Consider the following 54,759-nt stretch of genomic DNA (forward strand, 5'->3'; position numbering starts at 1 on the left):
CGGGCGTCCGGCTAGAACGCGTGGTGCGTCCCGAAGGTGCGCTGCCAGTAGGTCAGCGGCGCCTGCTCCCCCGCCTCGGCGTGCACGACGTCGACGAGCACCACCACGTGGTCGCCGCCCTCCACGAGCCGGGCGACCCGGCCGGCGATCCAGGCGTGCCGGTCGTCCAGGGCCGGCGCCCCGTGGTCGGACGACCACCCGACGTCGGCGAAGCGGTCGTGCCCCTTGGTCGCGAACCGCAGGGCCACCTGGTCCTGGTGGGCGGCCAGCACGTTCACGCCGAGCGGGCTGCCCACGCCCAGCCGGTCGAGCAGGGACGAGCGGACGTCCAGGGCGACGAGCACCATCGGCGGCTCGATCGACAGCGAGGTGAAGGCGCTCACCGTCGTGCCGTGCGGCCCGCGCTCGTCCTGGGTCGTCGCGACGACCACGCCGCCGGCGACGTTGCCCATGGCGGCCCGGAAGTGCTGCTGCAGGCGGGTGTCCGGGGTGTGCTGCACGGTCGCCGTCATGACGCCTCCGGCCCGGCGTCGGGCGCGAGCTCGCCGTTCGCGTAGGGGTTGTACTCGTTGGTGAACAGCTCCTTGACGTCGACGTCGCCGTTCTCCAGCTGGCCGGTCCGCTCGAGCCAGTCCGCCCAGATGCGGATCTCGTCCTCCTGGATGACGCCGCCGGGCACCGGGATGCCCGGGCTCTTGTAGAACTCGGCGATCGCCGGGTCCTCGCCGGCCCGTCCGCGCTCGGTGATGATCTTCTTGTACCGCTCGATCACCTCCGCCCGCGGCGTCACCTGCGCCCAGCGGATGGCTCGCGCGACGCCCTGGGTGAAGTCCGCCACCGCCTCGGGGTTCTTCTTCAACAGGTCGTCGCGCACGACGTAGGTGCCGTAGCTGAACGTGTCGTAGAGGTCCTTGTCGGCGTACAGCTGGTGCAGGCCGCCCCGCGCCAGGGCCTGGTCGCGGAACAGGCCGCCCAGCGCGGCGACGTCGACCTGGCCCTTGCGCAGCGCCTGCTCGGTGTTGACCGGCGGCACGACCGTCAGCTCGACCTTCTCGATCTCGGCCTCGGTGAGGCCCTGCTGCGAGAGCCACTCGCGGGTGATCGACTCGTGGTGGGCGCCGAGCGTGTTCATGCCGACCTTCTTGCCGATCAGGTCCTTCGCGGTGCGGATGCCCGAGGACTCCAGCGCGTAGTAGCCGGTGAAGTTCTCCTCGTCGGCCCCGTAGCTGTCGACCACCGCGGTGATCGGGGCGCCCGCGTCGGCCAGCTTGACCACGGCGCCGTTGAAGGCCGAGCCGAAGTCGCTCTGCCCGGTGGCGACGTTCTGGATGCTGGTCGGCCCGCTCGTGGTGTCGGACGTCCACTCCAGCTCGATCTTCTCGAAGTAGCCGAGGTCCTCGGCCAGCTCGGGGAACTGCACCGCGCTCGGCGTGCCTTGGTAGCGCAGCGTGGTCGAGCCGTCCGCCGCCGTGGCGCCGGCGCCACCACCGCAGGCGGCCAGGGCGCCGAGCAGCAGGACGGACGCGGCGGCGGCCGCGGGCCTGGTCAGGGATCGCAGGGTCATGGGTTCTCTCCTCGATGGTTCAGGCGACGTGGACGTCGGCGGTGGGCTCGGCGGGCTCCAGCAGGCCGTAGTGGCCGCGCAGGGTGGACGCCTCGTACTCGGTGCGGAAGTAGCCGCGGTCCTGCAGGATCGGGACGACCTCGTCGACGAAGACCTCCAGGCCGCCGGGCAGGTAGGGCGCCATGACGTTGAAGCCGTCGGCGGCGCCGCCCTCGACCCAGTCGACCAGGTCGTCGGCCACCTGCTCGGGCGTGCCGGCGAACGTCCGGTGGCCGCGGCCGCCGCCCAGCTTGGCGACGACCTCGCGCACCGTGGTGCGTCCGTCGGCGCCGAGGGCCTTGACCAGCTCGAAGCGGCTCTTGTTGGTCTCGATGCTGGAGACGTCCGGCAGCGGCGGCAGCGGGCCGTCCAGGTCGACCTCGGTCAGCTCGACGCCGAGCATCTGCGACAGCTGGCTGAGCGCGTAGGCCGGCGAGATGAGCCGGGTGAACTCCTCCTCCAGCTCGCGCGCCTCGGCCTCGGTGGCGGCGATGAACGGGACGATGCCGGGCAGCACCTTGAGCTCGTCGGCCGACCGTCCGTGGGCGGCGAGCCGGGCCTTGAGGTCGCGGTAGAAGTCACGGCCCTCCTCGATCGTGCGCTGCGCGGTGAACACCGCCTCGGCGTGTCGGGCGGCGAACTCCTTGCCCGCCTCGGACGACCCGGCCTGCACCAGGAGCGGACGGCCCTGCGGGCTGCGCGGGACGTTCAGCGGCCCGCGGACGCGGAAGTGCTCACCCTCGTGGCCGACCTCGTGGACGCTGTCGGGCCGCGTGAACCAGCCGCCCTCCTCGTCCAGCACGACGGCGTCGGCGTCCCAGGACTCCCAGAGCCGCTCGACGACCTCGACGAACTCGTCGGCGCGGGCGTACCGGCCGGCGTGGTCGGGCGTGCCGTCCAGCCCGTAGTTGGCCGCCTCGGCGGCGCCCGCGGACGTGACGATGTTCCACCCGCCGCGACCGCCGGAGAGGTGGTCGAGGGAGGCGAGCTTGCGGGCCAGCGTGTACGGGTCGTTGTAGCCCGTGGACGCGGTCGCGATGAGGCCGATGCGGTCGGTGACCGCCGAGATCGCCGACAGCAGGGTGATCGGCTCGAAGACCTGCTGGACGTTGTGGGCCACGCGCGGCCCGACCGCCAGCCCGTCGGCGAAGAAGATCGAGTCGAGCCGGCCCCGCTCGGCGACCTGCGCGAGGCGCTGGAAGTGGCGGACGTCCAGGACGTCCTCGGCGTTCGTGCGCGGGTGGCGCCAGGCGGCCTCGTGGTGGCCGACGCCCATGAGGAAGGCGTTGAGGTGGAAGGGCTTGGGCATGGCGGTGCTCCTCGTCGAGGTGGAAGGGATGGGGGTCAGGCGCGCCAGCGCGAGAACCGGCGCTCGGCGGCCAGGAGGGCGTAGTTCACGACGATCCCGATGACCGAGATCGTGAGGATCCCGGCGTACATCTCGGGGATCTGGAAGTTCAGCTGCGCGGCGTTGATGAGGTAGCCGAGGCCGGCCTGGGCGCCGATCATCTCGGCGGCCACCAGCACCAGCACCGAGGCGGCGCCGGCCATGCGCAGGCCCGTGAAGATGGTCGGGACGGCCGACGGCAGGATCACCTTCTGGAACAGCCGCAGCGGCGAGAGCCCGAGCGAGCGGGCCGACTTCACGAGCAGCGGGTCGACGGTGCGGACGCCGGCGATCGTGTTCAGCAGGATCGGGAAGAACGAGGCGAACGCGACCAGCGCGATCTTCGACGTCTCGCCGATGCCGAGCACCAGCACGAAGACCGGCAGCAGCGCCAGGGCGGCGGTGTTGCGGAACGCCTCGAGGATCGGGCTCAGCACGGCGGAGACCGTCCGGTACCAGCCGATGAGCAGGCCCAGCGGGATGGCCGTGACGACCGCGATGCCGAAGCCGCTGCCGGCGCGGCCCAGGCTCGCCCGCACGTGCTCGCCGAGCTGCCCGGACGCCGCGAGGTCGCGGGTGGTGGCCAGCACCTCGCTGAGCGGGGGCAGGAACACCCGGTCGACCAGCCCGGTGCGCGGGGCGACCTCCCACAGCACCAGGAAGGCGACCACCGCGACCGAGCGGAGGCCGGCGGCGAGAGCCAGGCGGCCGGCGCGGCGGACGGCGTGGGCGGCCCGAGGCGGGACGAGCACCGCCGGCTCGGCCGGGGGCTCGACGGACGGGGTGTGCGCGCGGTGGCGCAGGAGAAGGTCAGACATGGGCGAGGTCCTCTCGGGGAGCGAGCTCGTGCTGCTGGGCGCGGACGACCTCGTCCTGCAGCAGGCTCCAGATGCGGTGCCGGTAGGCGCCGAAGGCGTCGGTGGAGCGGACGTCGGGGGCGGACACGTCCAGGTCGACGTCGACCACGGCCTTGATGCGGCCCGGTCGCGACGTCATGACGGCCACGCGCTGGCCGAGGTACACGGCCTCGTCGATGCCGTGGGTGATGAAGACGATCGTGGCGCCGGTGGCCCGCCAGATCCGGAGCAGCTCGTCCTGCAGCGACTCACGGGTCTGGGCGTCGAGCGCGGCGAACGGCTCGTCCATGAGCAGCACGTCCGGCTCGAAGGCCAGGCTGCGGGCGATGGCGACGCGCTGCTTCATGCCGCCGGACAGCTCGTGCGGGTACCGGTCGGCGAACCCGCTGAGCCCGACGAGGTCGAGGAAGCGGCGCGCGGTCTCGCGTCGCTCGGCGCGGGGCAGGCCCTTGGCCTCGAGCCCCAGCTCGACGTTGCCCTGGGCGGTGCGCCACGGCAGCAGGGCGTACTGCTGGAAGACGATGCCGCGGTCCAGGCCGGGACCGTCGACCGGCCGCCCGTCCAGCAGGATCTCGCCGGACGACGGGGTGGTCAGGCCGCCGAGCAGGTCGAGCAGCGTGGACTTGCCGCAGCCGCTGGGGCCGACCACGGCGAGCAGCTCGCCGGCTCGCACGTCGAGGGTGGCGTCGGCGAGGGCGACGAAGGTGTCGCCGCGGTGGGCGAACTCCTTGCGGACCTCGCGCAGCCGGAGCTTGGGCTGGGACATCGGTGGCTCCTGGTTCGGGTCGGCTCTGCGGACTCGTCGAACGTAGGAAGCGCGCGGCGGCCGCCGAGGCCTGCTCGTCGCGTGAGACGGGGTGGACGGGACCGGGGGCCGGGCGTAGTCGCGCGGGCCCGCGTGGATAGCGCGGCCACGCGCGGAGGTCGAGCCGTCTCACGCAGCGAGCGGCCCGCGGGACCACCGGCCGGCCGCGGACGGTGGAGGCATCCCATCCCACCGACCGGAGGTGCCCCGCATGACCATCACCGAAGCCCGCCCCACGACGTCCGGCCACGAGCACGTCACCGTCCACCGCACCGGCGAGCGCATCGGCGCCCGCATCGAGGGGGTCCGCCTCGGCGGCGACCTCGCCCCGGAGGTGGTCGCGGAGGTGCGCCGAGCCCTGCTCGAGCACAAGGTCGTCTTCCTCGGCGGCCAGGACCACCTCGACGACGCCGGCCAGCACGCCTTCGCCAGCCTGCTCGGGACGCCCACCGCGCCGCACCCGACCGTGCGGGGCGAGGCCGGCGCCGTCCTGCCCATCGACTCCGAGCACGGCAAGGCCAACAGCTGGCACTCCGACGTCACGTTCGTCGACCGGATCCCGGCGATCAGCATCCTGCGCGCGATCGAGCTGCCCCCGTACGGCGGCAGCACCGTGTGGGCCAACACCGCCACCGCCTACGCCGACCTGCACCCCGCGCTGAAGTCGCTCGTCGAGCGGCTGTGGGCGGTGCACACGAACGTCTACGACTACGTGGCCGAGCGCGACGAGCAGCGCATCGGGGGCGTGGACGTCAAGGAGCAGGCCTACCGCGACGAGTTCCGCTCGCGGGTCTTCGAGACCGAGCACCCGGTCGTGCGCATCCACCCCGAGACCGGCGAGCGCGTGCTGGTGCTCGGGCACTTCGTGAAGCGCCTCGTCGGACTCAGCAGCCGGGACTCCGACGCCCTGTTCCAGCTGCTGCAGCGCGCGGTGACGAGCCTGGAGAACACGGTGCGCTGGAGCTGGTCGCCCGGCGACGTCGCGATCTGGGACAACCGTGCGACCCAGCACTACGGCGTGGCCGACTACGGCGACCACAAGCGCCTGCTGCACCGCATCACGATCGCCGGCGACGTGCCGGCCAGCGTCGACGGCATCCCGTCGAGCACCCGCCAGGGCGACGCGTCGCACTTCTCCGACGTCGCCTGACGGATCGAGCGAGGGCCGGGCCTCCGGGGGGAGGGCCGGCCCGCGCTCGTCGCGCTGACGGGCTAGCGCCCGGACGGCTCCAGCGGCAGGACCGACGTGCGGTCGACCCGCCAGGTCTCGCCGTCGTCCGCCCGCCCGACGAGGACGTCACCGTCCAGCGCGAACGACGTCGGCACGGTCCACGGGCACCCGACGAGCGTGGTGACCGCGTCCACGCTCAGGACCACGGTGCCATCGCCGGTCACCCGCCAGGACGACGCACCCGTGGTGTTGCAGCCGTCGAAGACGAGCGCCCGCCCGGCCGGGTCGAGCACCGCCCAGACCCGGCCGCTCTCCCCGTCCGGGTCACCCCAGGTGCCGGCGGCGTCGGAGCGCGTCGGAGCCAGTGCCTCGGCGACCGCGTCCGGTGGCGCCCCGGGACCGCCACCGGCACAGCCGCTCACGACGACCAGCGCCGCCACCACCGCTGCATCCCACCAGCGTCCGACCCGCATCACGCCCCTCCGCCCCGGCGGACCGGCGCCGCCACGTGGCTATGTCGGCGGGGGGCTCTCCGTCTCGCTAGCGGGGCTTGACCGCCGCGACCGGGACGTCGAGGTCGAGGATCAGCCGCTGGGCGACGCTGCCCATGAGCATCTTGCCCACGGGCGTGCGGTGACGGACGCCCAGCACGAGCAGGCCGGCCCGGCGGTCGTCGACCAGCTGCTGCACGGCGCCGGCGACGTCGCGGTCGCGCAGCGGCGCCAGCTCGGCCGCGACACCCTGCTCGTCCAGCTGCCGGACCGCCTCGACGAGGTCGTCCTCGGCCACGGTGCGGGCATCGGCGTCAGCGGTGTCGACGTGGGCGAGCAGCAGACGCCGGCCCGAGCGGGCGGCCTCCTGGGCCGCGTAGGCGAGGGCCGCCCGGCCCGGGTCGTCGTCGCGGTAGGCGACCACCACCGGCGCGTCCGGATGCCCGGTCGGCAGCGCGGACACCGCGAGCACCGGCACGTCCGCGTCGAGGAGCACCGACTGGGTGACGCTGCCCAGCAGCATCTTGCCCACGGGGCTGCGCTGCCGGACGCCGACCACCAGCAGGTCGGCACCGCGGGCCGCGTCGACCAGCCCGGCGGCGACGTCGGACACGACCTCCTGCACCACGTCGGCGTCGACGTCGGCCTCGCGCAGACGCTCGCCCACCTCGGCGAGCGCCTCGTCGGAGGCGAACTGCTTGTCGACGTAGGCATCTCCTCTGGTCGCGTTCACGACCAGGAGCCGCCGGCCGCGCACGCGTGCCTGCTCGATGCCGTGCTCGAGCGCCACCCGGCCCAGCGCGTCGGCGCTGTAGGCCACCACGACCGTCATGCGTCCACCCCCATGTCGACGTCCTCTCGTTGAGCCACCGCGCGGTTGCGCACCTTGGCGACCACCAGCAGCAGGGCGATCATCACGATCACCACGTACACGACCACAGCCACCGGCTCGCTCCACAGCGTGCTGACGTCGCCCTGCGAGATCGCGAGCGCCTCGGTCAGCTGCGCCTCGACCCTCGGGCCCAGGATGACGCCGATGATGAGCGGAAGCACGGGGATGCCGAACCGGCGCATCGCCAGGCCGAGGAGGCCGAACGCGAGCAGCAGCGCCAGGTCGAAGGCCTGGAAGTTCACGCTGTACGCACCGAGCGAGGCGAAGAACAGGATGCCGGCGTACAGGTACGGCCGCGGGATCTGCAGCAGCTTCGCCCACAGCGGCGCCATCGGCAGGTTGATGACGAGCAGCAGCAGGTTGGCCACGAACAGGCTCGCCAGCAGGCCCCAGACCAGTTCGGGCTCGTTGTCGAACAGCTGCGGGCCGGGCTGGATGCCGTAGCTCTGCATCGCCAGCAGGATGACCGCCGCGGTCGCCGTGGTCGGCAGGCCGATCGCGAGCAGCGGGACGAGGGTGCCGGCGGCCGAGGCGTTGTTGGCCGCCTCCGGGCCCGCGACGCCCTCGATCGCGCCGTGGCCGAACTCCTCGGGCTTCTTCGACAGCCGCTTCTCGGTCAGGTACGACAGGAAGGTCGGCACCTCGGCGCCGCCCGCGGGCAGCGCGCCGAACGGGAAGCCGTACGCGGTGCCGCGCAGCCAGGGCTTCCACGAGCGTCCCCAGTCGGCCTTGCTCATCCACGGCTGGCCGACCGGGATGATCTCCAGTGGCCGGCGGCGCAGGTGCGCGGCGACCCAGAGGGCCTCGCCGACGGCGAAGATCGCGACGGCGACGACGACGATGTCGATGCCGTCGGCCAGCAGCGGCGAGCCGAAGGTCAGGCGCGACTGGCCGGTCACGGTGCCGACCAGGCCGATCGCCAGGCCCAGGAACAGGGCGATGAAGCCGCGCAGCTTCGAGGAGCCGAGCACGGTGGTGACCGCCAGCAGCGCGAGCAGCATGATCGCGAAGTAGGACGGCGCGCCGAGCTGCACCACGACGTCGGCGACGGTGGGTGCGAGCAGCACCAGCAGGACCGTGCCGATCGTGCCGGCCACGAACGAGCCGATGGCGGCAGTCGCGAGCGCCTGCGCGGCGCGTCCGGCCTTGGCCATCTTGTTGCCCTCGATCGCGGTGATGACCGAGGACGACTCGCCGGGCGTGTTGAGCAGGATCGACGTCGTCGAGCCGCCGTACATGCCGCCGTAGTAGATGCCGGCGAACATGATGAGCGCGCTGCTGGGCTCGACGTTGTAGGTGATCGGCAGCAGCAGCGCGACGGTCATGGCCGGGCCGATGCCGGGCAGGACGCCCACGGCCGTGCCGAGCAGCACGCCGATGACGGCGTACAGCAGGTTCTCCGGGGTCAGGGCGGTCTGGAAGCCCTCGAGCAGCAGGTCCATCAGAGCACTCCGTCCAGGACGCCGGCCGGGATCGGGATGCCGAGCCCGACGTAGAAGCCGTACCAGGTGAGCAGCGACAGGGCCACGCCGATCGCGACGTCCCGCACCCAGCTGCGACTGCCGAGGGCCCAGGCCGAGCCGGCGAACAGGATCGCGCCGGTGATCGCCCAGCCGAGCCACTCGACCAGCGCGACGTTCAGCACGAAGACGGCGGTCAGCTTCGCGACGGTCACCCAGTCCGAGCCGCCGCTGAGGTCGACGTCCTCGCCCTCCTCGGCCTCGGGCACGTCGCCGCAGGCGGTGGCCACGGCGAGGAGGACGGCCAGCAGCAGCAGGCCCGCGCCGACGACGTACGGCATGGCGTAGGGCTGGACCGGCTGGTCGGCGAAGCCCTTCTCGAGCGTGGTCGCGTCCCAGACGACGACCGCGCCGACGACCGCCAGGAAGGCGGCGAGCCCGTACTGGGCGGAGTCGACCACGCGGCGTCGCGTGGGGACGGGGTCGGTGTGCGTGGCGCTCATGCGAGTCCCAGCTCCTTCAGGGTCGTGCGGACGCGCTCGTCCTGCTCCTCCAGGAAGCGGCCGAAGTCGTCGCCCGTGGCGAAGTTGTCGCTCCAGCCGTTGCGCTCGAGGGCGTCCTGCCACTCCTTCGTGCCGTGCATCTCGGTGAGCAGGTCGATGTAGTAGTCGCGCTGCGCGTCGGAGATGCCCGGCGGGGCGAGGATGCCGCGCCAGTTGGTGAAGACGAGGTCGACGCCGGACTCGGTGAGCGTGGGCGCGTCGACGGTCTCGAGCCGCTCCTCGCCGGAGACGGCCAGGACGCGCAGCTCGCCGGCCTCGATCTGGCCCTCGAACTCGCCGAGGCCGGACATGCCGACGTCGATCTTGGAGCCCAGCAGCGCGGTGGTGAGTGGTCCGCCGCCGTCGTAGGAGATGTAGTTGACCTCGCGCGGCTCGACGCCGATCGTCTTGGCCAGCTGCATCGGGAACAGGTGGTCGGGGCCGCCGGGCGACGAGCCGCCGCCGACGGTGACCGAGCCCGGGTCCTTCGTCCACGCCTCGACGAGGTCGTCGACGCTGCGCAGCGGTGAGTCGGCGGGCACCAGGATGCCCTCCTGCTCCTCGACCACCGAGGCGATCGGCGTCGCCTTGGCGACCGTCGCGTCCGAGCCGTTGGTGTAGACGGCGCCGACGACGCCCAGACCCATGGTCATGAGCAGGTCGTCCGCGCCCTCCTCGTTGATGAGCCGCTGCATCGCCACGGTGCCGCTGGCCCCGAGGACGTTGCGGATCTCGAAGCGTCCGGTCAGGTCGTTGGACTGCATGACGTCGGCCGCGGCGCGGCCGGTCAAGTCGTAGCCACCGCCCGGGCTGTTCGGGATCATCATCCGCAGCCGCCGGTTGGACGGGTCGTCGTCGCCGCGGGTCACGCCGCAGGACGTCAGGACGAGCACGCCGGCCAGGGCCAGCACACCCACCCGCAGCGCCCGGCGGGCGCGTGTGGTCGCACGCATGAGAACCTCCTGTGTCCGGGCGATCCTCACGCACAATGTGTCCTGGGTCACGCTTGCGCAAGAAACGGAGGTTGTGGTCGTTGTGGTCACGAGGCGCCCGGCGCCCGACGCTCGCCGGCCAGCTGCTCCTGCTGCAGCTGGCCGTCATCGCCGTGGTCCTGGCCATCGTCGCGGTCATCTCGCTGCGCCAGTCGACCGCGTCCTTCGCCGACGAGCGCGGCTCCCAGATGCGCTCGGTCGCCGAGTACCTGGCCAACGTGGCGGTGGTGCGCGACCAGGTCGACGACACCGGCGCGGCCCGGACGCTGGCCCCGGCCGTCGACCGCGCACTGCGCCTCTCCGGCGCCACCAACGTGAGCATCGCCGACCCCGAGGGCGTGGTCGTCGCCTCGTCCGACCCCAGCGAGGTCGGGCGTCCGGCGGTGCTGGAGGACAGCCGGGTGCGCGAGGGCCGCGGCTGGAGCGGCGACGTCACCATCGACGGCGAGCGGGCCGTGGCCGCCCACGCGCCGATCCTGGACGACCGTGGGGACCTCGTCGGGCTGACCATCGCCGAGCAGGACTACCCGTCCACGTGGGCCCGGCTCACCGACGCCGCGTCCGACCTGGCGCTGTTCCTCGGCGTGGGCGCCGCGCTCGGCGTCGCCGGGTCGTGGCTCGTCTCGCGCATCGTGCGGCGCCGCACCCGGGGCCTGGGCTCGCGCGAGATCGCGACGCTGGCCGACCACCGCGAGGCGCTGCTGCACAGCATCCGCGAGGGCGTGGTGGCCGTCAGCGGCGAGGGCCGCGTGACCCTGCTCAACGACGGCGCCCGGTCGCTGCTGGGCCTGGGCGAGGACGCCGTCGGCCGTCCGGTCGGCGACCTCGGGCTCGACCCCGACGTCGTGGCCCTGCTGACCGGCGAGACCGAGACCCGCGACGCCGTCGCGCTCGTGCGCGGTCGCGTGCTGGTGATGAACCACCGGCCGGCCTCGAGCCGCGGCGAGGGCATCGGCTCGGTCACGACGATGCGCGACCGCACCGAGGTCGCCGCCGTGCAGAACCAGCTCAGCTCGAACCTCTCCATCACCGACACCCTGCGCGCCCAGACCCACGAGTTCGCCAACCAGCTGCACACCATCTCCGGCCTCGTGCAGCTCGGCGAGTACGACGAGGTGCGCTCGCTCGTCGGCACGCTCAGCCGGCGGCGGGCCGAGGCGGACGCCGCGGTCGCCGAGCGGGTGCGCGATCCCGCGGTGGCGGCGCTGCTCGTGGCCAAGTCGAGCGTCGCGGCCGAGGCGGGCGTGACGCTGCGGCTCGACGAGACGTCCTCGCTCCCGGCGCTCGAACCCGTCGACTCGGCCGACCTGACGACCGCCCTGGGCAACCTGGTGGACAACGCCGTCGACGCCTGCCGGGCGCTCCCCGACGCCACCGTGTCGGTGCACCTGGCCGCGAACGACGAGCGGGTCGTGCTGACGGTCAGCGACGACGGCCCGGGCGTGCCCGCCGAGCTGCGCGAGTCGGTGTTCTCGCGCGGGTTCAGCACGAAGCCGGACGTCCCGGGCGGCCGCGGGATCGGCCTGGCCCTCGTGCGGATGATCTGCACCGAGCGCGGCGGCGACGTGACCCTCTCCGGCGACGGGGACGGCGCTACCTTCAGGGTTCAGCTGCCCCGCCGGGCGGCCCGAGGCCAGGAGCAGTGATGGACGTCCTCGTCGTCGACGACGACTTCATGGTGGCGCGCGTCCACGCGATGTTCGTGGAGCGCACCGAGGGCTTCCACGTCGTCGGGGTCGCCCGCAGCGGCGAGGAGGCCCTGCGCCTGGCCGGCGAGCACCGGCCCGACCTGGTGCTGCTGGACGTCCACCTGCCCGACCTGTCCGGCGTCGAGGTGCTCCGCCGGCTGCGGGCCGAGGGCATCGGGGCCGGCGTCGTCATGGTGACCGCCGAGCGCGACGCCGAGGTCGTGCGCGAGGCGTTGCAGGGTGGCGCGATGCAGTACCTGGTGAAGCCGTTCGAGTACGAGGACCTGGCCCGGCGACTGGTCAGCGTCCGCGACGCCGTCGCCGCGCTGCGCGGCGGTCCTGTCGACCAGCGCACCATCGACCGGGCGTTCGTCGCGTCCGCCCCGACCCCGGCCCAGCCCTCGCGGCGGCTGAGCCCGGAGACCACCGAGCTCGTGCTCGGCGCGCTCGCCCGGCACGACGACGTGTCGGCGTCCGAGTGCGGCGAGGAGATCGGCATCTCGCGGGTCAGCGCCCGCCGCTACCTCGAGCAGCTCGTGGCCGAGGGCCGCGCGACGGTGCGCCTGGCCTACGGCGGCGCCGGACGTCCCGAGCGCCGCTACTCCCGCGCCCGCTAGCCGGCGTCGGCCCCTGACGGCACGGCGCCGACGTCCGTCACCTCGAAGGTGGTCACGGTGAACACCATGCCCGCGATCATGAGACCGACGATCAGCACCGCCACCAGGGGCAGCGCGACCCGCTGCACCCGGTGCGCGCGCAGCCGCGTGAAGGCTCCGACCAGGGCCACGGCGACACCCACCACCGAGAGCACGACGCAGGCCACGATCACACCGACCCACCACAGGGCGATCTCGCCGGACCCGCGGCGCTCATCGGTCGTGATCGTCGTCATGCGCTCATGCTCCCAGGACGCCGAGACGGCCCGCCGGCGAACGGCCAGAATGGGACGTCGCCCTCAGGAGGAACGTTGAACGGACTCGAGATCACCGTCGTGCTCGGCGTGGCGGTGCTGGCCGGGACGGTGCTCGCACCCCGGCTGCGCGTCGCCACCCCGCTGCTGCTGCTCGCCCTCGGGCTGCTGCTCGGCACCGTGCCGGAGCTGCGCGAGGTCGAGCTGCCGCCGGAGGTGGTGCTGCTGCTGTTCCTGCCGGTGATCCTGTTCTGGGAGAGCCTCACGACGTCGCTGCGGGCGATCCGTCGCGCGTTCCGGGGCATCCTCATCATGAGCACGCTGATGGTGGTCGCCACCGCGCTCGGCGTCGCCGCGATCGCGCACTGGATGGGCATGCCGTGGGACGCCGCACTCGTGCTCGGCGCCGCCGTCGCGCCCCCGGACGCGACCGCCGTCGCGGCGCTCGGCCGCACGCTGCCGCGGCGCCACTTCATGGTCCTCAAGGCCGAGAGCCTGACGAACGACGGCACGGCGCTGGTGGTCTACGCGGTCGCGGTCGGCCTCGCGTCCGGCGGCAGCTACTCCACGCTGGACGTCACCGAGGTCGTGCTGCGCTCCTACCTCGGCGGCATCCTGGCCGGTGCCGTCGTGGCGGCGGCCGGGTACCTGGTGATGCGGTCGGTGCGGGAGACGCTGGCGCTCAACCTGACCCTGCTGCTCATGCCGTTCGCGGCGTACCTGCTTGCGGAGACCTTCCACGCGTCCGGCGTGCTGGCGGTGGTCGTGGCCGGCCTGACGATCGCGTACGTCTCGAGCCGCATCAGCACCCCGGCGTCGCGGCGCCAGGCCGAGTGGACGTGGCCGCTCGGGTCGTACGTGCTGAACTCGGCGCTGTTCGTGCTGGTCGGCCTCGAGGTGCAGGTCGTCGTGCACGACGCGGAGATGGACCACGTGGCGCGCCTGCTGGCGACGATCGTCGTCGTCTGGCTCGGCACGCTCGTCATCCGGTTCGGCTTCCAGACGCTGACGATCATGATCATCCGGCTGCTCGACCGCCGCCCGTCCCAGCGACTGCGCCGCACGACGTTCCGCGGCCGCATCGTCACGGCGGTCGCGGGCTTCCGCGGCGCGGTGTCGCTGGCCATCGCGCTGTCGGTGCCCGCGACCCTGGACGACGGCACGCCGTTCCCCGGCCGCGAGGACATCGTGATCGTGACGGCGGGCGTCATCCTGCTGACCCTGCTCGTGCAGGGCCCGCTGCTGCCGGTGGTGGTGCGCTGGGCCAACCTGCCGGCCGACACGTCGCCGCAGGAGGAGCGCCGCCTGGCCGAGCGCGCCCTCAGCGAGGCGGCGGGCGACGCCCTGGACGACCTCGTCGAGGAGCTGGGCACGAGCACCGCGACGCACGAGCGCGTCCGCCGCGAGCACGCCGAGCACCTGGCGTCCGTCGCCTCGCTGGAGGACGACGCCGACCGGGCACTGTTCAGCGAGCCGGACGACTACGCCCGTCTGCGGCTGGCGATCATCGAGCGCAAGCGGGACGCCCTGTGGCAGCTGCGTGCGGAGGGCACGGTGGACGACGAGGTGGTGCGCGAGATCCGCACCCGCCTGGACATCGAGGAGCTGCGCCTCACCGGCATCGAGCCGCTGGAGTAGCCCGTCAGGCGGGCTCGAGGACCCGTGGCCGGTGGCGGACGTGTCGGGCGTGGCGGAGTGGTCGCTGCTGCGGGTCGATCCGTGGTGGTGGGATCACCTCGACGACGCCGTCGTGGCCCAATCTGGCCTGCCAGTCGGAGTCGTGGAGCAGGTGGTGGTGGAAGAAGCAGAACAAGGCGCCGTTGTCGATGCTCGTGTCGCCGCCGTGGCTCCACGGTGTGAGGTGGTGGGCCTCGCACCAACCGGGTGGTCGGTCGCAGCCCTTCCAGGAGCAGCCCTTGTCGCGGGTGGCGAGGGCGATGCGCTGGTGCTGGTCGTGCAGTCGCTTGCGCCGGCCGACGTCCAGGGGCTGGCTCGCTCCGTCGAGAACCATCGGGATCAGACCGGCGTTGCAGGCCAGGCGTCGGGCCTGGGAGGCGCTGAGCCCGGTGTCGGTGGAGAGCATCGCGCGTCCGAGGTCGCGGACCAGGTCGTCGTGCTTCATTGACACCGTCACGGTGGCCGCGACGCCGCCGGCTTGCGGGAACGCGTCCTGGGGCAGGTGCTCGACGAGCTCGCAGAGGGCGAGTCCCATGCGGCGGGAGTGGTCGAGGCGTCCGATCTCGGTGTCGGAGTGGTCGCCGTCGACGTCGCGGAAGATGGCGCCGTGGCGGCGGGGTGAGGCCAGACCCTCCAGGACGGTCCTGAGCATGTCGGCCTGCACGTCCGGCAGCACACCGCGAATGCTCGAACGGCCCTGGCCCATCCGGGTGATCGACAGGTGAGTCTCGTCCCAGGCCTGCTTCTCCTGCCGCTCGAGCTGCGCCCCGATGATCTCGTCCGCGGAGTCCGGGTCGACGACCTCGACGATGCGGTTCGCCAGCCGTCGCAGGTCGTCCACCCCGAACTCTGATGCGTGCTCGAGCAGCGTGGCTTCGGCGTCGTCGTGCTGGTCGTCCACGAACCACTCCGGCAGCTGGTCGAGAGCCTTGAGGATGATGTGCGCCTGTTCCGTCGTCAGCCGGCCGGTGCCCCATCGCTCCTGCGTGATGCGTCCACGGGTCGGATCGAGACGAGTCAGCGAGACCAGCTTCGAGGCCTCACTTCGAGAGACGGTCGTGGTGCTGGCCAGCCAGACGGTGGGGGAGGTGCACCCGTCCTCACGGGGGAGGCCACGATCCTCGGCCACCGCAGTGAGCCGGACGGTCAGCGCCTGGAGCGCGGCCGCCGCCTGAGCAGCGGCCTGCAGCTCGGCACGGATCTCGCGATCGGTCAGCATCCAGGGCTCGAGCGTGCTGGACTCCTCCAGCAGTGCCGTCACCGTCGTGCCGATCATCCGAAACCCCCGTGTCGAACGTTTGTTCTAGTCTACCTCGACGGGGCGACCGGGGCAACGGGAAACCCCCAGGATCTCAGCAGTTTTCTCGCTTCGACAAGCTCAGCGAACGGGGCCCGTCGCGAACCGATGAACTGACCGCGCCGAGCACCCGGCCCCGTTGTCATCAGCCCCTCAGGCGACCGGGCACGAGCACCATCCGACAAGCTCAAGAACCCCAGCGGGTCTACGGGATCCTGGTTGTAAGCGTCGTGTCAGGCCGGTGCAAGGGCGCTCCTCCAGCGTTGACCTCGGCGCCACCGGCCCTCCGGTCGTCGCGCACCGTCACCCGACCGAAGGACCCCCATGAAGCACCTGCCCCGCCGCGCCGCCCTCTCCATGGCCGCCACCGCCCTCGTCCTCGCCAGCGCCCTGTCCGCGTGCGGCCCCTCTGAGGAGTCCGCGGCCTCGTCGCCGATCAGCGCCGCGGACGCGAAGGACGACCTCGAGGACATCCAGAAGGACGCCGGTGTCCCCGAGGAGTGCGCCGAGGCCTTCCCGCTCGCCATGACCAAGCCCGATCTCGCCGACGTGAAGCTGGTGCCGGCCTCCTGGCCCGAGCCTCCCGTCGACGCCACCCTGTGCTCCACGAGCGAGCTCATGGACGGTAGCCAGGAGTCGCTGGACTACGCGACCGAGGCCTCCGCCGACGAGGTCCTCGAGGCCTACAAGACCGCGCTGGCCGACTTCGGCGCCACGATCGACGACCAGGGCACCGGGATCAAGATGGTGGTCGGCGAGGCGGACGGAACGTCGTTCCAGGTCCGTCCGCAGGACGGCGGCTTCATCGTGTTCTTCGCCAAGGGCTGAGCACTCGAGGACGCGGACGGCCGGGACCCTGCAGGGTCCCGGCCGTCCGTCGTGCGTCAGGAGTCGTGCGTCAGGCGTCGCTCACTCGCGACGCTGGATCGGGAAGAGGATCGCCTCGCGGATGCCGACGCCCTGCAGCAGCATCACCAGTCGGTCGACGCCCAGGCCCAGGCCGCCGGCCGGCGGCATGCCGAACTCGAGCGCGCGCAGGAAGTCCTCGTCGACGTCCATCGCCTCCGGGTCCCCCGCAGCAGCCATGCGCGCCTGCTCCTCGAGCCGCTCGCGCTGGATCACCGGGTCGTTGAGCTCGGAGTAGGCCGGGGCCAGCTCGACGCCGTTGATGATCAGGTCCCACGCCTCGACCAGGCCGGGCTTGGTGCGGTGCTTCTTGGCCAGCGGGCGCACCGACTCGGGGTAGTCGCGCACGAAGGTGGGCTGGACGAGCGTGTGCTCGACGAGCTTCTCGTACAGCTCCAGCACGATCTCGCCGGCGTCCCAGCCCTCGCGCAGCGCGACCTCGTGCTCGGCGGCGAGCGCGACGAGCGTCGCGACGGGGGTCTCGACGTCGACCGTCTGCCCGACGGCCTCGGAGACCAGCTCGTGCACGGTGGCGTGGCGCCACTCGGCCTCGAGGTCGATCTGCGAGCCGTCACGGCCCGGGACGACGGTCTTGCCGACCGCGCGGGCGGCGTTGAGCACCAGGTCGCGGGTCAGCTCGGCCATCGTGTCGTAGGAGCCGTACGCCTCGTACGCCTCGAGCATCATGAACTCGGGGTTGTGGGTGTTGTCGACGCCCTCGTTGCGGAAGGTCTTGCCGATCTCGTAGACCCGGTCGACGCCGCCGACGAGCGCCCGCTTGAGGTGCAGCTCGAGCGCGATGCGCAGCAGGGCGTCCTCGTCGTAGGCGTTGACGTGGGTCTCGAACGGCCGCGCGGCGGCACCGCCGTTGGTGTGCTGCAGCACGGGGGTCTCGACCTCGACGTAGTCGCGGCCGTCCAGCGTGGCGCGCAGCGACTGCAGCACCTTCGCCTTCGCCCGGACGTTGTCGCGGGCCTCGGGGCGCACGATGAGGTCGACGTAGCGCATGCGGGCACGCGCCTCGTCCGACAGCGGCTTGTGCTCGACCGGCAGCGGTCGCATGGTCTTGGCCGCGATCTGCCACGACGTCGCCGCGACGCTCAGCTCGCCACGGCGGCTGGTGATGACCTCGCCGGTGACGGCGAGGTGGTCGCCGATGTCGACGAGCGCCTTGAAGTCGGCCAGCGACTCCTCGCCCACGTCGGCCAGCGAGAGCATCGCCTGCAGCTCGGCGCCGTCGCCCTCGCGCAGCCGGACGAAGCAGAGCTTGCCGGTGTTGCGCAGGAAGATGACCCGGCCGGCGACCGACACGGTCTCGCCGGTGCGGACGTCCGCGCCCAGCGCCTCGGCGTCGTGGGTGGTGACGACCTCGCGCAGCGTGTGGGTGCGACCGACCGTCACGGGGTACGGGTCGACGCCGGAGTCCAGCAGGCGCTGGCGCTTCTCGCGCCGGATGCGGATCTGCTCGGGAAGGTCGTCCTCGTCGGGCACGGTCGTCGCGTCGCTCACGAGGCCCGAGTCTAGTGGCGTGGCGAGGGACGCCGTGCCGCGCGGGTCAGCGTCCGTTGAGGTCGCGCAGGCGGACCTGCTGGGCGAACAGCATCCGGCGCAGGCGGGCGGCCTCGGACTCGGGGATCTCGAAGTGGACGACGAGCTCGGTGCGGTCGTCGGCCTCGCGCACCGGCGCGCTGTCCGAGACCCGCGCGGGCAGGTCGTAGGAGTCGTCGCCGATGGTGAACGTGGCCTGCAGCTTGGCGTTCGGCTTGAGGTCCTCGTAGCGGGCGGTCGGCACCGAGACGCACGCGGCGGCCTCGCTGAGGTCGACCAGCCAGCCGCTGATGTCGGCGACGTCCGGGGTCGGGTCGATCGGCCGCTCGGCGACGAACGCCAGGGCGACGCCGGCCGAGACGGGCACGCGGACGAAGGCGCGGCGCTGCTGGCGGGACGCGGGCCCGGTGATGGACAGCTCCCAGATGTCGAGGTTGTTGTCGGAGCGACGCTCGTTGAGCTTCACCGGCAGGCTCATCACGCCGCGGTCGGCGGGCCACATGACGGTGAGGCCCTCGGGACGCAGGCCGATGCCGGACTCACCGTCGACCGGGCGGGGCACGACCAGCACGCTGCCGCTGAGGTCCTCGATCCTGGTCGGCAGCTCCTTGCCGGACAGGTCACGCACCGTGACCAGCTGGTTGACCTCGGGCATGGGCGATCCGTCGACCACAGCGGGCTCCTTCGTCAAAGCGGCATCCTGCCTCCGCCGGCGCGAGCTGCACCGACGCGACCATCATTGCTAACACGTATCGGCACCGCGCGTCCTGGGATGCGCGAAACTGTCGCGAAGCCGACACCGCCGTCGACGCCGCGAGCCACGTCCCGCGTCCGGATCAGCCGACCGGCTCCGCGACGTAGCCCGGCACGTCCTCGACGCGCTCGTAGACAGGGATCCCCCGCTCGCGGGCGATCCGGACGTCCTGGTCGGCGCCCTTGCTGGCGCCGGGCAGCCGCAGCACCGCGTCGCAGTGCTGCAGCAGACGCTCGGCGGTCGGGTACAGGACGGCCTCGGACTCGGCGTCGCCGACGCGCGTGGAGCCCGCTCCCCGGGCGACCGGCAGGGCGACCCACTCGCCGATCATCGGGACGTGGCCGGCGCGGAAGACCGGCCACGCCGCCGACTCGAGGGCGCGCAGGTTCGCGTCCAGGCGCTCGGGGACGTCGTCGGTGCCGGAGCGGTAGGGCCCGGCGATCAGGATCATCATCGGCCGCGCGGCGGCCGTCTCGTTCGTCGTCATGTCCCGACCATAACGTGCAGATTCGTGCAAAAACAAGACGAACTGTGCAGACCCGGTAGACTGCCTGCGTGCTAGCCGCCCAGCGCAAGGACCTCATCCTCGACCTGCTCCGCACCGAGGGACGTGTGGTCGCCAAGGAGGTCGCCGCTCGACTCGACCTGTCCGAGGACACGATCCGCCGCGACCTGCGCGAGCTGGCGACCGAGGGACGCGTCCAACGCGTGCACGGCGGCGCGCTGCCCGCGTCCCCCGCCGTGGCCGACTTCGCGTCACGGTCGACGATCGGTCGGGGCGCCAAGGCGCAGGTCGCCGCCCTCGCGGTGTCCTTCGTGCGTCCCGGCCAGACGATCGCCGTCGACGGTGGCACCACGGCCCTCGAGGTCGTCCGGCACCTGCCGGCCGACCTGGCGGCCACCGTCGTCACCCACAGCCCGACGATCGCGGTCGAGCTGGCCCGCCATCCGAGCGTCGACGTGATCGTCGTCGGCGGCCGGTTGTTCAAGCACTCCGTGGTCGCCGCAGGGGCCGCGGCGCACGAGGCCATCGGACGGATCACCGCCGACGTCTTCCTGCTCGGGGTCACCGGAGCGCATCCCACGGCCGGGCTCACCACGGGCGACGCCGACGAGGCCGCCATCAAGCGCGCGTGGGTGCGGCGGTCGGCCGAGACGTACGTGCTGGCGAGCCACGAGAAGATCGGCACGGCGTCGGCGTTCGAGGTGGTCCCGCTGGCCGAGGTGACCGCCGTCCTGACCGACGCCGAGGCCCCCGAGCGGGCGGTCGCCGAGCTGCGCGAGTCCGGGGTGGACGTCCGCGTCGCCGGCTGACGCCACCGGCGGCTCGTGGCCCACGCGCGCCTCGTGACGTCGAAGGGCCGCAGACCCCGCGTCCTGGGATGCGCGAGCGCGTCGTGGGTCCGACAGTGCCTGAGCCGTCTCGTACCGACGACGGCCTACCCACGCGCCGTGCGCCACGACCCGAACCCGGAGGCCCCCATGACCAGCAGCTCGCTCCCGTTCCGTCTGCGCGGAGCGGACCGACGCGAAGAGGTTGAGCTGCCGGACGGCCGGCGGCTGGCCTGGTCGGAGTGGGGCCCGGCCGACGGCCCGGTGGTGCTGCTGTGCACCGGAGCCGCGACGAGCGGCAGCCTCGGGCTGGACGCCGACGCGGTCGATGCGTCCGGGGTGCGACTGGTCGGCCTGGACCGACCGGGTCTGGGCCGGTCCACGCACGACCCGGCCCGGACGCTGACCTCCTTCGCCGCCGACGTCGCCGCCGCGGGCCGGTCGGCCGGATGGTTGCGGCCGGTCGCCGTCGGGTTCTCGCAGGGCGCCCCCTTCGCCCTCGCGCTGGCCGCGTCCGGGCTGGTCGACCGCGTCGCCGTCGTCTCGGGCCAGGACGACCTCGCAGAGCACCTGCCCACGCTGGACGACCACCTGCGCGGCCTGGTGGAGGCGGTCCGTGCCCGTCCCGACGCGGTCGAGCAGGACGTGGCCGACTCGACGACCGCCGACTGGTTCCTGACGATGGTGGACACGACGAGCGGCGAGGCCGACCGGGCCGTCTACCGCGACCCCGCCTTCTCCGCCGCGTTCACCGCCGCCGTGCGGGAGGCGCTCGAACCCGGCGCCGCCGGCTACGCCCGCGACCTGGTCACCGCGATGGGGCCGTGGCCGTTCCGACCGGAGGACGTCCTCGCCCACGTCGACCTCTGGTACGGCGCCCTCGACGACAGCCCGGTGCACTCGCCCGACCACGGCGCACGGCTGGCCGCACGGCTTCCGCACGCGGACCGCCACGTCGACCCGGGGGAGGGCGGGTCGCTGCTGTGGACGCGCAGCCGGGAGATCCTCGCCACGCTCCTGGCCTGAGCGCGGACCACGTCCGGCCCGGCGCCGTCGGCGCACGTGGTCCCCGTCCCTAGGCTTGGCCCGTGAACCGGCTCCTGGACGCCTTCCGCGGACGAGACAAGGCCTCGGCCGCCCTGCTCCTGCTGGCCACGCTGGCCGCGATCGCGTGGGCCAACTCCCCCGCGGGCGACTCGTACGCGACGTTCTGGCACACCGAGGTCGGCCTCGTGGTCGGCGACTGGTCGCTGGGCCTGGACCTGCACGCGCTGGTCAACGACGCGCTCATGGCGGTGTTCTTCTTCGTCGTCGGGCTCGAGGTGAAGCGCGAGCTGACGATCGGCGAGCTGACCGAGCGCAGCCGGGCGATCGTCCCGATCGTCGCCGCGGCCGCCGGCCTGGTCGTCCCGGCGCTGCTGTTCTGGGCGGTGAACGCCGGCACCGACGCCGCGCACGCGTGGGGCGTCGTGATCTCGACCGACACCGCGTTCCTGCTCGGTGCCCTGGCCATCATCGGCCCGAAGCACCCCGCCCGCCTGCGCCTGTTCCTGCTGACCCTGGCCGTCGTGGACGACATCGGGGCGCTGGCCGCCATCGCCCTGTTCTACGGCGACGACCTAGCGGTCGGACCGCTGGTGGTCGCCGCCGTCCTGCTCGTCGCGCTCGTGCTCGTGCGCCGCCTGCCCGTCGACCACGGACCGCTCTACCTGGTCGGCGGCGTCGCGCTGTGGTTCGCGCTGCACGAGGGTGGCGTGCACGCGACCCTCGCCGGCGTCGCGCTCGCGCTCGTCATCCCGGTCGCCGCGCCCCGGCGCCGCGACGTGGAGCAGGTCGCCGACCTGACCCGCGCGTTCCGCCAGTCCCCCAGCCCGGCGTACGCGGCCGCGGCCCGGCGCGGCATCCGCCGCTCGATCTCGATCAACGAGCGGCTCGACGGCGCGATCAGCCCGTACGTGTCCTACCTCGTCCTGCCGGTGTTCGCGCTGGCCAACGCCGGCGTCCGGCTGGACGGGCCGACCCTCGAGGCGGCCGCCACGTCGCGCCTGACCTGGGGCATCGTCCTCGGCCTCGTCGTCGGCAAGCTGGTCGGCATCACCGCGGCGGCGGCGCTCGTGCCGCGTCTGGGCTGGGGCCGCCTTGCGCCCGGCCTCGGCATCGGACGCGTCGCCAGCGGAGCCGCCCTGTCCGGCATCGGCTTCACGATCTCGTTGCTCATCGTCTCGCTCGCCCTCGACGACCCGCGCCAGCAGGACGAGGCCCGGGTCGGCGTCCTGCTCGCCTCGGCGCTCGCGTTCGCGCTGGGCTGGATCGTGCTGGACCTGCTCGACCGGGTGCGCCCGAACGAGGCGGTCGGCGCGCACCTCGTGCGTCCGTTCGACCCCGAGCGCGACCACTTCGTCGGGCGTCCGGACGCGCCGCTCGTGCTCGTGGAGTACCTCGACTTCGAGTGCCCGTTCTGCAGCCGCGCGACCGGCTCGGTCGACGAGGTGCGCGAGCAGCTCGGCGACGACCTGGTCTGGGTCTACCGGCACTTCCCGCTCGACCGCGTCCACCCGCACGCCCGCGAGGCCGCGCACGCGTTCGAGGCGGCCGAGCGCCAGGGCCACGGGCTCGAGCTCGGACGCCGCATGTTCGCCCACCAGGACGCGCTCGAGCGCGAGGACCTGCTGGCCCACGCAGCCGAGCTGGGGCTCGACCTCGACCGGTTCGAGCGCGACCTCGACAGGGCGTCGATCGCCCGCCGGGTCGACGACGACGCCGACGATGCCGAGCTCATGGACCTGTCGGGCACGCCCACGTTCTTCGTCGGGGAAGCCCGCCACCGCGGCCCGTTCGACGCCGCGACGCTCGTCGCCGCGCTCGAGGCGACCCGGCGCCAGCAGGACGCCTAGCGGAGACGGCCGGCCCGCCGGGTCCGCACGACGACGGCCACCGCCCCGAGCACGAGCAGCACGCCGAGGCCCTGCAGGCCGGGCGAGTCGTCCGCGCCGCCGAGCAGCACGGCGGCCACGCCGAGCACCACGAGCAGGGCCACGAGCACGAACGACGAGGGACGCATGCGTCCATGCTCGCCGTCGCCCGGCCGCCTGTCGATCGACCGCCCGAGCGGCCGGTGTAGCCCGCTGCCCGTCGGGTACGGGGGACGCATGACCCAGCAGCACGAGCCCGACGACCCGACCCAGCCGCCGGCCGATCCCGCGGCCGAGACCCCGTCGGTCGACTCCCTCGACGGAGCCGACCAGACCGCCGAGGAGGAGGCCGAGGTCCAGCAGGACGAGGAGGGCGTGCCCCCGCCCCCGGACTGACGGTCAGCCGAAGTTGCGCTCGTGCACCAGGCGCAGGCCCTGCAGCGTCAGCCACGGGTCGCGCGTGGTGATCGACGAGCACGCGTCGAGCACCGCCTCGGGGTAGGACCCGGTCGCGATGACCGCGACGTCGTCGGCGTCGCCGAGCTCGTCCAGCATCCGCTCGACGATGCCGTCGACCAGGCCGGCGAAGCCCAGCACGACACCGGACTGGATGGCCTCGACCGTGTTCTTGCCGATGACGCCGCGCGGCTCGCCCAGCTCGACGCTGCGCAGCTGGGCCCCGCGGCGCGCGAGCGCGTCCAGCGACAGCTCGACGCCCGGGGCGATCGCACCCCCGACGTAGCGGCCCTTGTCGTCCACGACGTCGAAGATCGTGGCGGTGCCGTTGAGGTCGACCACGATCGCCGGCCCGCCGTACAGCTCGGCGGCGGCGAGCGCGTTGACGATGCGGTCGGCGCCCACCTCGCGGGGGTTGTCGGTGTGGATCGGCACGCCGGTCTTCACGCCGGGCCCGACGATGCAGACGTCCGCGCCCTCGAAGTAGCGCTCGACCAGGTGCCGGAACTCCACCAGCACCGACGGCACCGTGCAGCACAGGCTGAGCGACTCGGGCACCTCCAGCCCGGCGCGCACGACCAGGCCCGAGATGAGCAGCTGCCACTCGTCGGAGGTGCGGTGCTCGACCGTCGACAGGCGCCAGTGCGCGACCAGCTCGTCGTCCTCGAAGATGCCGATCAGCGTGTGGCTGTTGCTGATGTCGAGGCAGAGCAGGCTCATGGCTACCGGGCCGCGACGAGGTCGCCGCGCTCCAGGCCGTGCCCCGGCGGGACGTCGGCCGGGTCGGCGGTCAGCTGGACGATGCCGTTGCCGGCGTCCACGAACACGACGCTCGGCTCGAACGCCTTCGCCTCGGCGTCGTCCATCTGCGCGTAGGCGATGAGGATGACCACGTCGCCGGGGTGCACCAGGTGGGCCGCGGCGCCGTTGATGCCGATGACGCCGCTGCCGCGCTCGCCGGCGATCGTGTACGTCTCCAGGCGCGCGCCGTTGGAGACGTCGACGATGTGCACGAGCTCGCCGGGCAGGATGTCGGCCGCCTCGAGCAGGTCCTCGTCGACGGTGACCGAGCCGACGTAGTGCAGGTCGGCCTGCGTCACGGTGGCGCGATGGATCTTGGACTTCATCATCGTGCGCAGCATCAGGCACCTTCCCGGCCGACGTGCAGGCCGCGGTTGTCGAGGAGTCGGGTCGTGCCCACGCGGGCGGCCACGAGCAGACGGGCGTCGCCGGCGAAGGAGTCGTCGACGGGGTTGAGGAACGGGTCGGCCAGGACGAGGTAGTCGACGTCGACGCCGGGCTCGGCGTCGAGCACGGCCCGGGCGGCCGCGAGCACCGCGTCCGCCCCCTCGACGGACGCCTCGGCACCGGCGCCGAGCGCCCGGGAGAGCGCGAGCGCCTGCTGGTGCTGGTCGGCGCTCAGGTAGACGTTGCGCGAGCTCATCGCCAGGCCGTCGTCCTCGCGGACGATCGGGTGGCCCTCGACGCGGACGTCCAGGCCCAGGTCGCGGACCATGCGCCGGATCAGCGCGAGCTGCTGGAAGTCCTTCTCGCCGAACACCGCCACGTCCGGGCGGACGGCCGCGAACAGCTTGGCCACGACCGTCAGCACGCCGCGGAAGTGGGTGGGCCGGGCCGCGCCCTCCAGCACCGTGCCGAGCGTGCCCGGGTCGACCATGACCGAGGCGTCCGGCCCGTCCGGGTACATCTCGGCGACGTCGGGCATGAAGACCACGTCGACGCCGGCCGCCTCGCACACGGCCAGGTCGGCCTCGGGCGTGCGCGGGTAGGCGTCGTAGTCCTCCCCCGGCCCGAACTGGGTCGGGTTCACGAACAGCGAGACGACCAGGACGTCGGCGGCCGGCCGGGCCAGGCGCATGAGGCTCGCGTGGCCGCCGTGCAGCGCGCCCATGGTGGGCACGAGCGCCACCGAGCCGCGGCCGGCGAGCGCCGCGCGCAGCTCGGCGCGCGTGCGCACCACGCGCACGCCGGTGGCGACCCCTCCCGTCTCAGACGTGCGCTCGCTCATCGGGCCTGCTCGACCGACGCGGCCAGCGAGTCCCACTCGGCCTCGTCGAGCGCCTGGCGGACGCCCGCGGACGTGCGGGCGTCGATGCGTCCGTCGCCCTCCGCACGGTGCGCCGTGGCGCGGGCGAGCTCGCGGTAGGTGGACGCCGTGGAGCCGTCGGCGCCGGCGAGCGCGTCCAGGTGCGCCCGCACCGTGCTGACGTCACCGCGGGCGACCGGGCCGGTCAGGGCGGCGTCGCCGAAGCTGAGCGCGTTGTCGAGGGAGGCCTCGAGCAGGGGCCGCAGCACCGCCGCGACGTCCGCGTCGGGACCGGCGACCGAGCGGAGCAGCTCCATCGCCTGGTTCACGACGGTGACCAGGTGGTTGGAGCCGTGGGCGAGGGCCGCGTGGTAGGTCGCGCGGTCGTCCTCGGCGATCCAGACCGGCGTGCCGCCCAGGTCGGCCACGAGCCGCTCGGCGAGCTCGCGCTCGTCCGGGCCGGCGGTGAGGCCGAAGACGCAGGTGCGGTCGAGGTCCAGCTCGGTGCCGGTGAAGGTCATGGCCGGGTGGAACGCGATCGTGCGGGCGCCCTGGCGGGCGAGCGAGGCGAGCGAGTCGAGCCCGTGACGTCCGCTGGTGTGGAGCACGACCTGGCCCGGGCGGGCGGTGAGGTGCTCGGCCACGGCGACGAGGTGGTCGTCGGGCACGGCGAGGACGAGGACGTCCGCCGCGGCCGCGACCTGCGCCGGCGTGGTGACGCGGACGCCCGGCAGCAGCGTGTCGATGCGCAGCCGCGACGCCGGGGAGGCGCCGCTGACGGCGACGAGGTCGTGGCCCGCGGCGCGCAGGCGCGCGGCGAGCACCGAGCCGACGCGGCCGGCGCCGACGACGCCGACGCGCAGGCGGACAGGCATGCCCTGGTGCATGAGTGGTGCCTTTCGTTCCAGTCCCGCGGGCGGGTACCAGACAAAGTGACGCCGTCATCGTACGCCGGGACGGTCCCGGCCCCAACCCGGAGCCGCCACCGGACGCACGACGGCGCGGGACCCGCCGGTGAGGGCGGGTCCCGCGCCGTGTGGGCGGGGCTGGCGTCAGCGCGCGGCGACGCGGCGCAGCGTGATGTTCTGCACCCAGCTGCCGGACTTGCTGGTCTTGACCCCGTTGCGCTCGAACTCGTTCTTGAACACGCCCTGGGTCTTCACGGTGAACGGCTTCGTGCTCAGCAGGGTCGCCACCGGCAGCTTCACCGTCCGGCTGGCGAGCGGGATCTCCTGGCTGTTGTCCTGCAGCTCCTTCACGCGGCAGCGCGAGTCCCAGGCGCCGGGGTAGCCGAGGCTCTTGCCGCGCGGCGGGAAGAACACGACCTCGCCGGTCGAGGCGCCCTTGGCGATGCGCACGTTCACGGTCATCCGGTCGGTCGGGTACTGCTTGCTGTCGTCCACGTCGATCTCGCACGGCTGCACGGTGGCGGGCTCGGCCGTCTTGCATCCCTTGAGGTGGTCGACGTAGGTCGACGAGACGTCGGGGTAGATGTCGACCTGACGGTTGCCGTTGAAGGCCAGCCCCTCGCGCCAGACCTTCGGGGAGTCGGCCGTGGGCCGGGAGGCAGTGGTCTGGCGGGTGACCTCGCTGGAGATCTCGCCGCAGGTGGCGTCCTGCTGGACACCGCGCTGGATGGTCTTGGAGCCGATCGCGACGACCTCGTACGCGATGACGTCCTTCGCGCCCGGAGAGACGGTCATGCGGCTGACGGGCGAGCCGGACGCGGCGGCGCCGCGGAACGAGCCGGCGACGGCGCGCAGGTTCCACTGGCCCATGGCGGGCGCGGTCACGGCGATCGAGGTGTTGCCCCGTGCGGCGGCCTTGACCGTCTTGAGCGTGCGCCAGGCACCGCCGTTGCTGACCTGGATGCTGATCGGGCGGCCGGCGCGGTGCGGGCTGGTGGCGACGACGGCGCGCAGCACGCCACCGCTCATGACGTTGGTCCCGAAGCTGAGACGCACCTGCTGGGCGACCGGACGCAGGGTCCCGACGCGCGACTTGCGCGCCGACAGCGTGCGCTTGCCCTGCTTCGTCCTCGGCGCGACCACGCGGTACTTCGCGGTCCGCGCCGGGAACCGGACGGTCAGGCGGTACGTGCCCTTCGAGGTCGTGCGGCCCTTGCTGACGGCGCGCCACTTGCCGCCCGACTGCAGCTGCAGCGTGATGGGCCGGCGGGCGTCCTTGCGGGAGAACTTGCCGGAGATCGCGGTCGACTCGCCGGCGATGCCCGAGCGGACCGCGCTCGCCGACGCGTGGACGCGATGGCCCGGCGACGGGTCCGTCTGAGCCTGAGCCTGTGCCGGCAGGGCGGTCGCGACCAGGGCCGCTATCGCGGTGGCGCCGAGGATGCTTCGCATGGAGCTTCTCCTAGTGAGGCACGACCGGGCACGCCGGCCGCGAGAAAGGGTGACGTACGGACGCTAGGAGGCGGCGGCGACGGCGCCATCCCTCGTCGCTGGGGGACGAGACGTCGCAGCCCCGCGACGCAGCGGTCCCGGGCACGGTCGTGCCCGCGGGGGTGCCGGTGACCCGACCGGCCTAGCCTGGGCGCATGCCCGCCGAGAACCGCCAGCCCACCGCCCTCGACCAGGTCGCCGAGGCCTGGGTCGACACCGTGCTCGACCTGCAGCCCGAGACCGCGGTCGAGCTCGGCCGACCGGGCTACGAGGGTCGCTACAGCGACCTGTCGCCCGAGGGCCACGAGGCCTACGCCGAGGCCGTCCGCGCGACCCTCGCGACGGTGCGCGAGACGCCCGTGGCCGACGCGGTCGACGAGGTCACGCGGATGGAGATGGTCCGCTCGCTGGAGCTCGCGGTCGAGCAGCACGAGGCCGGCCTGTGGCAGCGCGACCTCAACGTCATCGCGTCCCCGGCCCAGGGCGTCCGTGACGTCTTCGACCTCATGCCCACCGAGTCCGAGCAGGACTGGGAGCACGTCGCCCAGCGGCTGCGGGCCGTCCCGGGTGCGCTCGAGGGGTACGTCGCGTCGCTGCGCGCCGGCATCGCGGCCGGCAACGTCCCCGCCGAGCGCCAGGTGCGGGCCGTGCTGGCCCAGGCCGAGCGGCACGCGTCCGCCGAGGGCTTCTTCGTCCGGCTCGCCGCTTCGCCGTCCGCGCCCACGTCGCTCGTGACCGACCTGGACGCCGGCGCGCAGGCCGCCGCGGACGCCTACGCAGCGCTGGGCCGCTTCCTCGCCGACGAGCTCGCCCCCGTCGCGCCGGCCGAGGACGCCGTGGGCCGCGAGGTCTACGCCCTGCAGTCGCGCTACTTCCTCGGTGCCGAGGTCGACCTCGACGAGACGTACGAGTGGGGCCGCGAGGAGCTGGCCCGCACCGTCGCCGAGCAGGAGGCGATCGCGCGGCAGATCGTCCCGGACGCCGTGGGCGACCCGGTGCAGGCCGCCGTCGCCTTCCTGGACGCCGACCCGGCGCGCCAGCTGCACGGCACCGCGGCCCTGCAGGTCTGGATGCAGCGCACGTCCGACGCCGCCGTCGAGGAGCTCGGCCGCACGCACTTCGACGTGCCCGAGCCGGTCCGCGCGCTGGAGTGCATGATCGCCCCGACCCAGGACGGCGGCATCTACTACACCGGGCCGACGGAGGACTTCTCCCGGCCCGGCCGCATGTGGTGGAGCGTCCCCGAGGGCGTCGAGACCTTCGCCACCTGGCGCGAGCTGACGACCGTCTACCACGAGGGCGTCCCCGGCCACCACCTCCAGATCGGCGTCGCGACCTACCAGGCGTCCACGCTCAACAGCTGGCGCCGGTCGAGCTGGACGTCCGGCCACGGCGAGGGCTGGGCGCTCTACGCCGAGCGGCTCATGGACGAGCTCGGCTACCTCGCCGACCCGGCCGACCGGCTCGGCATGCTCGACGCGCAGCGCATGCGCGCCGCCCGCGTCGTGCTCGACATCGGCGTGCACCTGCGCAAGCCGCACCCCGACGGGGGCACCTGGGACGCGGCGAAGGCGCTGGCGTTCATGCGCCAGCACGTCAACATGGACGACGCGTTCATCCGCTTCGAGGTCGACCGCTACCTCGGCTGGCCGGGCCAGGCCCCGTCGTACAAGGTGGGACAGCGCATCTGGGAGCAGGTGCGCGACGAGGTGGCCCGCCGCGAGGGGGCCGACTTCGACGTCAAGGCGTTCCACCGCCGCGCGCTGGAGCTCGGCGGGCTCGGGCTCGACACGCTGCGCGCCGTCCTCGTCCCGTGAGCCACGAACCCACCGGAGGAACCATGGAGACCCGCACCCTCGGACGCACCGGACGACCGGTCTCGGTCGTCGGCCTCGGCACCTGGCAGCTCGGCGCCGACTGGGGCGAGGTCCGTGAGGACGACGCCCTGGCCGTGCTCGACGCCGCGTACGAGGGCGGCGTGCGGTTCTACGACACCGCCGACGTCTACGGCGACGGCCGCAGCGAGCAGCTGATCGGCCGCTGGCTGCGCTCGCGCGGCATCGACGACGTCACCGTGGCCACCAAGATGGGCCGCCGCGCCGACCCGCACGTGCCCGAGGCGTACACGCTGGACGCGTTCCGGGCCTGGAACGACCGCTCGCGCGAGAACCTCGGCGTCGAGACGCTCGACCTCGTGCAGCTGCACTGCCCGCCGACGCCGGTGTACGACCGCGACGAGACGTACGACGCGCTCGACACGCTGGTCGAGGAGGGACGCGTCGCGGCGTACGGCGTGAGCGTCGAGACCCGCGCCGAGGCGCTCGCCGCGATCGCTCGCCCGCACGTGGCGACGGTGCAGATCATCCTCAACATGCTGCGCCTCGCCCCGCTGGAGGACGTCCTGCCCGCCGCGCAGGAGGCGGGCGTCGGCATCATCGTGCGCGTCCCGCTGGCCAGCGGCCTGCTGTCGGGCAAGTACGACGAGACGACGACCTTCGACGCGTCCGACCACCGCAGCTACAACCGCGACGGCTCGGCCTTCGACGTCGGCGAGACGTTCTCGGGCGTGCCGTTCGAGCTGGGCCTGGACGCCGTGCGCCGGCTCGCCCCGCTCGTGCCGGAGGGCGCGACCATGGCGCAGACGGCACTGCGCTGGGTGATCGACCAGCCGGGCGTCAGCACGGTCATCCCGGGCGCACGCAACCCCGACCAGGCCCGCAGCAACGTCGCCGCCGCCGACCTCGCGCCGCTGACGCCGGAGACGCTGGACGCCGTCCGCGCCGTCTACGACGAGCTCGTCGCCCCCGTGGTCGCCGACCGCTGGTAGCCGTCCCTCACCCGAGCCCGGCGCCCCCGAGATGTGGGGAGGAATGAACCATGATCCGTCCGATCGTGGTCCTTTTCTCCCCACATCTCGGCGGAGCGAGCGGGAGGTGAGGGCCGGGCTCAGGTGTGGGCGCGCAGGAAGCCGCGGACGGTCGGGGTGACCACGTCGGCGAACTCCTCGAAGAACCCGTGCCGGCCCTTCTCGTGGACGAGCACGTGCGCGTCCGGGATGCGCTCGCCGAGCAGGTCGGCGTTCTCGGCCGGCGCCATCCGGTCGTCGGCGCCGTGCAGGACGAGCGTGGGCACGGCGAGCCGCGGCAGGTCGTCCCAGGCGTCGTGCCGGCGGCTGACCCGGCGGTGGGCGCGCGACTCCTCGGACGTCATGGTGGGGTCGCCCAGCAGCCGGCTCTCGCGGATGTCGCGCGGCCAGTCCGGCGTGTAGAACAGGTCGCGCAGCGAGGCCAGGCGCACGTCGTCGTCGGGCTCGCCCAGGCTGCGGCGCACGTCGGCGTCCCACTCGTGCGCGTGCGGCCCGCCCGGCGAGGTGCAGGCCAGGACGAGCGACGAGACCAGGTCGGGGTGGCGCAGCGCGAGCATCTGCGCGACGCGTCCGCCCATGGACGTGCCGTAGACGGCCGCCGGGGCGCCGCCGAGCGCGCGCAGCACGTCCGCGGCGTCGTCGGCGAACGACGCCGTGCTCCAGTCGCCGACCTCGCCGCGACTGTCGCCCGTGCCGCGCCAGTCGAAGGTGATGGTGCGCCAGCGGTCCTCGAAGCCCTCGCGGACGCCGTCCCACCAGCGGTGCGAGTTGGCCTGGCCGGCCAGCAGCAGCACGACGTGGGTGCGCTTGGGACCGCCCGACTGGGCCGAGATCTCGAAGCCGTCACGGGTGGTGACCGTGCTCCGTCGCAGCGCGCTCACGCGGGCGTCGCGTCCGGGGCGGGGGCCTTCTTGCCCTGGTCGTCCTCGTCGTCGCCGGGCACCTGCAGGGCCCGCTCGAGCAGCAGCGCGGCCACCACGAGCAGCACCGCGCCGACGGCGGCCGCGCCGCTGTGCAGGACGCGGTCGCGGCCCAGCGGCGTCTGCCACGCGTCGGCGAAGGCCAGCGCGTACCCGGCGTAGCCACCGGCCACGATCGCGCCGACCAGGCTGCTGGCCTTGGCCAGCGCGAGCAGCTTGATGCCGTGGTCGGACGTCATGCGCTCGTGCCGCTTGTGCAGGCTCTGCCAGGTGCTCCAGGCGAGCGCCCCCAGCACGCCGGCGCCCACCACGAGCGCGACCGCCGGCGCCCAGCCCACCTGCGGCGGGTGGACGTCCAGGCGGTCGAGCAGGCTCGGGAGGAGGCGTCCGACGACCAGGAGCACCGCGCCCACCGCCGCCAGCACGGCGACGGAGGTCCGGGGAACCGGGCCGGTGCTCACGTCAGAGCAGGATCTCGAGGTCCTCGCGCCGCACGACACCGCTGGTGTCGACGTCGCCGATGAGGTCGGCCACGAACCCCTTGCCGGGGATCTCACCCTCGGGGTCGATCTCCAGCCAGGGCGCCAGCACGAAGGCGCGCTCGTGCGCCCGCGGGTGCGGCAGCGTCAGCTGCTCGTCGTCGGCCACGCGGTCGCCGACGACGATCAGGTCGACGTCGAGCGTGCGCGGACCGTTCGTCTCGCCCCGCTCGCGGCCGAAGGCGTCCTCGATGGCCAGCGCGCGGTCGAGCAGCGTGTGGACGGTGAGGGTGGTGTCGATCAGGACGACTGCGTTCAGGAAGGACGGCGAGTCCTCGGGCGCACCCACGGGCTCGGTCTCGTACACGGAGGAGACGGCGACGAGGGTGACCTCGGGCGTGTCCTCGAGCGCGGAGACGGCCCCCTGCAGGCGTCCGAGACGATCACCCAGGTTCGACCCGATCGCGAGCACGGCCTGACGGATGGGACGCATCCCACCGGTCATCGTGTCCGCATCCAGGACGTACGGGGTGGGCGATTCGGTCACGTTCTGCTCCGCTCCATGGTCACGGCGACGTCGGTGAACGCCACCTCGATCGGTGCCTCGGGCTTGTGCACCGTCACGCTAGCCCATCGCACCTGCTCGTGCTTCCAGCACGTGTCCAGCATACGAAGGGCCACTGTCTCGATGAGATCGGTGGGGTCGTCGACGAGGGCCGCGTGCAGCTGGTCGGCCAGCTCGCCGTAGTGCACGGACGCGCTGAGGTCGCCCGTGCGGGCCGCCGTCTGCAGGTCCAGGCCGAGGCTGACGTCCACGACGAACGTCTGCCCGTCTCGGCGCTCGAAGTCGAACAGGCCGTGGTGGGCGTGCGCCCGGATGCCGGTCAGGTCGATCCGGTCCAGGCCGTCGGGCATCGTCATCGGCACCCCTCCGCTCGCTCGCTCATGCACCCTCCACCGGGACCAGGCTGGACGTGTGCCGGCTCCACAGCCGCCAGCCGGTGCTGACCTTGACCAGCACGTGGGTGGCGACGGCGGACGAGCCGGAGAAGCCGTCGGCCTGGCGCGCCGAGCCGTCCGACAGCATGTTCTCGGTGCACGTGACGATCGCGACCTCGGCGAGGTCGGGGTCGGCCGGACGGGTCGAGATGGTCATGTCGGTGAGGAAGAACTGCACGTAGTCGACGTTGGCCATGAGCACCGCCCACGACTTGAGGATGGCGTCGGTGCCGCGCAGCGGCGCGCCACCGGGGTGGACGCACACGGTGCCGGGGCTGTCGAGCCACAGCGCGCGCATGAGGTCCAGGTCGCCGGACTCGATGCTGTCGTAGAAGCCCCGGTGGGCGGCCACGACGGCGGCGTGGGCGGGCTCCATCAGTCGGCCGCCAGCTCGTCGATGAGCCGGGCGGCCACGCGCACGGCCGAGGCGGACGACTTCGCGTCGTGGACGCGAACGGCCCAGGCGCCGGCGAGGGCGGAGTAGGTCGAGATCGCCGCGGTCGCGTCGTCGCGGTCGCGCGGGCGGGGCGGCTCACCGCCCTGGGCGAGCAGGTCGCCCAGGAAGCCCTTGCGGCTGGCCGCGACGAGCACCGGCAGGTCGAGGTCGACGAACGCGTCGAGGTGGCCGAGCAGCTCCCAGTTCTGGTCGCCGGTCTTGGAGAAGCCCAGGCCCGGGTCGACGACGACCCGGTCGAGCGCGACGCCGGCGGCCACGGCCGCGTCGACCTGCTGGGACAGCTCGGTGACGACGTCGGCCACGAGGTCGTCGTAGTCGGTGTGCCGCTGCATGGTCGCCGCGTGCTGGCGCCAGTGCATGATGACGATCGGCACCTCGGAGTCGGCGGCCAGGCGCAGCATGTCGGGCTCGGCGCGACCGCCCGACACGTCGTTGATCAGCTGGGCGCCGGCCTCGAGGGCCCGCTCGGCCACCCGCACGCGCGTGGTGTCGACCGAGACGACGTGCCCGGCGTCGGCCAGCTCGCGCACGACGGGCACGACCCGGCGCAGCTCCTCGTCCTCGGGCACGCGGTCGGCACCGGGACGGGTCGACTCGCCGCCGACGTCGACCAGGTCGGCACCGTCCTCGACGAGCGTGCGGCCGCGGCCGATGGCGCGCGACTGGTCGAAGAAGCGCCCGCCGTCGGAGAACGAGTCGGGCGTGACGTTGACGACGCCCATGACGAGCGTCCGGTCGGCCGGCAGCGAGGGCAGGACCACGGCGCTACCGGCTCGTGATGAGGCCCATGGCCTCGGCTCGCGTGGCGGGGTCGCGCAGCTGGCCGCGGACGGCGCTCGTGATCGTCTTCGCGCCGCCCTTGCGCACGCCGCGCATGGTCATGCACAGGTGCTCGGCCTCGATGACGACGATGACGCCGCGAGGCTGCAGGTGCTCGACGATCGCGTCGGCGACCTGCGTGGTGAGCCGTTCCTGCACCTGCGGGCGCCGGGCGAAGACGTCGACGAGGCGCGCGAGCTTGGACAGCCCGGTCACGCGGCCGCCCTCGGTGGGGATGTAGCCGACGTGCGCAGTGCCGAAGAACGGGACGAGGTGGTGCTCGCACATCGACCACATCTCGATGTCCTTGACCAGGATGAGCTCCTCGTGCGCGACGTCGAACGTGCGCACCAGGACGTCCTCGGGCGTCTGGTCCAGGCCGGCGACCAGCTCGACGTACGAGCGGGCCACGCGGGCGGGGGTGTCCTTGAGGCCGTCGCGGTCGGGGTCCTCGCCGATGGCGATCAGCAGCTCACGGATCGCCGCCTCCGCGCGCGGCTGGTCGATGCTCATGCGACGACCTCCGCGAAGAGGCGTGAGCTCGTCATGCCTGCTCCGTCGGGTCGCCGCCCTCACGGGCCACGCCCGGGTCACCCGTGGGCGCGTCCGGGCCGGTGTCCGGACCGACGACGACCGCACCGGACGGCTGCGAGCCGTTGACGGCCGGGATGACGACCGGCGGACGGCTGTCGGGCGTGCGCGAGTCCGAGCCGGTCCAGGCCGGACGCGCGGCGCGGCGGCGCAGCGGCTCGAAGATGCGCGCCACCTCCGCCTTGTCGAGCGTCTCCTTCTCCATGAGCTCGACGACCAGCGCGTCCAGGACGTCGCGGTTGTCGGCCAGGACGTCGAACGCCTCCTGGTGCGCGACGCGGATCAGCTCGTTGATCTCCTCGTCGACGACCGCGGCGATCCGCTCGGAGTAGTTGCGCGTGTGCCCCAGGTCGCGACCGAGGAACGGCTGGCTGTTGTCGTCGCCGTACCGGACGGCGCCGAGCCGGTCGCTCATGCCGTACTGGGTGACCATCGCGCGGGCCAGGTTGGTGGCCTTCTCGATGTCGTTGCCCGCGCCCGTCGTCGGGTTGTGGAAGACGAGCTCCTCGGCGGCGCGGCCGCCGAGCATGTAGGCCAGCTTGTCCTGCAGCTCCGCGCGCGTCTGGGAGTACTTGTCCTCGTCGGGCAGCACCATCGTGTACCCCAGGGCGCGGCCGCGCGGCAGGATCGTGATCTTGTGCACCGGGTCGGACGCGGGCATCGCCGCGGCGACCAGGGCGTGGCCGCCCTCGTGGTACGCCGTGACCAGGCGCTCGTGGTCGTTCATGAGCCGGGTGCGCTTCTGCGGGCCGGCCATGACGCGGTCGATCGCCTCGTCGAGCGCGGCGTCGTCGATCGTCTTGCCGTTGTTGCGGGCGGTGAGCAGCGCGGCCTCGTTGAGCACGTTGGCCAGGTCGGCGCCGGAGAAGCCCGGCGTGCGACGGGCGACGGACTGCAGGTCGACCCCGGGCTCGAGCGGCTTGCCCCGAGCGTGCACCTTCAGGATCGTCTCGCGGCCCTTGAGGTCGGGGGCCTCGACGCCGATCTGGCGGTCGAAGCGGCCCGGACGCAGCAGGGCCGGGTCGAGCACGTCAGGACGGTTCGTCGCCGCGATGAGGATGACGCCGCCGCGCACGTCGAAGCCGTCCATCTCGACGAGCAGCTGGTTGAGCGTCTGCTCGCGCTCGTCGTGGCCGCCACCCATGCCGGTGCCGCGGTGGCGTCCCACGGCGTCGATCTCGTCGATGAAGACGATGGCTGGGGCGTTCTCCTTGGCCTGCTCGAACAGGTCACGGACGCGCGAGGCGCCGACGCCGACGAACATCTCGACGAAGTCCGAGCCGGAGATCGAGTAGAACGGCACGCCGGCCTCACCGGCGACGGCGCGGGCCAGCAGGGTCTTGCCGGTGCCGGGCGGACCGTAGAGCAGGACGCCCTTGGGGATCTTGGCGCCGACGGCCTGGAACTTGGCCGGCTCCTGGAGGAACTCCTTGATCTCGCCGAGCTCCTCGATCGCCTCGTCGCAGCCGGCGACGTCGGCGAACGTGGTCTTGGGGGTGTCCTTGCTGATGAGCTTCGCGCGGGACTTGGCGAACTGCATGACGCGTCCGCCGCCGCCCTGGATGTTGTTCATCAGGAAGAAGAAGATGGCCAGGATGATGATGAACGGCAGGATCGCGCCGAGCATCGAGCCCAGGAAGCTGGGCTGCGGCACCTCGACGTCGTAGGACTTCAGCGTCTTGTCGGCGACGGACTTCTGCGCCGCCTCGACCAGCCGGCTGCCCTGGTCGCCGAGCCAGTGGGCGCGGACCTTCTCGCCACCGTCGAGCGTCGCCTCGATCTGCTGGTCGCCCTCGATGAAGGTGACGTCCTCGACCTTGCCGTCCTCGAGGTAGCTGACCATCGTGGCGGTCTTGACCTCGCGGAACCCGCCGCTGGGCGTGACGAGCTGCAGCACGACGACGACGGCGATCGCCGACAGGACGATCCAGAACCAGGGGCCCTTGAAGAGACGTTTGGCATTCATACGGGACGGGGCGGAAGCCCACTCCTCACTGACGTTCTCGACGGGTAGTCAGACGGTACACGCATCGCCGACACCCGACTCAACGACGAGCAGGGGTCGCTCGTTCCCGTGTTCGCCGGGGGCGAACCGGCGTGCGCTCAGCTGTAGACGTGCGGGGCGAGCGTCGCGATGCCGCTCAGGTTGCGGTACTTCTCGGCGTAGTCGAGGCCGTAGCCCACGACGAACGCGTTGGGGATGTCGAAGCCGACGTAGCGGACGTCGACCTCCATCTGCTGGGCCTCGGGCTTGCGCAGCAGCGTGGCGATCTCGACCGACGCCGGACGGCGCGAGCGCAGGTTGGCCACGAGCCACGACAGGGTCAGGCCAGTGTCGATGATGTCCTCGACGATGAGCACGTGGCGACCCTCGAGGTCGGTGTCGAGGTCCTTGAGGATGCGCACGACGCCCGAGCTCTGCGTGCCCGAGCCGTAGGAGGAGACGGCCATCCAGTCCATCTCGACGTGCCGGTCGAGCGCACGGGCCAGGTCGGCCATGACCATGACGGCGCCCTTGAGGACGCCGACGAGCAGGATGTCCTTGCCCTCGTAGTCGGCCTCGATCTGCCGGGCCATCTCCGCGAGGCGATCGCGGATCTGGTCCTCGGTGAAGAGGGTCTGGTCGGGGGCGAGGTCGTTCTCCACGTGCTGAAGATCCACGCGCTCAGCGTGCCACAGGGGTGGCCACGAAGCGCAGCCGAGTCCCCTCGCGCACGGCGGCCACCTGGCCGGGCAGCTCGACCCGCACCTGGCCCCGCCAGCCGGTCACCAGGGCGTCGAGCGCGGCGACGTGCGCGGCCGACAGGCGACCCCCGTCGGCCCCGGCCTCGAGAGCCGCGCGGCGCAGGGCGCGCGAGCGCAGCGCGTCCGGCTGCGCGGCGAGGACGGTCACGTCGAGCGGGTCGGGGACGCGCTCGACCGCGAGCGCGTCGAGCACGTCGGCGTCGGCGCGGGCCAGGGACGCCGTGCGGGCCAGTGCCTCGGCCACGCCGCCGCCCAGGACGTCCTCGAGCAGCGGCAGCACCTCGTGCCGCACCCGGACGCGACGAAAGCGCGGGTCGGCGTTGTGCGGGTCGTCCCACGGGTCGAGGCCCAGCGCCCGGCAGACCTGCTCCGTGTCGGCGCGGCGCAGGCCGAGGAAGGGGCGCCGGTAGCGGCCGGCCACCGGCGCCATGCCGGCGAGCGAGCGGGGTCCGGAGCCGCGACCGAGGCCGAGCAGCACCGTCTCGGCCTGGTCGTCGAGCGTGTGCCCGAGCAGGACGGCCTCGACCTCGAGGGCGTCCAGCACGGCGTAGCGGGCGTGCCGGGCCGCCGCCTCCGTGCCGCCGGACGTGCCGACGTCCACGGTGACGACCCGGGCGGGGACGCCCAGCGACTCCACCTGCGCGGCGGCGCGGTGCGCGACGGCGGCTGATCCGTCCTGCAGCCCGTGGTCGACGACGACCGCCTCCAGGACGAGTCGTCCGTCACGTCCGACGAACGCCGCGGCGGCGGCCAGGGCCAGCGAGTCGGCGCCCCCGGACACGGCGACGGCGACCCGGGCGCCCGGCTCGAGGTCGTCGATCGCCCCCGTGACCGCGAGGCGGGCGTCGGCGACGGCGGGATCGAGCCGGCCTCGGGCGGGTGCCACGGCGCCTCCTCTCGTCCGGTGCGTCCTGGCGGGCCCGCGTAGTCTCGGTGGTCGAGACGCGTCAGCCGTGCCGCGCCGGGTCTGCGACAACTGTGCCCGACGCGGACGCCCTCCGGCGCCGTCGCACGAACGAGAGGACCCCGATGAGCCAGACCTCCGGCAACGCGCCGATCTCCAACCGTCCCGGCGAGGGACCCGCGCAGAAGCGCTCCCGCACCGGACTGGTGGTGGGCGTCGTGGTGGCCCTGGTGGTCGTCGCGCTCGTCGCCTTCTTCCTGACCCGCGACGGCGACGACGCGTCCGACGAGGGCTACCAGCTGGTCGACGACGGCGTCCTGACCGTCGCCACCGAGGGCACCTACCGGCCCTTCACCTTCCACGAGAAGGGCGGCGACCTGGTCGGCTACGACGTCGAGGTGATCGAGGCCGTCGCCAAGGAGCTGGACCTGAAGGTCGAGTTCCAGGAGACGCAGTTCGACGCGATCTTCGCCGGCCTGGACGGCGGCCGCTTCGACCTGATCGCCAACCAGATCTCCATCAACCCCGAGCGCGAGGCCAAGTACCTCATGTCCGAGCCCTACACGATCTCGCCCGGCGCGCTCATCGTGCCGAAGGACGACACCGACATCCAGGGCTTCGACGACCTGAAGGGCCGCACCACGGCGCAGTCGCTGACCAGCAACTGGTTCGAGGTCGCCAAGGGCTTCGGCGCCGACGTCGAGGCGGTCGAGGGCTGGGCCCAGGCCGTGTCGCTGATCCAGGACGGTCGCGTCGACGCCACCGTCAACGACAAGCTGACCCTGCTCGACTACCAGAAGCAGCAGGGCGGCGACGCCGGGCTCAAGATCGCCGCCGAGACCGACGACCCGTCGCGCAACGCCTTCGTCGTCACCAAGGACAACAAGGAGCTCATGGACGACGTGAACGACGCGCTCGAGGACCTGCGCGAGGACGGCACGCTGGCGAAGATCGGCGAGAAGTACTTCGGCGAGGACGTCTCGCAGTGACCCCTGACACCTGGGACCTCGTGCAGGAGGCGCTCTGGCCCCTCCTGCGCGGGACCCTGGTGGGCACCATCCCGCTGGCCCTCGTCTCCATGGCGCTGGGCCTGGTGCTGGCCCTCGCGGTCGCGTTCGCGCGGCTGTACGGGTCGGCCCCGCTGCGCTGGCTGGCCCGGGCGTACGTCTCGGTCATCCGCGGCACCCCGCTGCTGGTGCAGCTGTTCATCGTCTTCTACGGCCTGCCGTCGATCGGCCTGCGGATCGACCCGTGGCCGAGCGCCGTCATCGCGCTGTCGCTCAACGTGGCCGGCTACGCGGCCGAGATCATCCGCGCCGCCATCCAGTCCGTCCCGAAGGGCCAGTGGGAGGCGGCGTACACCGTCGGCATGAACCGCCGGCTCACGCTGCAGCGCATCATCCTGCCGCAGGCCGTGCGGGTCTCCGTGCCGCCGCTGTCCAACAGCTTCATCTCGCTGGTCAAGGACACCGCCCTGTGCTCGCTGATCCTCGTCACCGAGGTGTTCCGCGAGGCGCAGGAGATCGCGGCCGCGTCCGGCGAGTTCATGACCCTCTACGTGATGGCCGCCGTCTACTACTGGGTCGTCTGCCTCGCGCTGTCGGCCGGCCAGAGCCGGCTCGAGACCCGACTGGAGCGCCATGTCGCACACTGACCCGTCCGCCCCGGTCGTCCTCCAGGCGACCGGGCTGAGCAAGAGCTTCGGCGACCTGCAGGTGCTGCGCTCGATCGACCTGACGATCCGCAAGGGCGAGGTCGTCGCGCTCATCGGGCCCTCCGGGTCGGGCAAGACCACCGTGCTGCGCTCGCTCAACGGGCTCGAGGTGCCCGACGGCGGCGTTCTGACGGTCGGCGACGGGCTCGAGCTCGACTTCTCGTACCCGATCTCGGACGTCCACCGCTACGCCCTGCGCGACCGCTCGGCGATGGTGTTCCAGGCGCACAACCTGTTCCCGCACAAGACCGTCCTGCAGAACGTGATCGAGGGCCCGACGGTGGTGCACAAGGTGCCCCGCGACCGGGCCGTGGCCGACGCCCGCGAGCTGCTCGAGCGGGTCGGTCTGCTGGAGAAGCAGGACGCCTACCCGCACCAGCTCTCCGGCGGGCAGCAGCAGCGCGTCGGCATCGTCCGCGCCCTGGCGCTCAAGCCCGACCTGCTGCTGTTCGACGAGCCCACGAGCGCGCTCGACCCCGAGCTGGTCGGCGAGGTGCTGAGCGTCATCAAGCAGCTGGCGACCGAGGGCTGGACGATGGCGATCGTCACCCACGAGCTGCAGTTCGCCCGACAGGTGGCCGACGAGGTCGTCTTCATGGCCGACGGCGTGGTCGTCGAGCGCGGCGCGCCGGCGACGTTCTTCACCGCGCCCGAGCACGAGCGCACCAAGCAGTTCCTGGACCGCCTGCTCAACCCGTTCGGCTGAGCCCTTCGCCCGCCCGGCTTAGCCGTGGACGCGGGTGAGCCAGGCCGCCGGGTCCTTGATCTCGGCCAGCGACGGCAGGTTCTCGGGGCCGCTCCAGACGGCGTCGAACGCGTCCTGGCCGCCCTTGCGCGTGACCTGACGGACGAACGTCGCGCCGTCGCGGTACTGCGCCAGCTTGGCGTCGAGCCCGAGAAGGCGGCGCACCACGGCGTCCAGCCCGCCCTTGCCCTTGCGGCGCTGGTCGAACTTGCGCCGGATGACCTTGACGCTGGGGACGATCGACGGCCCGACGCCGTCCATGACGACGTCCGCGTGCCCCTCGAGCAGCGACATGACGCCGGTGACCTGCTCGACGATCTCGCGCTGGCGCTCGGTCTGGAACAGGTCGGCCAGGCTCGCCGTGGAGTCCGACCGGCCCAGCTCGCCGAGCCGCGACAGCGCGGTGCCCAGCGTCTCGGCCATGGCCTCGGGGTCGGTGCGGCTCTCCTCGAGCAGCTCGGCGACCAGGGCCCGCAGGTGGTCGGCCATCCACGGGACGGCGGTGAACTGCACGCGGTGGGTCTCCTCGTGCAGGCAGACCCACAGCCGGAAGTCGTGCGGGTCGACCTTGAGCTGGCGCTCGACCTGGACGACGTTGGGTGCCACGAGCAGCAGCCGGCCGTGCTCGCCGCGACCGGTCCAGAACGGGTCGAACTGGCCGAGCACGCGTCCGGACAGGAACGACAGGACGGCGCCGACCTGCACACCGTTGACTCGATCGCCGACGGCCCGGCCGAGCGGCCCGACCTTGGTCTGGGCGGCCAGGCGACGGCTGAGCGGGTCGAGCAGCACCTCGAAGCTCTCCAGGTTGGCCGCCGCCCAGGTCGGGCGGTCGACCACCAGGACGGGCGCCGTGCCCGACCCGGCGGTCAGGCCGGTGAACTCACGGACCGGACCCTCGGCCCGGTAGGCGCCCTGGCGCAGCTCCTCGACCGCCTCGGCCACCTCCGCCGGCGACGTCTCGGGGCCGGGCTTGGCGAGTCGGGCCGCGGTCCGCCGGGCGGTCTGCCAGTCGATCATGCCGCCACAGTACGGGCGGCCACCACGTCCGGCAGGTCAGCCGCCGGTGGTCGCCACGGCCGTGACGACGGCGTCCAGCGCGGCCTGGACGTCGGCCGGTGCGGCGGTCGCGCGGTCGGCCATGACGGCGACGGCGAGCGGCCGGCCGGTGGGGTCGCGGACGACGCCGGCCAGCGCGTGGACGCCGGTGAGCGTGCCGGTCTTGGCCCGCACCAGGCCGACGACGTCGCGGGCCGAGCCGGCGTCGAAGCGATCGGCGAGCGTGCCGTCGAAGCCGGCGACCGGCAGGCCGGCGAGCAGGGCGGACGTCCGGGGGTCGCGGCTCGCCGCCTCCAGCGCGCCGGTGAGCGTGGCGGGGGCGATGCGGTTGCTCCGCGCCAAGCCGCTGCCGTCGCCGAGCACGAGCCCCGACACATCGACGCCCGCGTCGCCGAGCGCCTGCTCGACACCCTCCACGCCACCGGCGAAGCTGGCCGGCTGGCCGCTGGCCCGGCCGACGTGGCGCAGCAGCACCTCGGCGCCCTCGTTGTCGCTGCGTCGCAGCACCACCTCGACGAGCTGGCGGACGGTCGCGCTGGTCACGCGGGCGACCTCGTCGCCAGCGGCGGTCGCCGCGGCCGGGGCGCCCACGACGTCCACCCCGGCCTGCCGCAGCTCGCGGGCGAGCACGGATGCCGCCGCCGCGGCCGGGTCTGCGACCGTCGCCCCGGACGGGCCGGTGCCACGGTCGACCCACAGCGCACTCACCGGCGCGACGATGCCCGCGCGGACGTACTCGTTCGCCGCCCAGGCGGGACTGGACGCCGGCCCCTCGAACAGCGAGGCGTCGTAGCCCAGGCGCACCCGGGCGACCCCGCGCGACGCCAGCTCGCGGGCGGTGCGGCGGGCGAGGGTGCGCAGGTCGGCGCGCTCGCCGTAGGCCGCCGGCCGCTCCGGCGCCGAGAGCAGGAACGGGTCGCCGCCCCCGACCAGGACGAGCCGGTCGCCGTCCAGCACGGTGCGGGTCGCCAGCCGGGAGTCGGGGTCGAGCGTGGCCAGCGCTGCGAACCCGGTGAGCACCTTCGTCGTGGAGGCGGGCGTGAACGCACCGTCGCCGTGCTCGGCCAGGACGCGTCCGGTCGCCAGGTCGGTGACGCGGACGCCCACGTGCGGGCCGAGGGCCGGGGCCCGCACCGCGGCGTCGACCGCCGACTGCAGGGCCGCCGGGTCGGGATCGGCACCCGTGGCGGGCTCGACGTCCGGCGCCGCGGCGTCGTCACCGTCGAGGGCCAGGCCGTCGGGCGCGGCCACCGCGGACGGGCCGCAGTCGCCGTCGCAGATCAGGGAGTTGAGCCGGCCGTCGGCGTGCGCGGCGCGCAGCCAGAGCCCGGCGCCGGCCACCAGCGCGAGCACCACGAGACCGGCGAGCAGGCCCGTCCAGACCCGTCGACCCGACCGCCCGCTCATGTCCCGAGGGTATCTGTGGGACGATGGCCCTCTGTCTCAGCCCGTCTTTGCCGGAGGAACCGTGATTTTCGACGTCACCGTGGAGATCCCCAAGGGGAACCGCAACAAGTACGAGGTGGACCACAAGACCCACCGCATCCGCCTCGACCGGACGCTCTTCACCGCGACGCAGTACCCCGCGGACTACGGCTTCATCGACGACACCCTCGGCCAGGACGGCGACCCGCTGGACGCGCTCGTCCTGCTCGACGTCCCCACGTTCCCCGGCTGCGTCATCACCTGCCGCGCGATCGGCATGTTCCGCATGACCGACGAGGCCGGCGGCGACGACAAGGTCCTGTGCGTCCCGGCGACGGACCCGCGCCACGAGCACCTGCGCGACATCCACCACGTGCCGGAGTTCGACCGGCTCGAGATCCAGCACTTCTTCGAGGTCTACAAGGACCTCGAGCCCGGCAAGTCGGTCGAGGGCGCCTCGTGGGTCGGCCGTGCGGCCGCCGAGGTCGAGATCGAGGCCTCGTTCCAGCGCTTCAAGGACAACGGCGGCTACTGAGCCAGCTCGTCCCGTGACGACGGGCCGTCCCCCTCGGGGGGCGGCCCGTCAGTCGTTCCCGGCGCGCGTGGCACCGGCGAGCAGCGCCCGCATCGCGGTGCCGAACAGCTCGACGTCGACCTCGTGGTCGATCGAGCGCAGCGCGCCCAGGCCGACGCCGAGGCTGAGCAGCACCGTGGCGGCCTCCTCGTAGGAGTACGCGAGCCGGAGCCCCTCCCCCTCGACGACCTCGCGGATCAGCCCGGCCGTGGCGCTGCGGATCTCGCGGTGGCGTCGGCGCAGCTCCTCGGCGACGTACGCGCTGTGCCGCGCGGCGACGGCCAGTTCGACCTCCAGCGCCATGGCGCGCGGACGTCCGACGTTGGAGCGGGCCCACCGGGCGAAGGCGTCGATGCGCGCGTCCAGGTCGCCCTCGCCGCTGAACGCCGACACGACCCCCTCGACCTGGCGCTCGTGCAGCGAGTCCAGCACGGCCAGGCACAGCTCCTCCTTGCCGGAGAAGTTCGAGTAGACCGCGCCCTTGGAGTAGCCGGCCTCGACCGCCACCTTGTCCAGCGACGTGGCGGCGTAGCCGTCGTCGAGGAACATCCGGCGGGCGACGTCGATGAGCCGCCGCCGGGTCTCGGCCTGCCGGGCGGCACGGCTGCGGGCGGTCTGGGATGCGGTCTCGGCCACGGAGCCTCCTGGTCGTCTGCCCAGAAGTATTCCCCGTACCGGCGGTATCCGGAACCGGAGGGCCGCGGACTAAGCGATTGCTCACCTGTCTGCTCTAGGCTCCCGGCATGCGTGCCGTCCAGATCACCTCGCTCACCGGTCCCGACGACGTCGTCGTCACCGACGTCCCCGCGCCCCAGGCCGCGGACGACCAGGTCCTGATCGACGTCCGGGCCGCCGGCGTCGCCTTCCCGGAGGTGCTGCTCACCCGTGGGCAGTACCAGATGAAGCCCGACCTGCCGTTCGTCCCGGGCGCCGAGGTGGCGGGCGTCGTCGCCAGCGCCCCGGCCGGGTCCGGCCTCTCCGTGGGCGACCGCGTCGCCGCCCTGCCTCTGCTCGGCGGTTTCGCCGAGCAGGTCGCGGCGCCGGCCGACCTGGTCTTCCCGCTGCCGGACTCGATGAGCTTCGAGCAGGGCGCGTCGGTCATCTTCAACTACGGCACCGCCTACTTCGCCCTGGTCGAGCGCGGCCGGCTCGCTGCCGGCGAGCGCGTGCTGGTCCACGGCGCCGCGGGCGGCATCGGCACCGCGTCGATCCAGGTCGCGAAGGCGTTCGGCGCGTCCGACGTCGTCGCGGTCGTCTCCACCCACGAGAAGGGCGAGGTCGCGCTCGCCGCCGGCGCCGACGCCTACGTGCTCCTCGACGGCTTCCGCGACTCGGTGAAGGAGCGCGGCGGCGTCGACCTCGTCGTCGACCCGGTCGGCGGCGACCGGTTCACCGACTCGCTGCGCTGCCTGCGCGAGGACGGCCGGCTGCTGGTCATCGGCTTCACCGCCGGCTCGATCCCCGAGGTCAAGGTGAACCGGCTGCTGCTCAACAACGTCGAGGTCACCGGCGTCGGCTGGGGCGCGTACGTGCTCGGCCGGCCCGGCCACGTCCGCAAGGAGTGGGACGCGATGCTGCCCCACCTGGAGTCCGGCGCCCTGGCTCCCGTGGTCGGCGCGACGTACCCGCTGGACGACGTCGCGCGCGCCCTGCACGACATCGACGAGCGTCGCGCGACCGGGAAGATCGTCCTGACGCCCTGACTCACGGCTCGGCGTCCGGGACGTCGCCTGGCCTCCCGTCTAGACTGGCGCCGTGATCTTCAAGCGCGTGAACCCCGGGCGTCCCTACCCGGACCACGGCTTGACCGCCGCCCAGTGGGCCGACGTGCCGCCCACCCAGGTGCGCCTGGACGAGCTGGTGGCCACCAAGACCGAGCTCGACCTCGAGACGCTGCTCGACGAGGACTCCACCTACTTCGGCGACCTGTTCGCCCACGTCGTGCGCTGGCGCGGCGAGCTCTACCTCGAGGACGGCCTGCACCGCGCGCTGCGCGCCGCCCTCCAGCAGCGCACGATGCTGCACGCCCGCGTCCACGACCTGCAGGAGGCCTCCGCGTGAGCCGACGCCGCATCACGTCCGCCCTCACCCTCGCCGTCGCGTGCGTCGTGCTCGTCGGCGGTGCCGCCTATGGTGCGCGGCTGCTGCTGGCCGAGGCCGACACCACGGTCGAGGGCCCCACCTGCACCGACACCCTCGTGAAGCGCGGCGAGAAGCTCACCTCGAACCTGGTCACGGTGCACGTGCGCAACGCCAGCGAGAAGAGCGGCCTGGCCAACCGGGCGTCCCTGCAGCTGCAGCGACGCGGGTTCCTGGCCGGCAGCGTCGGCAACGCGCCCGAGGGCGTGAAGGCCGAGCGAGCCACGATCCTGGCGCCGGACGCGAACGACGACATGGTCAAGCTCGTCGCCCAGCAGCTGCGCGGCAAGGTCCGCGTCGAGAAGCCGCCGGTCGGCACCGCGCTCGCCGAGGGCGTCACGGTCGTCGTGGGCCAGGACTACGCCGGGCTCAAGCGCGCCCAGCCGGCCGTCACCGCGACGAAGGACGTCACGGTGTGCGTGCCCAACGAGTCCGCCGTCGAGTAGTCAGGCCTCCGGGTCCCACCCGGCCAGGCGGCCGTGGCGGGCCACGTCCCGCAGCCGCGCCTCGGTGCGCAGCCGCAGCCGGCGCGGCACCACCACCAGCATGTCGTCCTCGACCCGGATCCGGGTCGTGCGGTGCGGCACGACGCTCTCGCCGTCGCGCACCACGAGGGTCACGCTGGCGCCGACCGGCAGGCGGAGCTCGCCGATCTCGACGCCCGCCAGTCGTGACCCGGCCGGCACGTGGACGAGCAGCAGGTCGGCCGAGATGCGCTCGAGCGGCGCGGCCTCCACGTCCATGTCGCGCGCGCCGTCGTCCAGCACCCCGGCGCGGGCGGCCATCCAGCCCAGGGGCAGCGCCTGGGCCAGCGTCGAGCCGATGACGAAGACCAGCACGATGTTGAACAGGTCGTGGGCACCCGGCACGTCCGCCGCGAGCGGGATGGTCGCCAGGATGACCGGCACCGCGCCGCGCAGACCGGCCCACGAGACGAACAGCTGCTCGCCCACGGGCCGGCGGAACCAGACGGCGCAGACGGCGACCGACAGCGGCCGGGCCACGAAGGTCAGCACCGCCCACGCGCCCAGTGCCGTTCCCGCGTGCCACCACTCGATCGTGAGCGGGTCGGCGAGCAGGCCGAGCATCACGAACAGGCCGATCTGGGCGAGCCACCCCACGCCCTCGGCGAACGAGCGGGTCGCGGCCCTGTGCGGCAGCTCGGTGTTGCCCAGCACGAGCGCCGCCACGTACACCGCGGCGAAGCCGCTGCCGTGGACCGAGGCGGCCAGGCCGTAGGCCATCACCGTGAACGCCAGCACGGCCAGCGGGTACAGGCCCGACGAGGGCAGCGCGATGCCGCGCAGCAGGCGTCCGCCGCACCAGCCGACCGCCAGGCCGAGCGCCCCGCCCAGCAGCAGCTCGCCGGCGATGATCGCGGCGGTGAGCAGGGCCGGCTGGTCGGCCAGGTCGCCGGCCGACAGGGCGACGACCAGGACGACGATGGGGGCGTCGTTGAGCCCCGACTCGGCCTCCAGCACGCCGGCGACCCGGGAGCGGAGCGGCACCGAGCGCAGCACCGAGAACACCGCGGCGGCGTCCGTCGGGCTCGCCACCGCGGCCAGCAGGAGCGCGAGCTGCCAGTCCAGGCCGAGCAGGTGGTGCGCGGCGAGCGCGACGACGAGCACGCTGACGGTGACGCCGAGCGTCGCCAGCAGCAGGCCCAGGCCCATGGCCGGGCGGACGTGCTCCCAGCGCGTCGTGAGGCCACCCTCGGCGAGGATCAGCACCAGCGCCGCGAGGCCGAGCGCGAGGGCCAGGTCGGCGTCGTGGAAGTGCCCGTAGAAGCCGGTCTCGTCGAGCAGCAGGCCGATGCCGAGGTAGACCAGGAGGCTGGGGAGCCCGAGCCGGTGGGAGAAGCGGACCGCGACGATCGCGAGGATCAGGACGGCCGAGCCCACCAGGAGCAGCACGTCGAGCGCGACCTCGTGCACGGCGCCTCCTCAGGGTCGGCGGAGTGCCGCCATGCTAACGGCCGGGCTCCTGGTCACCGCGGGCCGCCGCCTCCCGGTGGTGGCGGGCCTTGCGCGTGTACATCCGCTCGTCGGCCAGCTCCAGGACCTTCGCGAAGTCGTCCCCCGGCTGGGCGGAGGCCACGCCCCACGACCAGCCGGCCGGGGACGTCGCGTGCAGCTCGGCCATGCGGGCCTCGGCGTGCGTCTCGTCGGTGTCGGGCAGCAGCATGACGAACTCGTCGCCGCCGGTGCGGCCCAGCACGTCGTTGCCGCGCAGGTGCCCGCGCCAGTGGTCGCAGACCGACTCGAGCAGGACGTCGCCGGCCGCGTGGCCGTACGTGTTGTTGATCTGGCGCAGGTCGTCCAGGTCGACGACCACGACGGCCAGGGGCTTGCCGTAGCGGCCGGCCCGGCGCAGCAGCCGCTGCGCCTCGTCGCGAACGCCGCGCAGGTTGAGCGCCCCGGTGAGCGCGTCGGTGACCGAGAGCGCCTCCAGCCGGCGACGCAGGCGGCGGAGCACCTCGACGGCCACGAGCGACTCCAGCAGCACCGTGACCGCGAGCCCGGCCAGCCCCTCGCCACGGAGCACGATCGCCACGAACCACGTGGCCACGCCGACCAGGTGGATCGTGCGCGGCAGGCGTCCGGGCACGAACCAGACGGTGTACGCCCCCAGGACGGGGAGCACGAGGCCGTTGCCCAGCGCCGCGACCATGAGGTCCGTCGTGACGGTCAGCACCGTGACGGTGGTCATCAGCGGGACGAGCAGCACCGTCGCCTCGGCGCGGGTGAAGCGGGGGCCGCGGACGAGCGCGTATCCCGCGCAGGCGAAGGCGAGCACCGCGAGGGTGGCCAGCACCTCCGGCGGGTTGGTGCCGTCCACCGGCAGCACGACGTTCGTGCCGAGCGCGATGCCGCCGCAGCCGAACAGCAGGGCGGTGACGAGCGGGAGCTGAGGCGCCTCGCGCAGGTGGTCGGTCGCGGGCGCGACAGGGCGCTTCCTCACGGGCGCCCCGGGACGGACAGCGAGCCGACGATGCCGCGGGCGGCGGCGACCAGGTCGCTCGCCTCCGGGACGGTCGCGGAGTAGACCACCTCGCCGTCCTGGCGGCGCGACGCCACGAGCCCCGCCCGGCGCAGCACGGCGAGCTGGTGGGACAGGTTGCTCGGCTCGGCGTCCAGGGCCTCGAGCATCTCGTGGACCGCGTGGTCGCGGTCGGCGAGAAGCTCCAGGATGCGCATCCGGGTGGGATGGCCGAGGGTGCGGAAGAAGTCCGCTGCCCTCTGGTGCTCGGGGTCGTGCACGGGTCGCTCCTCGTGAGTGAAGTGCGATCTGTGCCACTCTGCGAGAGACCGCTTCTGTGCCACCCTGGCTGCCCAGGGCAGTGCCTGACGGTACTGTCACTTGCACGGTTCTTCAATGACGGACCGTGCCAGCGCGTTCGCGTGACCGCAGCGAGAGGAAGAATACGATGACTGACGTGGAGTCGGTGCTCGACGAGGCCGGGCTGACCAATCCGCACGTGCGCGAGTACGTGCAGTACTGGGCGGCACTGACGGGGGCCGAGCGGGTCGAGGTGGTCGACGCGTCCGACGACGCGCGCCTGGTGCAGGAGTCCCTGGACGCCGGCGAGCTGCTGCCGGCCGGCGAGGGCCTGTACTACTCGCGCAGCTACCACAAGGACACCGCGCGCTCCGAGGAGCGCACGATCGTGGCCACGAGCAACCCCGACGACCAGGGCGTCTACAACAACTGGCGTCCGTCCGCAGAGATGAAGCCGCTGCTCGAGGGCAAGATGAAGGGCGCGTCGCAGGGCAAGACGATGTACGTCGTCCCCTACCTGATGGCGCCGCAGGGCTCGCCGCTGGAGAAGTACGCCGCGGGCGTCGAGCTCACCGACACGCGCACCGTCGTGCTGCACATGATCCGCATGGCGCGCGTGGGCGTGAAGTACATCAACGAGCTGGCGGAGCCGGACCACTTCGTCCGCGCCGTGCACGTGACGGGCGACCTGGAGACGCTCGGCCACGGCACCGCGGACGACCAGCGGTACTTCGTCACCGTCGCCGACGAGCGCACGATCCTGCACTACGGATCGTCGTACGGCGGCAACGCGCTGCTCGGCAAGATCGCCCACGGCCTGCGCCAGGCCGCCTACGACGGCTGGGCCTCGGGCGAGTTCCTGGCCGAGCAGTTCATGCTGCTGGGCATCACCGACAAGGAGACCGGGAAGAAGTACCACATCTGTGGCGGCTTCCCGAGCGCGTCGGGCAAGACGAACCTGGCCATGACGCTGGCGCCGGACTCGCTCGGCGACCGCTACTACGTCGAGTTCTACGGCGACGACATCGCGTGGCTGTGGGTCGGCGAGGACGGCCGCCTGTACGGCATGAACCCCGAGAACGGCGTCTTCGGCGTCGCCAAGGACACCAACGAGGTCACCAACCCCGGCGCCCTGCACTCGGTGGACGCCGGCACCGGCGCGATCTTCACCAACATCGCCTACAACGAGAAGACGCAGGAGGTCTGGTGGGAGGGCAAGACGCCCGAGCACCCGACCGACCTGGACGGCTGGCTGGACTGGAAGGGCGAGCCCATCGCCGACCGCGCCGAGGGCTCGGACGCTCCGTGGGCGCACCCGAACAGCCGCTTCACCACGACGCTGGCGAACGTCCCGAACATCGCCGGCGACTTCGAGGACCCGAAGGGCGTGCCGATCGACGGCATCATCTTCGGTGGCCGCACCCGCGACCGCGAGCCGCTGGTCCGCGCGATCCACGACCTGGCCGAGGGCGTCTACGACGGCCTGACGCTCGGCGCGGAGGCGACCTTCGCCGCCGAGGGCGTCGAGGGCCAGCTGCGCTACGACCCGATGTCGATGCGTCCGTTCATGTCGTACCCGGAGGGTCCGTACGCGGCGCACTGGCTGAAGATCGTCGGCGCCGCCAAGGAGCAGCCGATCTTCGCGCACGTGAACTGGTTCCAGCGCGATCCGCAGGACGGCCACTTCCTGTGGCACGGCTACCGCGACAACCTGCGCGCGCTGCTGTGGCTCATGGAGTACAAGAACGGCGAGGTCACCGGTCGCGAGACCCCCGTGGGCGTCCTGCCGCTCAAGGAGGAGCTCAAGCTCGAGGGCATGGAGATCACCGAGCAGGACCTCGAGACGATCCTGTCGATCGACGTCGACCGCTGGAAGCAGGAGATGGGCTTCCGCGAGGAGCACCTCAAGGCGTTCGCCAACCTGCCCGAGGCGATCTGGGAGGCCCACCGCCGCGTGGCCGCCGCGCTCGACGAGGCCTGAGCCGCACGCCCGCTCGACCGGAGCCCCACGGACCGTATGGTTCGTGGGGCTCCGTCGTCTCCGGGAGGGACATGACCACCACCGCACCGTCGGCCGAGGACGCGCGTCCGCGGCTGCTCGCCGTGGCGTTCCGGATGCTGGGCGACGCCGCCGAGGCGGAGGACGCCGTGCAGGAGGCCTACGCGCGCTGGTACCGGCAGACCGACGACGAGCGGGCCGACGTCCGCGAGCCCGCCGCCTGGCTGACGACGGTGACGTCGCGCATCTGCCTGGACGTGCTCGGGTCGGCCCGGCACCGGCGCGAGACGTACGTGGGGCCGTGGCTGCCCGAGCCGCTGCCGGCCCACTCCCCCGTCGTGGCGCCGGACCCGGCCGACCTGGCCGTGCTGGGCGAATCGGTCGACCTCGCGGTGCTGGTCGCCCTGGAGGCGCTCACCCCGGGCCAGCGGGTCGCCTGGGTGCTGCACGACGTCTTCGCGGTGCCGTTCGAGCAGGTGGCCGAGGCGGTCGGCCGCACGCCCCAGGCCTGCCGGACGCTCGCGTCCGCGGCCCGTCGCGCGCTGCGGTCGGACCGCCGCGTCACCGCGACCCGTGAGGAGCACGCCCGGGCCGTCGCCGCCTTCCAGGCCGCGTGCCTCACCGGCGACCTCGGCGCGCTCGTCGCCGTGCTGGACCCCTCGGTCGCCCTGGTCTCGGACGGTGGCGGGGTCGTGAGCGCCGCACGGCGTCCCGTGCGCGGCGCCGACCAGGTCGCACGCTTCTTGCTCGGGCTGCTCACCCGCCGCAGCGGTGCCCAGGTGGACGTCGGCGAGGTCGGTGGCCGCACCGTCGCGGTCGTCTCTGAGCACGGCACGGTCGACACGGTGCTGGCGCTGGGCGTCACCGACGGCGTCGTCAGCGACGTCTGGGTCATGCGGAACCCGCGCAAGCTCGCCGCCTGGGGCTGACTCAGCTCAGGATCGCGCGCGTCGCCTGCGACTGGTCGGCCAGCACCGAGCCGATCGTCACCTGGGTCTCGTTGACCCGCTCGACCGACTCGCGCAGGTTCTCCAGCGAGCCGACGACGTCGGCGACCTGCTGCTGGATCGACGTGACCTGCTGGTCGACCTGCTTGGTGGCGTCGGCCGTCGCGACGGCGAGCTCCTTGACCTCGTTGGCGACCACGGCGAAGCCCCGGCCCGCGTCCCCCGCGCGGGCCGCCTCGATCGTGGCGTTGAGGGCGAGCAGGTTCGTCTGCGCGGCGATCTTGCGGATCGTGCCGACGACGTCGCCGATCTCGGCGCTGGACCGGCCGAGGTCGGTGACCAGCTCGGACGCCTCGTACGTGACACGGCGACCCTCCTCGGCGACCGACGACGCCACCGCGACGTTCTCCTCCACCGTGCGGATCGAGCCCTGGATCGTCTCGCCGGCCTGCTGCAGGCGCTGGCCGACGGCGAGCCGCTCGAGCGCCTGGCTCACCAGGAACGCGGTGTTGCGCAGGGCCTCCTCGCGGCTGCGCTGCAGCGTGAGGGTCTCGGTGGCGAAGAAGTCCATCGTCCCGACGACCTCGCCGCCGACGATGATCGGCAGGCACACGCCGGACTTCACACCGGCTGCTTGGGCGACGGGAGCCCGCACGCAGTCGACCATCTCGCCGAGGTCGCTCACGAAGACCATGTCGCGGCGCGCCCAGGTGCGTCCGGACAGACCGACACCGGGGGCGAACGTCGAGCGCAGGGTGACCTCGCGGAACGCCGGCCCGGCGTCGCCGGACTCGACGGCGAAGCGCAGCACGCCGGCGTCGGGGTCGACGGCCCAGAACGATCCGTAGGCCCAGCCGAAGCCGACCCGGATTCCGTCGAGCGCGAGCCGCAGGGCCTCGTCGCGCGACGACGACTCCGACACCTGGCGCAGGATGCGGCCCATGGTGTCCAGGTCGAGGTCGACCTCGGCCTGACGGGCGGTGGCGCGCCAGCGGTCCAGGGTGGTGGCGAGGGTCGAGGCGAGGACCCGCTCGACGGGGACGGCGACCTCGGCGGGTCCGTCGACCTCGAGCCGGGCGGCGGCGTCGTCCCAGTGCAGGTGCACGTCGGCGCCGTCGAGCCGGTTCGAGAGCGCCCGGACGGCGCGCTCCAGCGCGGGACGATCGGCGGCGGCGGCGATCTCGTCGACCGCGTCGGCCAGGACGGTGGGGTCGACGACGGGGGTGGGTGCGGCAGCGTCGTCACGGCGGCGCTTGCCCAGCAGTGCAGGCATCCTTGCTCCTTCATGCCCGGCGACGTCCTGTCACCGGTCTGGCTGCTGGTCGGCGCAGACGACGAAGCGGGGGAGCCTGAGCCGCGCGACCAGGTGGGACCTCGGAACGTACCAGCGGGTAGTGAACAGTGCGCGACGAATGAGAACGATCGTTCTCGACGGCAACCTCACGTTCCGGACGGCTGCGTCGTCAGGAGGGCATGGAGAACAGCACCAGCACCCGCGTCGCCGTCGCCGGGGGAACCGGCACCGTCGGCCGTCATGTCCTGCAATCACTGGCCGATCGGGGGATCGAGACGGTCGTCCTGACCCGGTCGAGCGGGGTCGACCTGCTCACCGGCGCCGGGCTGACGGGCGTCCTCGCGGGGGTCTCCGCCGTGGTGGACGTCACGTCCGTCGCGAGCACCTCGTCGGCCCGCTCGCGGGACTTCTTCGGCACCGTCACCCGCACCCTGCTCGAGGCCGGACGAGCCGCGGGCGTGCGACACCACGTCGCTCTGTCGATCGTCGGCGTCGACCGCGGCCGCACCGGGCACTACGCCGGCAAGCTGGTGCAGGAGCGGCTCGTCGAGGACGGTCCGGTGCCGTGGACGATCCTGCGTGCGACCCAGTTCCACGAGCTCGCCGCGCAGATGCACCAGGCGCTCCGGGTCGGTCCGGTGCACCTCGCGCCGCGCATGCGGTCGCAGCCGGTCGCCG

The 54,759-nt window shown here is 73.1% G+C and carries 59 protein-coding genes (1 of these 59 cut by a window edge); 21 read left to right on the forward strand and 38 right to left on the reverse strand.

All coding sequences use genetic code 11. The features are described from left to right. Nucleotides 1–11: 11 nt before the first annotated feature. From HGAM_RS02035 to HGAM_RS02055, 5 genes are read right to left on the reverse strand one after another with little or no spacing between them, the layout of a single operon-like run. Nucleotides 12–512 carry a flavin reductase family protein gene (locus HGAM_RS02035; RefSeq protein ID WP_019143804.1) on the reverse strand — a complete coding sequence of 167 codons (501 nt, stop codon included), beginning with the start codon at nt 510–512 and terminating at the stop codon, nt 12–14. Then, nucleotides 509–1,564 (reverse strand): ABC transporter substrate-binding protein, encoded by a 1,056-nt coding sequence (locus HGAM_RS02040; protein WP_019143805.1) that lies wholly within the window; start codon nt 1,562–1,564, stop codon nt 509–511. The genes HGAM_RS02035 and HGAM_RS02040 overlap by 4 nt, the downstream gene beginning before the upstream one ends. A gap of 19 nt (nt 1,565–1,583) precedes the next feature. After that, nucleotides 1,584–2,912, reverse strand: coding sequence for an LLM class flavin-dependent oxidoreductase (locus HGAM_RS02045; protein WP_019143806.1), 1,329 nt, complete (start codon nt 2,910–2,912; stop codon nt 1,584–1,586). A 35-nt stretch (nt 2,913–2,947) separates the two neighbouring features. Beyond that, on the reverse strand, nt 2,948–3,808 hold the full coding sequence (locus HGAM_RS02050) for an ABC transporter permease (RefSeq protein ID WP_019143807.1): 861 nt from the start codon (nt 3,806–3,808) through the stop codon (nt 2,948–2,950). After that, on the reverse strand, nt 3,801–4,613 hold the full coding sequence (locus tag HGAM_RS02055) for an ABC transporter ATP-binding protein (RefSeq protein ID WP_019143808.1): 813 nt from the start codon (nt 4,611–4,613) through the stop codon (nt 3,801–3,803). Before HGAM_RS02055 ends, HGAM_RS02050 begins: the two co-directional genes overlap by 8 nt. 250 nt (nt 4,614–4,863) lie before the next feature. On the opposite strand from HGAM_RS02055, the gene HGAM_RS02060 reads away from it, so the two are divergent. Further along, nucleotides 4,864–5,802 carry a TauD/TfdA dioxygenase family protein gene (locus HGAM_RS02060; RefSeq protein WP_019143809.1) on the forward strand — a complete coding sequence of 313 codons (939 nt, stop codon included), beginning with the start codon at nt 4,864–4,866 and terminating at the stop codon, nt 5,800–5,802. A gap of 62 nt (nt 5,803–5,864) precedes the next feature. Here HGAM_RS02060 and HGAM_RS02065 read toward each other — a convergent pair whose 3' ends face one another. The 5 genes from HGAM_RS02065 to HGAM_RS02090 form a co-directional block, all read right to left on the reverse strand. Next, on the reverse strand, nt 5,865–6,266 hold the full coding sequence (locus tag HGAM_RS02065; RefSeq protein ID WP_019143810.1) for a hypothetical protein: 402 nt from the start codon (nt 6,264–6,266) through the stop codon (nt 5,865–5,867). A 97-nt stretch (nt 6,267–6,363) separates the two neighbouring features. Continuing rightward, nucleotides 6,364–7,146 carry a universal stress protein gene (locus HGAM_RS17255; RefSeq protein ID WP_019143811.1) on the reverse strand — a complete coding sequence of 261 codons (783 nt, stop codon included), beginning with the start codon at nt 7,144–7,146 and terminating at the stop codon, nt 6,364–6,366. Beyond that, nucleotides 7,143–8,648 carry a tripartite tricarboxylate transporter permease gene (locus tag HGAM_RS17260; RefSeq protein ID WP_019143812.1) on the reverse strand — a complete coding sequence of 502 codons (1,506 nt, stop codon included), beginning with the start codon at nt 8,646–8,648 and terminating at the stop codon, nt 7,143–7,145. The genes HGAM_RS17255 and HGAM_RS17260 overlap by 4 nt, the downstream gene beginning before the upstream one ends. Continuing rightward, nucleotides 8,648–9,169, reverse strand: a complete 522-nt coding sequence (locus HGAM_RS02085) for a tripartite tricarboxylate transporter TctB family protein (protein WP_019143813.1) — start codon at nt 9,167–9,169, stop codon at nt 8,648–8,650. The genes HGAM_RS17260 and HGAM_RS02085 overlap by 1 nt, the downstream gene beginning before the upstream one ends. Then, complete coding sequence (locus HGAM_RS02090; protein WP_019143814.1) at nt 9,166–10,161, reverse strand: Bug family tripartite tricarboxylate transporter substrate binding protein; 996 nt, start codon at nt 10,159–10,161, stop codon at nt 9,166–9,168. The genes HGAM_RS02085 and HGAM_RS02090 overlap by 4 nt, the downstream gene beginning before the upstream one ends. Nucleotides 10,162–10,241: 80 nt before the next feature. Here HGAM_RS02090 and HGAM_RS02095 point away from each other — a divergent pair, with 80 nt between their 5' ends. Continuing rightward, nucleotides 10,242–11,846 carry a sensor histidine kinase gene (locus tag HGAM_RS02095; protein WP_019143815.1) on the forward strand — a complete coding sequence of 535 codons (1,605 nt, stop codon included), beginning with the start codon at nt 10,242–10,244 and terminating at the stop codon, nt 11,844–11,846. Further along, a complete protein-coding gene (locus HGAM_RS02100; RefSeq protein ID WP_019143816.1) occupies nt 11,846–12,505 on the forward strand; it encodes a response regulator in 660 nt (219 codons plus the stop codon). Before HGAM_RS02095 ends, HGAM_RS02100 begins: the two co-directional genes overlap by 1 nt. On the opposite strand, the gene HGAM_RS02105 is transcribed toward HGAM_RS02100, so the two are convergent. After that, nucleotides 12,502–12,780 carry a hypothetical protein gene (locus HGAM_RS02105; protein WP_019143817.1) on the reverse strand — a complete coding sequence of 93 codons (279 nt, stop codon included), beginning with the start codon at nt 12,778–12,780 and terminating at the stop codon, nt 12,502–12,504. The genes HGAM_RS02100 and HGAM_RS02105 overlap by 4 nt on opposite strands. A 75-nt stretch (nt 12,781–12,855) precedes the next feature. On the opposite strand from HGAM_RS02105, the gene HGAM_RS02110 reads away from it, so the two are divergent. Beyond that, nucleotides 12,856–14,436 carry a Na+/H+ antiporter gene (locus HGAM_RS02110; protein ID WP_019143818.1) on the forward strand — a complete coding sequence of 527 codons (1,581 nt, stop codon included), beginning with the start codon at nt 12,856–12,858 and terminating at the stop codon, nt 14,434–14,436. 4 nt (nt 14,437–14,440) lie between these two features. Here the strand turns inward: HGAM_RS02110 and HGAM_RS17265 are convergent, their stop codons facing one another. Beyond that, complete coding sequence (locus tag HGAM_RS17265; RefSeq protein ID WP_019143819.1) at nt 14,441–15,751, reverse strand: HNH endonuclease signature motif containing protein; 1,311 nt, start codon at nt 15,749–15,751, stop codon at nt 14,441–14,443. A gap of 345 nt (nt 15,752–16,096) precedes the next feature. Here HGAM_RS17265 and HGAM_RS02120 point away from each other — a divergent pair, with 345 nt between their 5' ends. Continuing rightward, a complete protein-coding gene (locus HGAM_RS02120; RefSeq protein WP_019143820.1) occupies nt 16,097–16,600 on the forward strand; it encodes a hypothetical protein in 504 nt (167 codons plus the stop codon). Between the two features lie 81 nt (nt 16,601–16,681). Here HGAM_RS02120 and lysS read toward each other — a convergent pair whose 3' ends face one another. The 3 genes from lysS to HGAM_RS02135 all read right to left on the reverse strand — a co-directional run bounded on the left by lysS (nt 16,682) and on the right by HGAM_RS02135 (nt 19,467). Further along, complete coding sequence (gene lysS, locus HGAM_RS02125; RefSeq protein ID WP_019143821.1) at nt 16,682–18,187, reverse strand: lysine--tRNA ligase; 1,506 nt, start codon at nt 18,185–18,187, stop codon at nt 16,682–16,684. Nucleotides 18,188–18,233: 46 nt separating this feature from the next. Next, nucleotides 18,234–18,899 carry a PilZ domain-containing protein gene (locus tag HGAM_RS02130; RefSeq protein ID WP_019143822.1) on the reverse strand — a complete coding sequence of 222 codons (666 nt, stop codon included), beginning with the start codon at nt 18,897–18,899 and terminating at the stop codon, nt 18,234–18,236. A gap of 163 nt (nt 18,900–19,062) precedes the next feature. Beyond that, the gene (locus HGAM_RS02135) at nt 19,063–19,467 is read right to left on the reverse strand and encodes a hypothetical protein (RefSeq protein ID WP_019143823.1); all 405 of its coding nucleotides are present in this window, start codon (nt 19,465–19,467) and stop codon (nt 19,063–19,065) included. A gap of 68 nt (nt 19,468–19,535) precedes the next feature. Between HGAM_RS02135 and HGAM_RS02140 the strand changes: the two genes are divergently transcribed. From HGAM_RS02140 to nhaA, 3 genes are all read left to right on the forward strand, one after another. Next, the gene (locus HGAM_RS02140; RefSeq protein ID WP_019143824.1) at nt 19,536–20,294 is read left to right on the forward strand and encodes a DeoR/GlpR family DNA-binding transcription regulator; all 759 of its coding nucleotides are present in this window, start codon (nt 19,536–19,538) and stop codon (nt 20,292–20,294) included. 168 nt (nt 20,295–20,462) lie between these two features. Continuing rightward, the gene (locus HGAM_RS02145) at nt 20,463–21,338 is read left to right on the forward strand and encodes an alpha/beta fold hydrolase (protein ID WP_049798168.1); all 876 of its coding nucleotides are present in this window, start codon (nt 20,463–20,465) and stop codon (nt 21,336–21,338) included. 62 nt (nt 21,339–21,400) lie between these two features. Further along, on the forward strand, nt 21,401–23,206 hold the full coding sequence (gene nhaA, locus HGAM_RS17270; RefSeq protein ID WP_019143826.1) for a Na+/H+ antiporter NhaA: 1,806 nt from the start codon (nt 21,401–21,403) through the stop codon (nt 23,204–23,206). Here nhaA and HGAM_RS20505 read toward each other — a convergent pair. After that, the gene (locus HGAM_RS20505; protein ID WP_019143827.1) at nt 23,203–23,373 is read right to left on the reverse strand and encodes a hypothetical protein; all 171 of its coding nucleotides are present in this window, start codon (nt 23,371–23,373) and stop codon (nt 23,203–23,205) included. The genes nhaA and HGAM_RS20505 overlap by 4 nt on opposite strands. An 88-nt stretch (nt 23,374–23,461) precedes the next feature. Between HGAM_RS20505 and HGAM_RS20210 the strand changes: the two genes are divergently transcribed. After that, the gene (locus HGAM_RS20210) at nt 23,462–23,620 is read left to right on the forward strand and encodes a hypothetical protein (protein ID WP_019143828.1); all 159 of its coding nucleotides are present in this window, start codon (nt 23,462–23,464) and stop codon (nt 23,618–23,620) included. Between the two features lie 3 nt (nt 23,621–23,623). Here HGAM_RS20210 and HGAM_RS02165 read toward each other — a convergent pair whose 3' ends face one another. The 5 genes from HGAM_RS02165 to HGAM_RS02185 form a co-directional block, all read right to left on the reverse strand. Beyond that, complete coding sequence (locus tag HGAM_RS02165) at nt 23,624–24,400, reverse strand: type III pantothenate kinase (protein WP_019143829.1); 777 nt, start codon at nt 24,398–24,400, stop codon at nt 23,624–23,626. 2 nt (nt 24,401–24,402) lie between these two features. Continuing rightward, nucleotides 24,403–24,822: an aspartate 1-decarboxylase gene (gene panD / locus HGAM_RS02170; protein WP_019143830.1), complete on the reverse strand. Its 420-nt coding sequence runs from the start codon at nt 24,820–24,822 to the stop codon at nt 24,403–24,405. Continuing rightward, nucleotides 24,822–25,709 (reverse strand): pantoate--beta-alanine ligase, encoded by an 888-nt coding sequence (panC, locus tag HGAM_RS02175; protein ID WP_019143831.1) that lies wholly within the window; start codon nt 25,707–25,709, stop codon nt 24,822–24,824. Before panC ends, panD begins: the two co-directional genes overlap by 1 nt. Beyond that, the gene (locus tag HGAM_RS17275; RefSeq protein WP_218915224.1) at nt 25,706–26,602 is read right to left on the reverse strand and encodes a Rossmann-like and DUF2520 domain-containing protein; all 897 of its coding nucleotides are present in this window, start codon (nt 26,600–26,602) and stop codon (nt 25,706–25,708) included. The genes panC and HGAM_RS17275 overlap by 4 nt, the downstream gene beginning before the upstream one ends. 177 nt (nt 26,603–26,779) lie before the next feature. Further along, the gene (locus tag HGAM_RS02185) at nt 26,780–28,087 is read right to left on the reverse strand and encodes a hypothetical protein (RefSeq protein WP_019143833.1); all 1,308 of its coding nucleotides are present in this window, start codon (nt 28,085–28,087) and stop codon (nt 26,780–26,782) included. A gap of 194 nt (nt 28,088–28,281) precedes the next feature. On the opposite strand from HGAM_RS02185, the gene HGAM_RS02190 reads away from it, so the two are divergent. Next, nucleotides 28,282–29,943 (forward strand): DUF885 domain-containing protein, encoded by a 1,662-nt coding sequence (locus HGAM_RS02190; protein WP_019143834.1) that lies wholly within the window; start codon nt 28,282–28,284, stop codon nt 29,941–29,943. 23 nt (nt 29,944–29,966) lie between these two features. After that, entirely contained in the window at nt 29,967–30,953 is a 987-nt protein-coding gene (locus HGAM_RS02195) for an aldo/keto reductase (protein WP_019143835.1), read from the forward strand. A 119-nt stretch (nt 30,954–31,072) separates the two neighbouring features. Here the strand turns inward: HGAM_RS02195 and HGAM_RS02200 are convergent, their stop codons facing one another. The 10 genes from HGAM_RS02200 to tilS all read right to left on the reverse strand — a co-directional run bounded on the left by HGAM_RS02200 (nt 31,073) and on the right by tilS (nt 38,888). After that, on the reverse strand, nt 31,073–31,873 hold the full coding sequence (locus tag HGAM_RS02200) for an alpha/beta fold hydrolase (RefSeq protein WP_019143836.1): 801 nt from the start codon (nt 31,871–31,873) through the stop codon (nt 31,073–31,075). After that, nucleotides 31,870–32,373 (reverse strand): DUF3180 domain-containing protein, encoded by a 504-nt coding sequence (locus tag HGAM_RS17280; RefSeq protein WP_019143837.1) that lies wholly within the window; start codon nt 32,371–32,373, stop codon nt 31,870–31,872. Before HGAM_RS17280 ends, HGAM_RS02200 begins: the two co-directional genes overlap by 4 nt. A gap of 1 nt (nt 32,374) precedes the next feature. Further along, the gene (gene folK, locus HGAM_RS02210) at nt 32,375–32,938 is read right to left on the reverse strand and encodes a 2-amino-4-hydroxy-6-hydroxymethyldihydropteridine diphosphokinase (protein WP_020691440.1); all 564 of its coding nucleotides are present in this window, start codon (nt 32,936–32,938) and stop codon (nt 32,375–32,377) included. Further along, nucleotides 32,935–33,312, reverse strand: a complete 378-nt coding sequence (gene folB / locus HGAM_RS02215; RefSeq protein ID WP_019143839.1) for a dihydroneopterin aldolase — start codon at nt 33,310–33,312, stop codon at nt 32,935–32,937. The genes folK and folB overlap by 4 nt, the downstream gene beginning before the upstream one ends. Nucleotides 33,313–33,334: 22 nt before the next feature. After that, entirely contained in the window at nt 33,335–33,766 is a 432-nt protein-coding gene (locus tag HGAM_RS02220) for a nuclear transport factor 2 family protein (RefSeq protein WP_019143840.1), read from the reverse strand. Further along, a complete protein-coding gene (folP, locus tag HGAM_RS02225) occupies nt 33,766–34,569 on the reverse strand; it encodes a dihydropteroate synthase (protein WP_049798170.1) in 804 nt (267 codons plus the stop codon). Before folP ends, HGAM_RS02220 begins: the two co-directional genes overlap by 1 nt. A 43-nt stretch (nt 34,570–34,612) precedes the next feature. Continuing rightward, the gene (gene folE / locus HGAM_RS02230) at nt 34,613–35,179 is read right to left on the reverse strand and encodes a GTP cyclohydrolase I FolE (protein ID WP_019143842.1); all 567 of its coding nucleotides are present in this window, start codon (nt 35,177–35,179) and stop codon (nt 34,613–34,615) included. Between the two features lie 31 nt (nt 35,180–35,210). Next, on the reverse strand, nt 35,211–37,223 hold the full coding sequence (gene ftsH / locus HGAM_RS02235) for an ATP-dependent zinc metalloprotease FtsH (RefSeq protein ID WP_019143843.1): 2,013 nt from the start codon (nt 37,221–37,223) through the stop codon (nt 35,211–35,213). A gap of 137 nt (nt 37,224–37,360) precedes the next feature. Next, entirely contained in the window at nt 37,361–37,918 is a 558-nt protein-coding gene (hpt, locus tag HGAM_RS02240) for a hypoxanthine phosphoribosyltransferase (RefSeq protein WP_038951492.1), read from the reverse strand. A 4-nt stretch (nt 37,919–37,922) separates the two neighbouring features. After that, nucleotides 37,923–38,888 carry a tRNA lysidine(34) synthetase TilS gene (tilS, locus tag HGAM_RS02245; protein WP_019143845.1) on the reverse strand — a complete coding sequence of 322 codons (966 nt, stop codon included), beginning with the start codon at nt 38,886–38,888 and terminating at the stop codon, nt 37,923–37,925. Nucleotides 38,889–39,031: 143 nt separating this feature from the next. Between tilS and HGAM_RS02250 the strand changes: the two genes are divergently transcribed. The 3 genes from HGAM_RS02250 to HGAM_RS02260 are packed head-to-tail and all read left to right on the forward strand — an operon-like array spanning nt 39,032 to nt 41,326. Next, entirely contained in the window at nt 39,032–39,895 is an 864-nt protein-coding gene (locus tag HGAM_RS02250) for an amino acid ABC transporter substrate-binding protein (RefSeq protein WP_019143846.1), read from the forward strand. Beyond that, nucleotides 39,892–40,560 (forward strand): amino acid ABC transporter permease, encoded by a 669-nt coding sequence (locus tag HGAM_RS02255; RefSeq protein ID WP_019143847.1) that lies wholly within the window; start codon nt 39,892–39,894, stop codon nt 40,558–40,560. Before HGAM_RS02250 ends, HGAM_RS02255 begins: the two co-directional genes overlap by 4 nt. Continuing rightward, entirely contained in the window at nt 40,547–41,326 is a 780-nt protein-coding gene (locus HGAM_RS02260) for an amino acid ABC transporter ATP-binding protein (protein WP_019143848.1), read from the forward strand. Before HGAM_RS02255 ends, HGAM_RS02260 begins: the two co-directional genes overlap by 14 nt. A gap of 18 nt (nt 41,327–41,344) precedes the next feature. Here the strand turns inward: HGAM_RS02260 and HGAM_RS02265 are convergent, their stop codons facing one another. Together HGAM_RS02265 and dacB are read right to left on the reverse strand one after the other, a co-directional pair. Further along, nucleotides 41,345–42,385, reverse strand: coding sequence for a zinc-dependent metalloprotease (locus HGAM_RS02265; protein WP_019143849.1), 1,041 nt, complete (start codon nt 42,383–42,385; stop codon nt 41,345–41,347). 36 nt (nt 42,386–42,421) lie between these two features. Next, on the reverse strand, nt 42,422–43,831 hold the full coding sequence (gene dacB / locus HGAM_RS17285; protein WP_019143850.1) for a D-alanyl-D-alanine carboxypeptidase/D-alanyl-D-alanine endopeptidase: 1,410 nt from the start codon (nt 43,829–43,831) through the stop codon (nt 42,422–42,424). A gap of 61 nt (nt 43,832–43,892) precedes the next feature. Between dacB and HGAM_RS02275 the strand changes: the two genes are divergently transcribed. After that, nucleotides 43,893–44,384, forward strand: coding sequence for an inorganic diphosphatase (locus HGAM_RS02275; protein WP_019143851.1), 492 nt, complete (start codon nt 43,893–43,895; stop codon nt 44,382–44,384). A 48-nt stretch (nt 44,385–44,432) separates the two neighbouring features. On the opposite strand, the gene HGAM_RS02280 is transcribed toward HGAM_RS02275, so the two are convergent. Continuing rightward, complete coding sequence (locus HGAM_RS02280; protein ID WP_019143852.1) at nt 44,433–45,059, reverse strand: TetR/AcrR family transcriptional regulator; 627 nt, start codon at nt 45,057–45,059, stop codon at nt 44,433–44,435. 107 nt (nt 45,060–45,166) lie between these two features. On the opposite strand from HGAM_RS02280, the gene HGAM_RS02285 reads away from it, so the two are divergent. The 3 genes from HGAM_RS02285 to HGAM_RS02295 are packed head-to-tail and all read left to right on the forward strand — an operon-like array spanning nt 45,167 to nt 47,008. Continuing rightward, nucleotides 45,167–46,126 (forward strand): NADPH:quinone oxidoreductase family protein, encoded by a 960-nt coding sequence (locus tag HGAM_RS02285; RefSeq protein ID WP_019143853.1) that lies wholly within the window; start codon nt 45,167–45,169, stop codon nt 46,124–46,126. 52 nt (nt 46,127–46,178) lie between these two features. Then, complete coding sequence (locus HGAM_RS20510; RefSeq protein ID WP_019143854.1) at nt 46,179–46,484, forward strand: type II toxin-antitoxin system VapB family antitoxin; 306 nt, start codon at nt 46,179–46,181, stop codon at nt 46,482–46,484. Further along, nucleotides 46,481–47,008, forward strand: coding sequence for a LytR C-terminal domain-containing protein (locus HGAM_RS02295; protein WP_019143855.1), 528 nt, complete (start codon nt 46,481–46,483; stop codon nt 47,006–47,008). Before HGAM_RS20510 ends, HGAM_RS02295 begins: the two co-directional genes overlap by 4 nt. Here HGAM_RS02295 and HGAM_RS02300 read toward each other — a convergent pair whose 3' ends face one another. The 3 genes from HGAM_RS02300 to HGAM_RS17295 are packed head-to-tail and all read right to left on the reverse strand — an operon-like array spanning nt 47,009 to nt 49,822. Beyond that, nucleotides 47,009–48,496: a potassium/proton antiporter gene (locus HGAM_RS02300; protein WP_019143856.1), complete on the reverse strand. Its 1,488-nt coding sequence runs from the start codon at nt 48,494–48,496 to the stop codon at nt 47,009–47,011. A gap of 34 nt (nt 48,497–48,530) precedes the next feature. Continuing rightward, on the reverse strand, nt 48,531–49,523 hold the full coding sequence (locus tag HGAM_RS17290; RefSeq protein ID WP_049798116.1) for a GGDEF domain-containing protein: 993 nt from the start codon (nt 49,521–49,523) through the stop codon (nt 48,531–48,533). Beyond that, complete coding sequence (locus tag HGAM_RS17295; RefSeq protein ID WP_019143857.1) at nt 49,520–49,822, reverse strand: ArsR/SmtB family transcription factor; 303 nt, start codon at nt 49,820–49,822, stop codon at nt 49,520–49,522. The genes HGAM_RS17290 and HGAM_RS17295 overlap by 4 nt, the downstream gene beginning before the upstream one ends. Before the next feature lie 167 nt (nt 49,823–49,989). On the opposite strand from HGAM_RS17295, the gene HGAM_RS02315 reads away from it, so the two are divergent. Continuing rightward, nucleotides 49,990–51,822, forward strand: a complete 1,833-nt coding sequence (locus HGAM_RS02315; protein WP_020691435.1) for a phosphoenolpyruvate carboxykinase (GTP) — start codon at nt 49,990–49,992, stop codon at nt 51,820–51,822. 71 nt (nt 51,823–51,893) lie between these two features. Then, nucleotides 51,894–52,769, forward strand: coding sequence for an RNA polymerase sigma factor SigJ (sigJ, locus tag HGAM_RS02320; protein WP_019143859.1), 876 nt, complete (start codon nt 51,894–51,896; stop codon nt 52,767–52,769). Between the two features lies 1 nt (nt 52,770). Here sigJ and HGAM_RS21110 read toward each other — a convergent pair whose 3' ends face one another. Next, nucleotides 52,771–54,060 carry a methyl-accepting chemotaxis protein gene (locus HGAM_RS21110; RefSeq protein WP_019143860.1) on the reverse strand — a complete coding sequence of 430 codons (1,290 nt, stop codon included), beginning with the start codon at nt 54,058–54,060 and terminating at the stop codon, nt 52,771–52,773. 200 nt (nt 54,061–54,260) lie between these two features. Here HGAM_RS21110 and HGAM_RS02330 point away from each other — a divergent pair, with 200 nt between their 5' ends. Beyond that, nucleotides 54,261–54,759: the 5' portion of an SDR family oxidoreductase gene (locus HGAM_RS02330; protein ID WP_019143861.1), read on the forward strand. Its footprint extends 272 nt past the window's final position; the window shows 499 of its 771 coding nt (coding positions 1–499); the start codon lies at nt 54,261–54,263; the stop codon falls past the right edge of the window.

It is taken from the genome of Aeromicrobium massiliense JC14, assembly GCF_000312105.1.
Taxonomy (GTDB): Bacteria; Actinomycetota; Actinomycetes; order Propionibacteriales; family Nocardioidaceae; genus Aeromicrobium; species Aeromicrobium massiliense.

Bases quoted from the DNA above. Each gene is read 5' to 3' on its own strand.
- HGAM_RS02055 (WP_019143808.1), bottom strand. From the start codon at position 4,613: ATGTCCCAGCCCAAGCTCCGGCTGCGCGAGGTCCGCAAGGAGTTCGCC.
- HGAM_RS02085 (WP_019143813.1), bottom strand. From the start codon at position 9,169: ATGAGCGCCACGCACACCGACCCCGTCCCCACGCGACGCCGCGTGGTC.
- HGAM_RS02185 (WP_019143833.1), bottom strand. From the start codon at position 28,087: ATGCGAAGCATCCTCGGCGCCACCGCGATAGCGGCCCTGGTCGCGACC.
- HGAM_RS02195 (WP_019143835.1), top strand. From the start codon at position 29,967: ATGGAGACCCGCACCCTCGGACGCACCGGACGACCGGTCTCGGTCGTC.
- folE (WP_019143842.1), bottom strand. From the start codon at position 35,179: ATGAGCATCGACCAGCCGCGCGCGGAGGCGGCGATCCGTGAGCTGCTG.
- HGAM_RS17255 (WP_019143811.1), bottom strand. From the start codon at position 7,146: ATGACGGTCGTGGTGGCCTACAGCGCCGACGCGCTGGGCCGGGTGGCG.
- HGAM_RS20210 (WP_019143828.1), top strand. From the start codon at position 23,462: ATGACCCAGCAGCACGAGCCCGACGACCCGACCCAGCCGCCGGCCGAT.
- HGAM_RS02100 (WP_019143816.1), top strand. From the start codon at position 11,846: ATGGACGTCCTCGTCGTCGACGACGACTTCATGGTGGCGCGCGTCCAC.
- ftsH (WP_019143843.1), bottom strand. From the start codon at position 37,223: ATGAATGCCAAACGTCTCTTCAAGGGCCCCTGGTTCTGGATCGTCCTG.
- HGAM_RS02220 (WP_019143840.1), bottom strand. From the start codon at position 33,766: ATGGAGCCCGCCCACGCCGCCGTCGTGGCCGCCCACCGGGGCTTCTAC.
- HGAM_RS02315 (WP_020691435.1), top strand. From the start codon at position 49,990: ATGACTGACGTGGAGTCGGTGCTCGACGAGGCCGGGCTGACCAATCCG.
- HGAM_RS17260 (WP_019143812.1), bottom strand. From the start codon at position 8,648: ATGGACCTGCTGCTCGAGGGCTTCCAGACCGCCCTGACCCCGGAGAAC.
- HGAM_RS02260 (WP_019143848.1), top strand. From the start codon at position 40,547: ATGTCGCACACTGACCCGTCCGCCCCGGTCGTCCTCCAGGCGACCGGG.
- HGAM_RS02050 (WP_019143807.1), bottom strand. From the start codon at position 3,808: ATGTCTGACCTTCTCCTGCGCCACCGCGCGCACACCCCGTCCGTCGAG.
- HGAM_RS02045 (WP_019143806.1), bottom strand. From the start codon at position 2,912: ATGCCCAAGCCCTTCCACCTCAACGCCTTCCTCATGGGCGTCGGCCAC.
- HGAM_RS02135 (WP_019143823.1), bottom strand. From the start codon at position 19,467: ATGACGACGAACGAGACGGCCGCCGCGCGGCCGATGATGATCCTGATC.
- HGAM_RS02265 (WP_019143849.1), bottom strand. From the start codon at position 42,385: ATGATCGACTGGCAGACCGCCCGGCGGACCGCGGCCCGACTCGCCAAG.
- HGAM_RS02090 (WP_019143814.1), bottom strand. From the start codon at position 10,161: ATGCGTGCGACCACACGCGCCCGCCGGGCGCTGCGGGTGGGTGTGCTG.
- panD (WP_019143830.1), bottom strand. From the start codon at position 24,822: ATGCTGCGCACGATGATGAAGTCCAAGATCCATCGCGCCACCGTGACG.
- HGAM_RS02060 (WP_019143809.1), top strand. From the start codon at position 4,864: ATGACCATCACCGAAGCCCGCCCCACGACGTCCGGCCACGAGCACGTC.
- HGAM_RS20505 (WP_019143827.1), bottom strand. From the start codon at position 23,373: ATGCGTCCCTCGTCGTTCGTGCTCGTGGCCCTGCTCGTGGTGCTCGGC.
- folB (WP_019143839.1), bottom strand. From the start codon at position 33,312: ATGACGATGCCCGACGGCCTGGACCGGATCGACCTGACCGGCATCCGG.
- HGAM_RS17265 (WP_019143819.1), bottom strand. From the start codon at position 15,751: ATGATCGGCACGACGGTGACGGCACTGCTGGAGGAGTCCAGCACGCTC.
- HGAM_RS02285 (WP_019143853.1), top strand. From the start codon at position 45,167: ATGCGTGCCGTCCAGATCACCTCGCTCACCGGTCCCGACGACGTCGTC.
- panC (WP_019143831.1), bottom strand. From the start codon at position 25,709: ATGAGCGAGCGCACGTCTGAGACGGGAGGGGTCGCCACCGGCGTGCGC.
- HGAM_RS02035 (WP_019143804.1), bottom strand. From the start codon at position 512: ATGACGGCGACCGTGCAGCACACCCCGGACACCCGCCTGCAGCAGCAC.
- folP (WP_049798170.1), bottom strand. From the start codon at position 34,569: ATGGGCGTCGTCAACGTCACGCCCGACTCGTTCTCCGACGGCGGGCGC.
- HGAM_RS02120 (WP_019143820.1), top strand. From the start codon at position 16,097: ATGAAGCACCTGCCCCGCCGCGCCGCCCTCTCCATGGCCGCCACCGCC.
- HGAM_RS02165 (WP_019143829.1), bottom strand. From the start codon at position 24,400: ATGAGCCTGCTCTGCCTCGACATCAGCAACAGCCACACGCTGATCGGC.
- HGAM_RS02145 (WP_049798168.1), top strand. From the start codon at position 20,463: ATGACCAGCAGCTCGCTCCCGTTCCGTCTGCGCGGAGCGGACCGACGC.
- HGAM_RS02190 (WP_019143834.1), top strand. From the start codon at position 28,282: ATGCCCGCCGAGAACCGCCAGCCCACCGCCCTCGACCAGGTCGCCGAG.
- HGAM_RS17275 (WP_218915224.1), bottom strand. From the start codon at position 26,602: ATGCCTGTCCGCCTGCGCGTCGGCGTCGTCGGCGCCGGCCGCGTCGGC.
- HGAM_RS02250 (WP_019143846.1), top strand. From the start codon at position 39,032: ATGAGCCAGACCTCCGGCAACGCGCCGATCTCCAACCGTCCCGGCGAG.
- HGAM_RS02105 (WP_019143817.1), bottom strand. From the start codon at position 12,780: ATGACGACGATCACGACCGATGAGCGCCGCGGGTCCGGCGAGATCGCC.
- HGAM_RS02040 (WP_019143805.1), bottom strand. From the start codon at position 1,564: ATGACCCTGCGATCCCTGACCAGGCCCGCGGCCGCCGCCGCGTCCGTC.
- sigJ (WP_019143859.1), top strand. From the start codon at position 51,894: ATGACCACCACCGCACCGTCGGCCGAGGACGCGCGTCCGCGGCTGCTC.
- HGAM_RS21110 (WP_019143860.1), bottom strand. From the start codon at position 54,060: ATGCCTGCACTGCTGGGCAAGCGCCGCCGTGACGACGCTGCCGCACCC.
- dacB (WP_019143850.1), bottom strand. From the start codon at position 43,831: ATGAGCGGGCGGTCGGGTCGACGGGTCTGGACGGGCCTGCTCGCCGGT.